At 74.0% G+C, this 55,267-nt stretch carries 51 protein-coding genes (2 of these 51 cut by a window edge); 29 read left to right on the top strand and 22 right to left on the bottom strand.

From position 1 onward, the window contains the following. The 6 genes from ACZ58N_RS24020 to ACZ58N_RS23995 form a co-directional block, all read left to right on the top strand. A protein-coding gene (locus tag ACZ58N_RS24020) for an SDR family oxidoreductase (protein ID WP_471163393.1) crosses the window boundary here: on the top strand, window positions 1–6,906 show its 3' portion. It extends 342 nt beyond the left edge of the window; 6,906 of the gene's 7,248 nt are visible here — the last part of the coding sequence; the start codon falls outside the window, past its left edge; its stop codon occupies window positions 6,904–6,906. A gap of 1 nt (window position 6,907) precedes the next feature. Continuing rightward, a complete protein-coding gene (locus tag ACZ58N_RS24015) occupies window positions 6,908–11,737 on the top strand; it encodes a beta-ketoacyl synthase N-terminal-like domain-containing protein (RefSeq protein WP_471163390.1) in 4,830 nt (1,609 codons plus the stop codon). 116 nt (window positions 11,738–11,853) lie between these two features. Continuing rightward, entirely contained in the window at window positions 11,854–12,108 is a 255-nt protein-coding gene (locus tag ACZ58N_RS24010) for a phosphopantetheine-binding protein (protein WP_471163615.1), read from the top strand. 3 nt (window positions 12,109–12,111) lie between these two features. Next, window positions 12,112–12,951: an alpha/beta fold hydrolase gene (locus ACZ58N_RS24005; RefSeq protein WP_471163389.1), complete on the top strand. Its 840-nt coding sequence runs from the start codon at window positions 12,112–12,114 to the stop codon at window positions 12,949–12,951. Further along, complete coding sequence (locus ACZ58N_RS24000; RefSeq protein ID WP_471163385.1) at window positions 12,948–14,165, top strand: glycosyltransferase; 1,218 nt, start codon at window positions 12,948–12,950, stop codon at window positions 14,163–14,165. Before ACZ58N_RS24005 ends, ACZ58N_RS24000 begins: the two co-directional genes overlap by 4 nt. Then, on the top strand, window positions 14,162–15,238 hold the full coding sequence (locus tag ACZ58N_RS23995) for a class I SAM-dependent methyltransferase (RefSeq protein WP_471163382.1): 1,077 nt from the start codon (window positions 14,162–14,164) through the stop codon (window positions 15,236–15,238). Before ACZ58N_RS24000 ends, ACZ58N_RS23995 begins: the two co-directional genes overlap by 4 nt. Before the next feature lie 38 nt (window positions 15,239–15,276). On the opposite strand, the gene ACZ58N_RS23990 is transcribed toward ACZ58N_RS23995, so the two are convergent. Next, the gene (locus ACZ58N_RS23990) at window positions 15,277–16,362 is read right to left on the bottom strand and encodes a P1 family peptidase (RefSeq protein WP_471163379.1); all 1,086 of its coding nucleotides are present in this window, start codon (window positions 16,360–16,362) and stop codon (window positions 15,277–15,279) included. A gap of 183 nt (window positions 16,363–16,545) precedes the next feature. Here ACZ58N_RS23990 and ACZ58N_RS23985 point away from each other — a divergent pair, with 183 nt between their 5' ends. Beyond that, window positions 16,546–17,214 carry a hypothetical protein gene (locus ACZ58N_RS23985; protein ID WP_471163376.1) on the top strand — a complete coding sequence of 223 codons (669 nt, stop codon included), beginning with the start codon at window positions 16,546–16,548 and terminating at the stop codon, window positions 17,212–17,214. Window positions 17,215–17,282: 68 nt separating this feature from the next. Here the strand turns inward: ACZ58N_RS23985 and ACZ58N_RS23980 are convergent, their stop codons facing one another. Continuing rightward, complete coding sequence (locus ACZ58N_RS23980; RefSeq protein ID WP_471163373.1) at window positions 17,283–17,597, bottom strand: MerR family transcriptional regulator; 315 nt, start codon at window positions 17,595–17,597, stop codon at window positions 17,283–17,285. Window positions 17,598–18,128: 531 nt separating this feature from the next. Here ACZ58N_RS23980 and ACZ58N_RS23975 point away from each other — a divergent pair. Continuing rightward, on the top strand, window positions 18,129–18,998 hold the full coding sequence (locus tag ACZ58N_RS23975; protein ID WP_471163370.1) for an oxygenase MpaB family protein: 870 nt from the start codon (window positions 18,129–18,131) through the stop codon (window positions 18,996–18,998). A gap of 66 nt (window positions 18,999–19,064) precedes the next feature. Here the strand turns inward: ACZ58N_RS23975 and ACZ58N_RS23970 are convergent, their stop codons facing one another. After that, window positions 19,065–19,418 carry a nuclear transport factor 2 family protein gene (locus ACZ58N_RS23970; protein ID WP_471163368.1) on the bottom strand — a complete coding sequence of 118 codons (354 nt, stop codon included), beginning with the start codon at window positions 19,416–19,418 and terminating at the stop codon, window positions 19,065–19,067. A 71-nt stretch (window positions 19,419–19,489) separates the two neighbouring features. On the opposite strand from ACZ58N_RS23970, the gene ACZ58N_RS23965 reads away from it, so the two are divergent. Continuing rightward, on the top strand, window positions 19,490–20,362 hold the full coding sequence (locus ACZ58N_RS23965; protein ID WP_471163365.1) for a LysR family transcriptional regulator: 873 nt from the start codon (window positions 19,490–19,492) through the stop codon (window positions 20,360–20,362). Window positions 20,363–20,421: 59 nt separating this feature from the next. Here ACZ58N_RS23965 and ACZ58N_RS23960 read toward each other — a convergent pair whose 3' ends face one another. Further along, window positions 20,422–21,558 (bottom strand): phospholipase D-like domain-containing protein, encoded by a 1,137-nt coding sequence (locus tag ACZ58N_RS23960; RefSeq protein ID WP_471163613.1) that lies wholly within the window; start codon window positions 21,556–21,558, stop codon window positions 20,422–20,424. 405 nt (window positions 21,559–21,963) lie between these two features. Between ACZ58N_RS23960 and ACZ58N_RS23955 the strand changes: the two genes are divergently transcribed. Beyond that, window positions 21,964–22,416, top strand: coding sequence for a hypothetical protein (locus ACZ58N_RS23955; RefSeq protein ID WP_471163362.1), 453 nt, complete (start codon window positions 21,964–21,966; stop codon window positions 22,414–22,416). A gap of 66 nt (window positions 22,417–22,482) precedes the next feature. On the opposite strand, the gene ACZ58N_RS23950 is transcribed toward ACZ58N_RS23955, so the two are convergent. From ACZ58N_RS23950 to ACZ58N_RS23925, 6 genes are all read right to left on the bottom strand, one after another. After that, window positions 22,483–23,514, bottom strand: coding sequence for an iron-containing redox enzyme family protein (locus tag ACZ58N_RS23950; protein ID WP_471163359.1), 1,032 nt, complete (start codon window positions 23,512–23,514; stop codon window positions 22,483–22,485). Next, window positions 23,514–23,711, bottom strand: coding sequence for a CDGSH iron-sulfur domain-containing protein (locus tag ACZ58N_RS23945; RefSeq protein ID WP_471163611.1), 198 nt, complete (start codon window positions 23,709–23,711; stop codon window positions 23,514–23,516). The genes ACZ58N_RS23950 and ACZ58N_RS23945 overlap by 1 nt, the downstream gene beginning before the upstream one ends. 67 nt (window positions 23,712–23,778) lie before the next feature. Further along, a complete protein-coding gene (locus ACZ58N_RS23940) occupies window positions 23,779–24,450 on the bottom strand; it encodes a HemK2/MTQ2 family protein methyltransferase (RefSeq protein WP_471163609.1) in 672 nt (223 codons plus the stop codon). Window positions 24,451–24,631: 181 nt separating this feature from the next. Then, window positions 24,632–25,645 (bottom strand): magnesium and cobalt transport protein CorA, encoded by a 1,014-nt coding sequence (locus ACZ58N_RS23935; RefSeq protein ID WP_471163356.1) that lies wholly within the window; start codon window positions 25,643–25,645, stop codon window positions 24,632–24,634. A 155-nt stretch (window positions 25,646–25,800) separates the two neighbouring features. Continuing rightward, window positions 25,801–26,169 (bottom strand): hypothetical protein, encoded by a 369-nt coding sequence (locus ACZ58N_RS23930; RefSeq protein WP_471163354.1) that lies wholly within the window; start codon window positions 26,167–26,169, stop codon window positions 25,801–25,803. Between the two features lie 218 nt (window positions 26,170–26,387). Beyond that, a complete protein-coding gene (locus ACZ58N_RS23925) occupies window positions 26,388–27,503 on the bottom strand; it encodes a mechanosensitive ion channel family protein (protein ID WP_471163352.1) in 1,116 nt (371 codons plus the stop codon). Window positions 27,504–28,050: 547 nt separating this feature from the next. Between ACZ58N_RS23925 and ACZ58N_RS23920 the strand changes: the two genes are divergently transcribed. The 3 genes from ACZ58N_RS23920 to ACZ58N_RS23910 all read left to right on the top strand — a co-directional run bounded on the left by ACZ58N_RS23920 (window position 28,051) and on the right by ACZ58N_RS23910 (window position 30,431). Then, entirely contained in the window at window positions 28,051–28,509 is a 459-nt protein-coding gene (locus ACZ58N_RS23920) for an SRPBCC family protein (protein ID WP_471163351.1), read from the top strand. Continuing rightward, window positions 28,506–29,327, top strand: a complete 822-nt coding sequence (locus ACZ58N_RS23915; RefSeq protein ID WP_471163349.1) for a DUF1206 domain-containing protein — start codon at window positions 28,506–28,508, stop codon at window positions 29,325–29,327. The genes ACZ58N_RS23920 and ACZ58N_RS23915 overlap by 4 nt, the downstream gene beginning before the upstream one ends. 213 nt (window positions 29,328–29,540) lie before the next feature. Then, complete coding sequence (locus tag ACZ58N_RS23910) at window positions 29,541–30,431, top strand: YihY/virulence factor BrkB family protein (protein ID WP_471163346.1); 891 nt, start codon at window positions 29,541–29,543, stop codon at window positions 30,429–30,431. Between the two features lie 47 nt (window positions 30,432–30,478). Here the strand turns inward: ACZ58N_RS23910 and ACZ58N_RS23905 are convergent, their stop codons facing one another. Continuing rightward, window positions 30,479–30,952: an ATP-binding protein gene (locus ACZ58N_RS23905; protein WP_471163344.1), complete on the bottom strand. Its 474-nt coding sequence runs from the start codon at window positions 30,950–30,952 to the stop codon at window positions 30,479–30,481. Window positions 30,953–31,214: 262 nt separating this feature from the next. Here ACZ58N_RS23905 and ACZ58N_RS23900 point away from each other — a divergent pair, with 262 nt between their 5' ends. The 5 genes from ACZ58N_RS23900 to ACZ58N_RS23880 all read left to right on the top strand — a co-directional run bounded on the left by ACZ58N_RS23900 (window position 31,215) and on the right by ACZ58N_RS23880 (window position 34,370). Further along, window positions 31,215–32,258, top strand: a complete 1,044-nt coding sequence (locus ACZ58N_RS23900) for a YihY/virulence factor BrkB family protein (RefSeq protein ID WP_471163342.1) — start codon at window positions 31,215–31,217, stop codon at window positions 32,256–32,258. Window positions 32,259–32,439: 181 nt separating this feature from the next. Then, window positions 32,440–32,871 carry a phage holin family protein gene (locus ACZ58N_RS23895; RefSeq protein ID WP_471163339.1) on the top strand — a complete coding sequence of 144 codons (432 nt, stop codon included), beginning with the start codon at window positions 32,440–32,442 and terminating at the stop codon, window positions 32,869–32,871. Continuing rightward, window positions 32,868–33,422 (top strand): DUF3618 domain-containing protein, encoded by a 555-nt coding sequence (locus ACZ58N_RS23890; protein WP_471163336.1) that lies wholly within the window; start codon window positions 32,868–32,870, stop codon window positions 33,420–33,422. The genes ACZ58N_RS23895 and ACZ58N_RS23890 overlap by 4 nt, the downstream gene beginning before the upstream one ends. Continuing rightward, window positions 33,419–33,685 carry a DUF4235 domain-containing protein gene (locus ACZ58N_RS23885; RefSeq protein WP_471163334.1) on the top strand — a complete coding sequence of 89 codons (267 nt, stop codon included), beginning with the start codon at window positions 33,419–33,421 and terminating at the stop codon, window positions 33,683–33,685. The genes ACZ58N_RS23890 and ACZ58N_RS23885 overlap by 4 nt, the downstream gene beginning before the upstream one ends. Before the next feature lie 355 nt (window positions 33,686–34,040). After that, complete coding sequence (locus tag ACZ58N_RS23880) at window positions 34,041–34,370, top strand: DUF6968 family protein (RefSeq protein WP_471163332.1); 330 nt, start codon at window positions 34,041–34,043, stop codon at window positions 34,368–34,370. A 30-nt stretch (window positions 34,371–34,400) separates the two neighbouring features. On the opposite strand, the gene ACZ58N_RS23875 is transcribed toward ACZ58N_RS23880, so the two are convergent. Beyond that, entirely contained in the window at window positions 34,401–34,973 is a 573-nt protein-coding gene (locus ACZ58N_RS23875) for a TIGR03086 family metal-binding protein (protein WP_471163329.1), read from the bottom strand. Between the two features lie 63 nt (window positions 34,974–35,036). On the opposite strand from ACZ58N_RS23875, the gene ACZ58N_RS23870 reads away from it, so the two are divergent. The 3 genes from ACZ58N_RS23870 to ACZ58N_RS23860 all read left to right on the top strand — a co-directional run bounded on the left by ACZ58N_RS23870 (window position 35,037) and on the right by ACZ58N_RS23860 (window position 37,269). After that, complete coding sequence (locus tag ACZ58N_RS23870; protein WP_471163327.1) at window positions 35,037–35,855, top strand: DUF6597 domain-containing transcriptional factor; 819 nt, start codon at window positions 35,037–35,039, stop codon at window positions 35,853–35,855. Window positions 35,856–35,976: 121 nt separating this feature from the next. Beyond that, on the top strand, window positions 35,977–36,237 hold the full coding sequence (locus tag ACZ58N_RS23865) for a DUF4404 family protein (RefSeq protein WP_471163324.1): 261 nt from the start codon (window positions 35,977–35,979) through the stop codon (window positions 36,235–36,237). A gap of 201 nt (window positions 36,238–36,438) precedes the next feature. Beyond that, on the top strand, window positions 36,439–37,269 hold the full coding sequence (locus ACZ58N_RS23860; protein ID WP_471163321.1) for a YhjD/YihY/BrkB family envelope integrity protein: 831 nt from the start codon (window positions 36,439–36,441) through the stop codon (window positions 37,267–37,269). A gap of 23 nt (window positions 37,270–37,292) precedes the next feature. On the opposite strand, the gene ACZ58N_RS23855 is transcribed toward ACZ58N_RS23860, so the two are convergent. After that, on the bottom strand, window positions 37,293–37,817 hold the full coding sequence (locus tag ACZ58N_RS23855) for a MepB family protein (protein WP_471163319.1): 525 nt from the start codon (window positions 37,815–37,817) through the stop codon (window positions 37,293–37,295). A 168-nt stretch (window positions 37,818–37,985) separates the two neighbouring features. Between ACZ58N_RS23855 and ACZ58N_RS23850 the strand changes: the two genes are divergently transcribed. Next, window positions 37,986–38,480 (top strand): GNAT family N-acetyltransferase, encoded by a 495-nt coding sequence (locus ACZ58N_RS23850; protein ID WP_471163316.1) that lies wholly within the window; start codon window positions 37,986–37,988, stop codon window positions 38,478–38,480. Here ACZ58N_RS23850 and ACZ58N_RS23845 read toward each other — a convergent pair. The 3 genes from ACZ58N_RS23845 to ACZ58N_RS23835 all read right to left on the bottom strand — a co-directional run bounded on the left by ACZ58N_RS23845 (window position 38,456) and on the right by ACZ58N_RS23835 (window position 44,994). Beyond that, window positions 38,456–43,174, bottom strand: coding sequence for a HEAT repeat domain-containing protein (locus tag ACZ58N_RS23845; RefSeq protein WP_471163313.1), 4,719 nt, complete (start codon window positions 43,172–43,174; stop codon window positions 38,456–38,458). The two genes, ACZ58N_RS23850 and ACZ58N_RS23845, sit on opposite strands and share 25 nt — an antisense overlap. A gap of 43 nt (window positions 43,175–43,217) precedes the next feature. Then, on the bottom strand, window positions 43,218–43,868 hold the full coding sequence (locus tag ACZ58N_RS23840; RefSeq protein ID WP_471163310.1) for a hypothetical protein: 651 nt from the start codon (window positions 43,866–43,868) through the stop codon (window positions 43,218–43,220). Window positions 43,869–43,965: 97 nt separating this feature from the next. Continuing rightward, window positions 43,966–44,994, bottom strand: a complete 1,029-nt coding sequence (locus tag ACZ58N_RS23835) for a saccharopine dehydrogenase NADP-binding domain-containing protein (protein ID WP_471163307.1) — start codon at window positions 44,992–44,994, stop codon at window positions 43,966–43,968. A gap of 103 nt (window positions 44,995–45,097) precedes the next feature. On the opposite strand from ACZ58N_RS23835, the gene ACZ58N_RS23830 reads away from it, so the two are divergent. After that, complete coding sequence (locus ACZ58N_RS23830; RefSeq protein ID WP_471163304.1) at window positions 45,098–46,057, top strand: helix-turn-helix domain-containing protein; 960 nt, start codon at window positions 45,098–45,100, stop codon at window positions 46,055–46,057. Between the two features lie 74 nt (window positions 46,058–46,131). Here the strand turns inward: ACZ58N_RS23830 and ACZ58N_RS23825 are convergent, their stop codons facing one another. Then, window positions 46,132–46,959: an alpha/beta fold hydrolase gene (locus tag ACZ58N_RS23825; RefSeq protein ID WP_471163302.1), complete on the bottom strand. Its 828-nt coding sequence runs from the start codon at window positions 46,957–46,959 to the stop codon at window positions 46,132–46,134. A 77-nt stretch (window positions 46,960–47,036) separates the two neighbouring features. Between ACZ58N_RS23825 and ACZ58N_RS23820 the strand changes: the two genes are divergently transcribed. Further along, complete coding sequence (locus tag ACZ58N_RS23820; protein ID WP_471163300.1) at window positions 47,037–47,660, top strand: sigma-70 family RNA polymerase sigma factor; 624 nt, start codon at window positions 47,037–47,039, stop codon at window positions 47,658–47,660. A 35-nt stretch (window positions 47,661–47,695) separates the two neighbouring features. On the opposite strand, the gene ACZ58N_RS23815 is transcribed toward ACZ58N_RS23820, so the two are convergent. Both ACZ58N_RS23815 and ACZ58N_RS23810 read right to left on the bottom strand, forming a co-directional pair. After that, on the bottom strand, window positions 47,696–48,001 hold the full coding sequence (locus tag ACZ58N_RS23815) for a DUF4190 domain-containing protein (protein WP_471163297.1): 306 nt from the start codon (window positions 47,999–48,001) through the stop codon (window positions 47,696–47,698). Beyond that, window positions 48,001–48,186, bottom strand: coding sequence for a hypothetical protein (locus ACZ58N_RS23810; protein WP_471163295.1), 186 nt, complete (start codon window positions 48,184–48,186; stop codon window positions 48,001–48,003). The genes ACZ58N_RS23815 and ACZ58N_RS23810 overlap by 1 nt, the downstream gene beginning before the upstream one ends. Before the next feature lie 100 nt (window positions 48,187–48,286). Here ACZ58N_RS23810 and ACZ58N_RS23805 point away from each other — a divergent pair, with 100 nt between their 5' ends. Further along, on the top strand, window positions 48,287–48,910 hold the full coding sequence (locus tag ACZ58N_RS23805; RefSeq protein WP_471163292.1) for a TetR family transcriptional regulator: 624 nt from the start codon (window positions 48,287–48,289) through the stop codon (window positions 48,908–48,910). A gap of 40 nt (window positions 48,911–48,950) precedes the next feature. On the opposite strand, the gene ACZ58N_RS23800 is transcribed toward ACZ58N_RS23805, so the two are convergent. Next, window positions 48,951–49,136, bottom strand: a complete 186-nt coding sequence (locus tag ACZ58N_RS23800; RefSeq protein WP_471163289.1) for a hypothetical protein — start codon at window positions 49,134–49,136, stop codon at window positions 48,951–48,953. A 180-nt stretch (window positions 49,137–49,316) separates the two neighbouring features. On the opposite strand from ACZ58N_RS23800, the gene ACZ58N_RS23795 reads away from it, so the two are divergent. Beyond that, entirely contained in the window at window positions 49,317–50,363 is a 1,047-nt protein-coding gene (locus tag ACZ58N_RS23795; RefSeq protein ID WP_471163287.1) for a helix-turn-helix transcriptional regulator, read from the top strand. On the opposite strand, the gene ACZ58N_RS23790 is transcribed toward ACZ58N_RS23795, so the two are convergent. Then, window positions 50,354–51,313: an SDR family oxidoreductase gene (locus tag ACZ58N_RS23790; RefSeq protein WP_471163284.1), complete on the bottom strand. Its 960-nt coding sequence runs from the start codon at window positions 51,311–51,313 to the stop codon at window positions 50,354–50,356. The two genes, ACZ58N_RS23795 and ACZ58N_RS23790, sit on opposite strands and share 10 nt — an antisense overlap. Window positions 51,314–51,748: 435 nt before the next feature. Between ACZ58N_RS23790 and ACZ58N_RS23785 the strand changes: the two genes are divergently transcribed. Both ACZ58N_RS23785 and ACZ58N_RS23780 read left to right on the top strand, forming a co-directional pair. Beyond that, window positions 51,749–51,934 (top strand): hypothetical protein, encoded by a 186-nt coding sequence (locus ACZ58N_RS23785; protein WP_471163281.1) that lies wholly within the window; start codon window positions 51,749–51,751, stop codon window positions 51,932–51,934. A 123-nt stretch (window positions 51,935–52,057) separates the two neighbouring features. Beyond that, window positions 52,058–53,422 (top strand): NAD(P)/FAD-dependent oxidoreductase, encoded by a 1,365-nt coding sequence (locus ACZ58N_RS23780; RefSeq protein WP_471163278.1) that lies wholly within the window; start codon window positions 52,058–52,060, stop codon window positions 53,420–53,422. 49 nt (window positions 53,423–53,471) lie between these two features. Here ACZ58N_RS23780 and ACZ58N_RS23775 read toward each other — a convergent pair whose 3' ends face one another. Next, the gene (locus ACZ58N_RS23775; RefSeq protein ID WP_471163275.1) at window positions 53,472–53,969 is read right to left on the bottom strand and encodes a MarR family winged helix-turn-helix transcriptional regulator; all 498 of its coding nucleotides are present in this window, start codon (window positions 53,967–53,969) and stop codon (window positions 53,472–53,474) included. Window positions 53,970–54,072: 103 nt separating this feature from the next. Here ACZ58N_RS23775 and ACZ58N_RS23770 point away from each other — a divergent pair, with 103 nt between their 5' ends. Continuing rightward, a protein-coding gene (locus ACZ58N_RS23770; RefSeq protein ID WP_471163272.1) for a PP2C family protein-serine/threonine phosphatase crosses the window boundary here: on the top strand, window positions 54,073–55,267 show its 5' portion. It continues 8 nt past the right edge of the window; 1,195 of the gene's 1,203 nt are visible here — the first part of the coding sequence; the start codon lies at window positions 54,073–54,075; its stop codon lies beyond the right edge, outside the window.

Below are 55,267 nucleotides of genomic sequence, written 5' to 3'. Positions count from 1 at the left end.
GCCCGGGCCGCCCTGGACTCGGGCGTCCACGGCCTCATCGCCCGCGGCGGGGAGTGCGGAGGGCGGATCGGCGAACTCGGCACCTTCGTCCTGCTCCAGCAACTGCTCGACCTGGTCGGCCCCGACGGTCCGCCGGTATGGGCCTGTGGCGGCATGGCGCCGGGCACGGCCGCGGCGGCCGTGGTGGGCGGGGCCGCGGGCGTGGTGCTCGACACCCAACTCGCGCTGCTGGCCGAGTCGGCGGTTCCCGAATCCGTCGCGGCCGTACTGCGGGGGATGGACGGCTCCGAGACCACCGTCCTGGCGGGCCACCGGTTCCTGCACCGCCGCGCCCCCGGCGCCGGACCCACGGACGGGGTTCCCGACGACCCGGCACGGGTGGCCGCCCTGCTCGGCGGCCGGGACCCGGACGCGCAACTGCTGCCCGTGGGCCAGGACGCCTTCCTCGCGGCCCGGTTCGCGGCCGACCACGGCGACGCGGCAAGCGCCGTCCGCGCCGTCACCGAAGCGGTGATGGCCGCGGTCGAGGGGGACCGCGCCACCGGCGTCCTGGTCCCCGGGTCGGCCATGAGCCGCGCCCTGGGCACCCGACTGCCGATCGCACAGGGACCCATGACCCGCGTCAGCGACGGCGTCGACTTCGCCCGGGCCGTGGCCGACGACGGGGCCCTGCCCTTCCTGGCCCTGGCGCTCGCCGGCGGCGACCGGGCCCGCGCGCTGCTCGCCGAGGCGGGGACGGCGTTGGCCGGCCGCCCCTGGGGGGTGGGGGTGCTCGGCTTCGCCCCCGAGGAGACCCGTACCGCCCAGTTGGAGGCCGTCCGCGCCCACCGACCCACACACGTGATCATCGCCGGCGGCCGGCCCTCGCAGGCGCGGTCCCTGGAGGCCGACGGCATCAAGGCCTTCCTGCACGTGCCCTCGCCGGGACTGCTGCGCCAGTACCTGGAGCAGGGCGCCCGACGGTTCGTCTTCGAGGGCGCCGAGTGCGGCGGCCACGTCGGGCCGCGCAACAGCTTCCCGCTCTGGGAGGCCCAACTCGCCGTGCTGAGCGACTGGATGGACGACCACCAGGACCGGACGCACGAGCGTGCGCACGGCCCCGGCGAGCAACCGGGCCCCGACCGGGCGCAGGGCGCGGACGACGCGGCGGGCATCGAGGTGTTCCTCGCGGGCGGCATCCACGACTCCCGCTCGGCAGCCATGGTCGCCGCGCTCGCCGCCCCGCTGACCGCCCGCGGCTGCGCCGTGGGCGTCCTGATGGGCACCGCCTACCTGTTCACCGAGGAAGCCGTCACGTGCGGGGCGGTCCGGCCCCTCTTCCAGCGGCAGGTCCTCGCCGCGGAGCGGACCGCGCTGCTGCGCACGGCCCCCGGACACGCCACCCGGTGCGTCCCCAGCCCGTTCAGCGACGGATTCCGCGAGGTGGAGGCCGGGCTGCGCGCCGAGGGCGTTCCCGGCCGCGAGATCTGGGAGCGGCTGGAACGGCTCAACGTCGGTCGGTTGCGGATCGCCAGCAAGGGGGTCGAGCGCACCGGCGCCGGGGCGCTGGAGACCGTGGACGAGGCCCGCCAGTACGCGGAGGGCATGTTCATGGCCGGCGAGGTGGCGGTGCTGCGCAGCGCGACCACCACCGTCGCCGCCCTGCACGCGTCCGTCACCGAGGGGGCCGTCGACTTCCTCGACCGGCGCACCGCCGACCTGCGCGGGGGCCGTGCCCCCGGAGCGGCTCCCATCCCGAACGCCTCCGTCGCCGGGCCCGATCCCGCGCCGGCACCGCTGGACGTGGCGATCGTCGGCATGGCCTGCATGTTCCCGCAGGCACCGGACCTGGCAGCCTTCTGGTCCCTCGTCCTCGACGGCCGGGACGCCGTCACGGAGGTGCCGCCGGAGCGCTGGGACCCCGCCGTGCACCACTCCGCCGATCCCGGGGCCGCCAGCGCCTCGAAATGGGGCGGTTTCCTGCCCCGGATCCCCTTCGACCCGCTGCGCTATGGCATCCCGCCGGCCTCGCTGGGCAACATCGAACCCGTCCAGCTCCTGGCCCTCGAAGCCGCCCGGCGCGCCCTGGAGGACGCGGGGTACGGGGAGCGGGGTCGGGGCTTCGATCGAACCCGGACGGGTGTCGTCTTCGGCGCCGAGGCGGGCAGCGACCTGTCCAACGCCACCACCCTCCGGGCGGTGCTCCCCTCCTACTACGGGCACGTCCCCGCCGAACTGGACGACCAGTTGCCGCGGTTCACCGAGGACACCTTCCCCGGCATGCTGGCCAACGTCATCTCCGGACGGGTCGCCAACCGCCTCGACCTGCGCGGCGCCAACTACACCGTCGACGCGGCCTGCGCCTCCTCGCTGGCCGCCGTCGACGCCGCCTGCAAGGAGTTGGTGCTGGGCACCAGCGACCTGATGCTGTGCGGGGGCGCCGACCTGCACAACGGCATCAACGACTACGCCCTGTTCACCTCCGTGCACGCCCTCTCCCCCACCGGCCGGTCACGCCCCTTCGACGCCGGTGCGGACGGCATCGTCCTCGGGGAGGGCGTCGCCTGCGTCGTCCTCAAGCGCCTCGCGGACGCCGAGCGCGACGGCGACCGGGTGTACGGCGTGATCAAGGGGGTCGGGAGTTCCAGCGACGGGCGTTCCCTCGGGCTGACCGCCCCGCGTCCGGAGGGCCAGCGCGCCGCCCTGGAGCGCGCCTACCGCAACGCCGGTGTCTCGCCCGCGCGGGTCGGGCTCGTGGAGGCGCACGGCACCGGCACCGTGGTGGGTGACCGCACCGAACTCGGCGTGCTCACCGAGGTGTTCTCCGAGGCGGGCGCCACGAGCGGCGGGTGCGTCCTGGGGTCGGTGAAGTCGCAGATCGGGCACACCAAGTGCGCCGCGGGGCTGGCCGGGTTGATCAAGACCGCGCTCGCCCTGCACACCGGTGTCCGGCCGCCCACCCTGCACCTGGCGAGGCCGGTATCCGCGTGGAAGGAGGGCGAGAGCCCGTTCGTCTTCCACCGGGAGGCGCTGCCGTGGCCGGCCGCGCCCGAGCAGCGGCTCGCGGGGCTGAGCGCCTTCGGTTTCGGCGGCACCAACTTCCACGTCGTGCTCGCCGCGCACGCCGGTGACGGGCCTCCCCCGGCCCACTCCCGGGACGAGTGGCCGGCGGAACTGTTCACCTTGCGGGGCGCCACCGTGGCCGCGGCCCGCCGAGCCGCCGCGGAGTTGCTCGACCTGGCCGACGGTGACGGGTCGGGGGCGGCCCCGTGGCGGTTGCGCGACCTGGCCGTCACGGCCTCGCACCGTGCCGCCCGTGCGCAGGGGCCCGTACGCGCCGCCTTCGTCGCACACGACACCGCCGACCTGCGCCGCAGGCTCGGACACGCCCTGGACGCGCTCGACACCCGCGCCGCCCCGGACGACCCTCCGCCCGGCGCGACGCCCGTCCCGGGCCCGGCGCGCCCTCCCGCGGCCGTCGGCGGCGGTCCGGCGCCGGAGGTCCACCTCGCGGAGCCGACGGACGGCGAGGGCCCCGGCCGCACGGCGTTCCTGTTCCCCGGACAGGGCAGCCAACGTCCGGGCATGTCCGCGCACCTGTTCACCGCCTTCCCGGAACTCGGCCGCCTGCTGGACGCCCGCGCCGGCGCCCGCGTCGCCGCGACCCTCCACCCGCCCGCCTCGTTCGACGACGCCGGGCGGGAACGCGACCGTCGCGCCCTGACCGACACCCGGGCGGCCCAGCCGGCCCTGGGCATCGTCGAACTCGCCGCGTACGAGGTCCTCACCCGCGCCGGGGTCCGCCCCGACCTGGCCGCCGGTCACAGCTACGGGGAACTCGTCGCCCTGTGCGCGGCGGGCGTCATCGACACCGATGCCCTGCCCGGCCTCAGCGCCGCCCGGGCGGCCGCCGTACTCGGCGCGACCGGTGACGATCCCGGCACCATGGCCGCCGTCGCGGCCACGCCCGAGGAGGTCGAGCGGGTCCTCGGCCCGCGGCTGCCGGAGGGGCTGGTCCTCGCGAACCACAACGCCCCCCGGCAGAGCGTCCTCTCCGGTCCGAGCGCCGCCGTCGACGCGGCGATGGGAACGCTGCGCGAAGCCGGTCTCGGCGCCAAGCGGCTGCCGGTCGCGTGCGCGTTCCACAGCCCGCTGGTCGCGGCCGCCGGCCCCGCCTTCCGACAGGTTCTCGAACAACAGCTCCTCCGGGAGCCGGAGTTCCCGGTCTGGGCGAACCGTACGGCCCGCCCGTACGCGTCCCGTGCCGACGCCGTGCGCGACGAACTCGCCGCCCAGATCGGCTCCCCGGTGCGTTTCGTGGCGCAGATCGAGGCGATGTACGAGGCGGGTGCGCGCACCTTCATCGAGGTGGGGCCCGGCCGGGTGCTGACCCGGCTCGTCGCCGACATCCTGGGCGACCGCCCGCACCGGGTCGTCGCCTGCGAGCCCCGGCCCGGCAGTGGTCTCCCGGACCTGCTCGACGCGCTCGCCCGGCTCGCGGTCGCCGGACTGCCCGTGGTGACGGACTGGATGTTCCGGGGCCGCGACGCAGTCGACATCGACCGGGCACCGGCGCCGCGCCGCCCCGGTTGGACGGTCGACGGCCACCTCGTGCGCACCGCCGCCGGCGAGACGCTCCCCGGCGCCCTCGCGCCCGCCCGACGAGTCGAGGAGATCCCCGTGACAACGCATCCCGGTCAACCGCCGGCCGGCACCGCCGACGCCCTCGTCGCGGAGTTCCTCCGCACCAGCCGGGACATGATCGCCGCGCAACGCGACGTCCTGCTGGCCTACTTCGGCACCGCCCCGGAGGCGGGGCAGCCCCTGGGGAGAGCGGAGCCGCACGCGCCGACGCCGGAGCTGCCCCAGCTCCCGGCCGCCCCGCGGGCGTACCCCGAGCCGTACCCCGAGCCGGCCGCCGCGACCGGTGTGGCGGCCGGTGTCGTGGCTGCACGAGCCGTCGCGGCGACGGCCGCGGGGGCCCCGGAGGAGCTCACCGAGGAAGGGGTGCTGCGCACCGTCCTGGAGCTCATCGGCGAGCGCACCGGCTACCCCCTGGACATGGTGGAGCCCGACCTCGACCTGGAGGCGGACCTCAGCGTCGACTCCATCAAGCGTGCCGAGATCGCCGGTGAGTTGGCCCGGCGCCTGGGCGCCGTCGACGGCTCCGCCGCGCTCTCCCTGGACGACGCCGAGCTGGAGGAGCTCACCCGGGCCCGAACGGCCTCGGCGATCGCGCTCTGGCTGTTCACCCGCGTCTGTGGCCCCTCGGACGTCGTGGGCGTCGAAGCCGTGGACGTCGTGGACGCAGCCGATGCCCTCGATCGGAGCGGCGGACCGACTCCGGACGTCGCGAGCGCGGCCGGGCCCACCACCACACCCGCGCCCGAACCCGCACCCGGACCCGCGGAGCACGGCGCACCGGGCGAGCCGCGACTCGTCGCCGCCCCCCGGCGCTTCCGGATGGTGCGGGTACCGCTGCCCGAGCCGCAGGCCGGGACCGAACCGGTCGGCCTCGCCGGTGGGCGGTACGCCCTGGTCGGCGACGGCAGCGGCGTCTTCCGCGGGGTCGCCGCCGAACTGTCCGCACGTCTGATCCGGCTCGGCGCCGAACCGGTCGCCTGCGCTGCCGATCACGCCCCGGGCGGGGAGGACGGGCCCGTGGACGGCGTCGTCGTCCTCACGACCCTCGGGGAGGACGGCGCCCCGTTCCTGCCGGCGGGTTTCCCACTCGTACGGGACGTCCTGCGCGGCGGACCCCGCCGGCTGCTCCTCGCCCACGAGGCGGACGGGGTCCGGGCCGCGGGGGTGGACGGGCTGCTGCGGTCCGCCGCCCGGGAGTACCCGGCGGTGGGCGTGCGCTCCGTCGGGCTGGACCTCGGCCCCGCCGGGTCCCCGGCCGGCGCGGCGGACGCGCTGGTGGCCGAGCTCCTCGCGGGTGACGCCGTGCCCGTGGTGCTGCGCACCCCCGCCGGGCGGTTCACGACGGAGCTGACCGAGGCTCCGTTCGGGGCGCTCGGCAGCACGGGGGCGGGGCCGGCCGGTGAGGGCGCCGCCGAGGTGGCGGCGCTGGGCCTGGACCGGGAGGGCGTCGTGGTCCTCGTGGGCGGTGCGCGGGGGATCACCGCTCGCTGCGCGGTCGCGCTCGCGACCGCCTCGCGGTGCCGGATCGAACTCCTGGGGCGCACCCCGGTGCCGGACGGACCCGAGGACCCGGAGACCGCCGGCGCCGCCGACCGGGCGGCCCTGCGGACCGTGCTCGCGGGTACCGGCCGCTACGGCACTCCCGCCGAGATCGACCGCGCCGCCGACCTGGTCCTGGCCCGGCGCGAGGTGACCGCGACGCTGGACGCGCTGCACGCGGCGGGCAGCCGGGCCCGCTACCGCAGGGTGGACTGCCGGGAGGCTCCCGCCGTGCTCCAGGCGGTGAAGGAGATCCACGCCGAACACGGCCGCGTGGACGGCGTGGTGCACGCCGCCGGGATCATCGAGGACCGGCTGATGGAGGAGAAGTCGGTCGCCTCGTTCGGTCAGGTCTACGGCACCAAGACCGAGAGCGCCGCGGCGCTGCTCGCCGCCCTGGAGCAGTTGCCCCGACCGCCCTCCTTCGCCGTGCTGTTCGGCAGCATCGCCGCGGTGCTCGGAAACCGGGGGCAGGCGGACTACGCGGCGGCCAACGACGCGCTGGAGTCGATCGGTTCCGCGTGGGCCGAACGGACCGGGGGGCGCGCGCTGACCGTCCACTGGGGCCCGTGGGCTCCTTCGGAGGAGCACGCCGGCATGGTGGGGCCCGAACTGGCCCGTCACTACGCTCAGCGCGGGATCGCCCTCATCGATCCCGAGGAGGGTGCCCTGGCCCTGCTGCGGGAGCTCGCCTGGGGCGACGAGACCCTCCGTTCGGTCGTCCACACCGCCTCGGAGTGGTGAGATGGTCCTTCCCTCCCACGGGGGCGCGGTCCACGCCCCGGTCGCCATCACGGGCATGGCGGTGCTGCTGCCCGGCGCACCCGACCTGGCGACGTACTGGCACAACCTCACGGCCGGCGTCGACGTGATCGGCGAGGTGCCCGCGGGGCGTTGGGACCGCGACTACTACCACCCGGGCAGCGCCTCGGAACCGGCCGCGGCCGACCGGGTGTACTGCCGCCGGGGCGGCTTCGTCGACGCCGTCGCGGAGGTCGACGTCACCCGGTTCGGGATCATGCCGCACTCCGTGCCCGGCACCGAGCCGGACCAGTTGATCGCCCTGCACGTCGCGGCGAGCGCCCTCGCGGACGCGGGCGGCGTCGAACGGCTGCCCGACCGTGACCGGGTCGGGATCGTGCTGGGGCGCGGCGGCTACCTCACGCCGGGGCTGGTCCGCCTCGACCAGCGCGTCCGGACGGCGCGGCAGCTCGTGCGGACGCTCGGCGATCTCGTGCCCGGTCTGGACGCGGAGCAACTGGAGCGGGTGCGGGCGGCGTTCACCGACCGGCTCGGTCCCGACCGGCCGGAGGACGCCATCGGTCTGGTGCCCAACCTGGCCGCGTCCCGGGTCGCGAACCGGCTCGACCTGCGGGGACCGGCCTACACCGTGGACGCCGCGTGTGCCTCGTCGCTGCTCGCCGTGGACCAGGCCGTCTCCGCGCTCGTCTCCGGGCGGTGCGACGTGATGCTGGCCGGGGGTGTGCACCACTGCCACGACATCACGTTGTGGAGCGTCTTCTCACAGTTGCGTGCGCTCTCCCCCAGCGAGCGCATCCGGCCCTTCCACCGGGGCGCCGACGGCATCCTCATCGGTGAGGGGACCGGCGTGGTGGTGCTCAAGCGCCTCGCCGACGCCGAGCGGGACGGCGACCGCGTGTACGCCGTGATCCGGGGCACCGGTGTCAGCAGCGACGGTCGCGCCTCCGGGTTGGTCAATCCCGACCCCGCCGGGCAGAGCCGGGCGGTGAGGGCCGCCTGGCGGGCCGCCGGGCTCGATCCCGCCGAGCGGGGCTCCCTCGGGCTGCTGGAGGCGCACGGTACGGCCACTCCGGCCGGTGACGCCGCCGAACTTGCCACGTTGCGGGACGTGTTCGGTCCGGAGCCGGCGTCCGGTGCGGATCCGGCGGACCGGGCGGTGATCGGTTCGGTGAAGTCGATGATCGGGCACGCGATGCCCGCGGCCGGGGTCGCCGGTCTGGTCAAGGCCGCGCTGGCCGTGCACCACGGCGTCCTGTTGCCCACCCTGCACTGTGAGGAGCCGCACCCGGCGCTGGCCGGTACCCGCTTCCGTCCGCTGGCGGAGGCGGCGCCCTGGGAGAGCGCGTCCGGGCGGCCGCGCCGCGCCGCCGTGAACGCGTTCGGCTTCGGCGGGATCAACGCGCACGTCGTCCTCGAACAGGCCCCCGGCGGCGTCGGGTCCTCCGCGGCGGTGCCCGCCGCCCCGGCGGCCCGCCGGGCGGTGGTCAGGGAGGGCGAACGGGTGCTCCTCCTGGGTGCGGCGACGGTCGAGGCCCTGGCGGTACTGCTCGACGCCCCCGACCCGGCGCCGGCCCCGGACTCCGGCGGGCCCGTACGGCTGGGCATTGTCGGTCCCACGCCGAAACGGCTCGCGCTGGCCCGCCGCGTGGTCGCCAAGGGCGAGGCGTGGCAGGGCCGCAACGACGTCTTCTTCAGCCCGCGTCCGCTCCTCGGGGGTGGGACGGGGGGCCGCACGGCGTTCCTCTTCCCCGGTCTGGAAGGCGAGTTCGCGCCGCGGGTCGATGACATCGCCGACCACTTCGGGCTGCCCCGGCCGGCCCTGGCCGCGCCGGACTCCGGGGCCGCGCCGGACTCCGGCGGCGGGGCCGAAGCGCCCCCGGACACCCCGCGCGGTCCGGTCCGTGACGGGCTCGGCCGGCACGGGCTCGGTGTCGTCGCCGTCGGGAGGCTGCTCGACACGGCGCTGCGCCGCATCGGGGTCGTGCCCGATGCCGTCGCCGGCCACAGCGTCGGCGAATGGACGGCGATGGCCGTCGGCGGGGTGTACGAGGAGGCGGCCGTGGACGCCTTCATGGCGGCCCTGGATCCGGAGGCGGTTCGGGCCGCGGACCTCGCGTACGCCGCCGTGGGCGCGCACGCGGACCGGGTGGCCCTGGTTCTGGCCGGTGGTGGGCACCCGTCGGTCGTCCTCTCCCACGACAACGCCCCGAACCAGTCGATGGTGTGCGGGCCCCCGGACGCCGTGGAGGCGTTCGCGGCGGGATTGCGCGCCGAGGGGGTCCTCGTCCGCGTCCTGCCGTTCCGGTCCGGTTTCCACACCCCGATGTTCGAACCGTGGCTGGAGCCCTTCAGGGAGGCCGCCGAGCGGATGCGGCTGCGGACCCCGCACGTCCCCGTCTGGTCGGGGACCACTGCGGCCCCCTTCCCGCCGGAGGAGGCCGCCGTCCGGGCCCTGTTCGTCCGCCACCTCCTCGAACCGGTCCGCTTCCGGGCCCTGACGGAGGCCCTGTACGGGGCCGGATTCCGCGCGTTCGTGCAGGCCGGTCCCGGGCAGCTGGGCTCGCTCGTCGGTGACACCCTGGCCGGCCGTGACCACCTGGTCGTCGCCGCGAACTCCCCGCACCGCACGGGCCTGGCACAGCTCCGCCGGGTGGCGACCGCGCTGTGGACCGCCGGGGCGCCGACCGATCCCCGGGTGCTGGACGGTTCCGGGCCGGCGGGCCCGGCCGGCCCGCCGGCCGCACCCGGGTCCGGGCCGGCCACGTCCGGCCCCGCGCCCTCCCGGGCGGCGGTCCGGCCGGGCGTCCGCCTGGACCTGGGCGGTGCTCTGGTGGGCCTGCCGGCGGATCCCGCGCTCGTCGCGGCGCTGTCCCGCGATCCGGCCGCCGCCCTCGCACCGGCCGCGGCCGCCTCGCCGATGGCGGCCGAGCTGACGGCCCTGCTCCGCGAGACCGCGCGGACCGCCGCGACCCTGATCGCCGCGGCGGGCACGGCCCACCCTGCCGGTTCGAGGCGCCCTGCGGCCCCGCCGGTCCCGGAACCCGACCGCTCCGCCCGGCCCTCGCCCCGCCGCGCGGAACCCGCCGGGCCACCGGCGGCGCCCGCGGTCGACGGTTCCGCGGCCGTGCGTCAGGAGATCGTCCGGGTCGGCGCGGACCGGATGCCGTACCTGCTCGACCACTGCTTCTTCCCGCAGCGCGCCGGCTGGCCCGACGTCGCCGACCGGTGGCCCGTGGTGCCCGCCACCACCATCGTGGCGCACCTGATGGCGGCGGCCGAGCGCTCCGCACCGGGTCGCGTGGCCGTGGCGGTGCACGAGGCGTGCTTCGACCGGTGGCTCACGGCCGCCGAACCCGTGGACGTGCCCGTCACCGTGACGCCGCGGGGGCCGGACCGGGTCGCGGTGTCGTTCGGCCCGGACGCCCGCGCCGTGGTGGAGCTCGCCGACCGGCACCCCCAGGCGCCCCCCGCCCCGGAGCCTCCCGACCCGGACTCCGAGCGCGCGCCGGCGCACACCGCCGAGCAGGTCTACGGCGAGCGGTGGATGTTCCACGGCCCGGCGTACCGGGGCATGACCCGGCTGTCCGGGATCGGCGACCGGCACGTGCGCGCCACGTTGACCACCCCGCCCGCGCCCGGCGCGCTGCTGGACAACGTGGGACAGGTGCTCGGCTACTGGATCATGGCGACGCACACCGACCGCACCGTGGTCTTCCCGGTCCGGATGCGGCACATGAGCTTCTTCGGCCCGCATCCGGCGCCCGGCACACCGGTGGAGTGCGTGATCCGGATCGTGTCCCTGACGGACGCGGCGCTCGAAGCGGACGCGGTGCTCACCGTCGCCGGCCGGGTGTGGGCGCGGCTGTCCGGCTGGCAGGACCGTCGCTTCGACAACGACCCCACCACCCGGCCCGTCGAGCGGTTCCCGGACCGCAACACCCTCTCCGCCGCCCGCCCCGGCGGCTGGTCGCTGGTGTACGAGCGCTGGCCCGACCTGGCCTCCCGGGAGCTGATCATGCGCAACGCGCTGGGCGGCCCGGAACGTTCGGCGTACGCCGAACGGCCGCCACGGGGTCGCCGGCAGTGGTTGCTGGGCCGGATCGCGGCGAAGGACGCGGTGCGCCACCTGCTCTGGGAGGGCGGCGAGGGGCCCGTCTATCCGGCCGAGCTCCTCGTTCGCAACGAGGCGTCGGGCCGGCCGTACGTCACCGGGCGCCACGGCCGGGAGCTGCCGTCGCTGGAGGTGTCGATCGCGCACCGCGGCGAGGCCGGTGTCGCCATCGCCCGGCTCCGCCCGGGGCGCGCGGACGACGGCGCGGACGGCGGCGCCGGAACCGGTGGCCGCGGTGACGGGAACCGCTCGGGTACCGGGGGCGGCCGGGGTGGTCCCGGCATCGATATCGAGGAGATCGTCGAGCCGGCCGCGGCGACCGTCGCCACCGCGCTCTCCACGGCCGAACGGGCGCTGCTGGCCGCCCTGTCCGTCGGCGACGGGGAGTCACCGGCGGTGTGGTTCACCCGTTTCTGGGCCGCGAAGGAGGCCGTCGCCAAGGCGGAGGGCACCGGTCTGGGCGGCCGGCCGCGGGACTTCGAGGTGACGGCCGCCCGGGCGGACCGGCTGACCGTGACCGTGCGTCCGCCGGACGCGCCTGCCGGCCCGCACGCGACCGTCCGCACGTACCGGGTGAGTTGCGAGCGGGTCGCGAACCCGCCCGGACTGCCGCCGCGCTCGTACGTCGTGGCCTGGACCGACGGCCCGGACCCGGACCTGCCCGGAGCGGGCACCATCCGCAACGAAGGGAACCAGACGTGACCACCACCCGGCCCGGCGGAGCCGTGCCCACCGACTCCGCGCACGCCCACCCCGATCCCACGCCCGCCGACCCCGTGCGGGCCGACGAGGCGTCGGTCCTCGCCGATCTGACGGTCATGATCGAGCAGGTCCTCGGGGAATACGGTCTCGACGACATCGAGATCGGGATGGACACGAGGTTCGGTCGCGACCTCGAACTGGAGAGCATCGACCTGGTCACGCTCGCCGGCCTGCTGGAGGACCGCTACGGCCGCCTGGTCAACTTCGCCGAGTTCGTGGCCTCCATGGAGCTGGAGGAGATCATCGAGCTCAGCGCGGGCCGGCTCGTCGAGTACGTCTGCCTGTGCCTGAAGGCCGCGGGACGGGACTGAGCCATGGCCATCGTCGACACCGGTGACGTCCGGTTGCACGTGCAGCGCCTGTCGGCCCGGCCCGGTGCCCCGGGCGCGGCCCCGGAGGCGGACGCCACCGTCGTGCTGCTCCACGGTCTGCTCACGGACAGCCTGGCCAGCTACTACTTCACCGTCGCCCCGGCCTTCGCGGCGGCCGGTCTGGACGTCATCATGTACGACCACCGCGGCCACGGTCGCAGCGGGCGGCCGGAACGGGGTTACACGCTCGGGGCGTTCGTCGACGACCTGGACGCCCTCCTGGACCGGCTCGACGTACGGACGCCGGTGCACCTGGTGGGCAACTCGTACGGCGGCACGGTCGCGTTCGGCCTGGCACTGCGCCGGCCGGAGCGGGTGGCCGGCATGGTGGTCATCGAGTCGGAGCCGGCCACCGCGGCCTGGGCGGTCAAGCTCGCCGGGCTGCTGGAACGGGTCCGCCACGAGATGGACGTGAACGAGGACGCGGCCCTCGACTGGATCGCCACCCACCACGGCGGCCACACCGCCCGGTTGGCGAAGTCCGCCGGACGGCTCGTGCGCGACACCACCCTCGCCCGGGACATCCCGGCGAGCGCGGTCCTGGGCGACGACGACATCCGCGCGATCGACTGCCCGGTGCTCGCCGTCTACGGCGCCGATTCCGACCTGGCGGCCCAGGCACCCCGCATGCGGTCGTTGCTCCCGCACTGCGCGACGGAGCTGCTGCCCGGCCACCGGCACTCGGTCCTGGTGGAGGCGCCCGGCCGGGTCCGCGATCTCGTCCTGGACTGGGTCGGCCGGCATGCCCGGCCGACCGTGGGACCCCGGGTGCGTGCCCGGTGAGCCGCTTCCTGTTCGTGGTGCCGCCACTGGTCGGCCACATCAACCCGGCCGTGGGCGTCGCCGCCGCGCTCGTCTCCCGGGGCCACCGGGTGGCGTGGGCGGGCGAACCCGCTCTCGTACGCCGTCTCGCGGGACCGGACGCCGTCGTCCATCCTTGTCCGCCGCCCGGTGCGGGCCGGGGCCCGGACGGGGAGCCGGCCGCCGCCAGGCCCGCGGACATCCGGGGGCCCGAGGCGCTGCGGTTCCTGTGGGAGCGTTTCCTCGTACCGCTCGCCGAGGCGATGGCCCCCGGGGTGCGGCAGGCCGTCGACGCCTTCCGGCCGGACGTGGTCGTCGCCGACCAGCAGGCACTGGCCGGGGCGCTGGTCGCCGAGGACCTGCGGCTCCCGTGGGCCACCTCGGCGACGACCTCGGCCGAGTTCACGGACGTCCTGGCGGCCATGCCCCGGGTCGCCGCCTGGAACGAGGCCCTGCTGCGTGGTCTGCGCGCCCGGATCGGCGATCCCGCGGGCAGCGGCGACCCTCGGTTCTCCCCGCACCTCGTCCTCGCGTTCAGTACCCCGGAGCTGGCCGGTCCGGTCGTGCGGGGCGGTGACCGGGTGCGCTGGGTCGGACCGTCGCTGACGGCCCGACCCTCCGCCCCCTTCCCATGGGAGCGGCTCGATCCGGGGCGCTCGCTGGTCCTGGTCACCCTGGGGACCGCGAACACGGATGCTGGGGCGCGCTTCCTGGACCGGGCGGCGCAGGCGCTGCGGGCCCGGGCCGACCGGGTGCAGGCGGTGGTGGTGGACCCCGAGGGCGTGCTCGGGGCCGGGTCGGGTCCCGGATCCGGTCCCGCGGACCGGGATGTCATCGCCCTGCCCGTGGTCCCCCAGTTGGAGTTGCTCGCCCGTACCGACGCCGTCGTCTGCCACGCGGGGCACAACACCGTGTGCGAGGCCCTGTGGCACGGCGTCCCCCTGGTGGTCGCGCCGATCCGCGACGACCAGCCCGTGGTGGCCGGGCAGGTGGCCGACGCCGGGGCGGGCGTACGGATCCGCTTCGCGCGGGCCGGCGCAGAAACCATCGGAGCGGCCGTCGACACCGTCCTGCGGGACCCGCGCCCGCGCGCGGCGGCCCGTACGGTCTCGCGGGCCTTCCGCGGCGCGGGCGGCGCCCCCGAGGCCGCCCGTCATCTGGAACGACTGGCCGACGGCCGGAAGGACGAGACATGAGCTCCGCATCCCGCAAGGCCCGTACCCTCCGGGTGGCCGCGCTGCGCGCCGCCTACCGCGAGGAACTGGCAGAGGGCACCGGTGTCTTCTTCGCGCCGCGCGCCCACCGGTGTCCCTGGTGCGGATCGGCCCGGCTCGGCGGGCACCTGCGCACCACCGACCTGTTCCAGCACAAGCCGGGCGACTTCGCACTCGACCGCTGCCACGACTGCGGGCACCTCTTCCAGAACCCGCGGCTGAACGAGCGCGGGCTCGCCTTCTACTACCGCGACTTCTACGACGGCCTCGGCGAGGAACGGCTCGGCGGCGTGTTCGGCGGGCGCACCGGGTCCTACCGGTCCCGGGCGCGGTCCGTGCGACCGCACCTGGTGGGACCCGCCGAGTGGCTGGACGTCGGTACCGGACACGGCCACTTCTGCGAGAGCGCCCGCGAGGAGCTTCCCGCGGTGACCTTCGACGGGCTCGACCGTTCGGACGGCGCGGAGCTCGCGGAGCGGGCGGGGCGGGTGCGCGTGGGACGCCGCGGGTCGTTCCCCGAGTTGGCCGACCGGCTGCCCGGCTCGTACGACGTGGTGAGCATGTTCCACTACCTGGAGCACTGCGACGTCCCCCAGCGCGAACTGGACGCCGCCCGCTCGGTGTTGCGGCCGGGCGGGCTGCTGGTGATCGACGTGCCGGATCCCGAGAGCCGGTTCGCGCGGCTCCTGGGCCGCTGGTGGCTGCCGTGGCTCCAGCCGCAGCACCTGCACCTCGCTCCGGTGGCCAACCTGCGCCGGCGGCTGGAGGAGACCGGTTTCACGGTCCTGGCCGAGGAACACGTGGAGCCGCACGATCCGGTGGACCTGGTGGCCGCCGCGTGGGTGGCGCTGGACTCGGTCGCCCCGCGCGAGGACCTGCCGTGGCTGGTCCCGGTGCCCGGGGCCTGGCACCGGTCGCTGCGTACCGCGGTGCTCCTCGCCGGGGTACCCCTGCTGCTGGCGGCGACAGCCCTGGACCGGCTGGCCGCGGGACCACTGGCGGGCAGGCTGCGGCTGACGAACGCGTACCGACTGATCGCGAGGCGCGAGGAGTAGCACCGTCGGGGGGCGGGTCCGGGGGCGTCCCCGGGTCGTCAGTCGGCAGTGGTCGGCGCGTCGTACAGGTCACGGTAGGAGGGGAAGCAACCGCCCGGTCCGTCGAAGCCCTCCGCGGCGCGCACCGCGCGGACGATGGCACGGGTCACGGCGTCCGCGGCTGCCGCCAGGACCGTGTTCATGACGGCGACGTCGGGTATCGCCACGTCGCCGGTGGCCAGGGCGAACGTCGTGTCCCCGTCGTTCATCAGGTGCACCGGCCGTATCGCCCGGGCGAATCCGTCGTGGGCGCAGCCCGCCATTTTCCGGGCCTGTGCCTTCGAGAGCGCGGCGTCCGTCGCCACCACCGCGAGGGTGGTGTTGAGGGGGGCCGCGCCGGCGACGTCGTGCCGGCGACGGGCCTCCGTCCCGGCGCGGGCCCGGTCGAGGCGCCGCCGCGCCGCGGCATGGGCCGGAGCCGACGGGTGGTCGACGGCCCGCCCTTCGAACAACTCGCCGTACAGCACGCCGGTTTCGGGGTCCAGCACGGATCCCACCGCGTTGACGACGACCAGCGCCCCCACGGTGATCCCCGAGCTCAGCCGGATCGCCGAGGAGCCCACCCCGCCGCGCAGACCTCCCGCGACCGCGCCCGTACCGGCTCCGACCGACCCCTCCTCGACGGGGGCGCCCGGTGCCGTGCGGGACGCCGACTCCACGGCCGCCCGCCCCAGTGCGGCATCGGGTCGAGCCCGGAAGTCCCCGCCGCGGCCCAGGTCGAACAGGGCCGCAGCGGGCACGACCGGCACCACCTCTCCGACACCGGAGCCGACCCGGTATCCCCGGTCCTGTTCCTCCAGCCAGCCCATCACCCCGTGCACGCTCGCCAATCCGTAGGCGCTCCCGCCGGTCAGGACGACGGCCTCGACGCGCTGCACGAGGTTGCGCGGGTCCAACGCGTCGGTCTCGTGGGTCCCCGGTCCCCCACCGCGTACGTCCACGCCGGCGACGGCGCCGCCGCGCGGCGCCAGCACCACGGTCGTACCCGACAGCGCGCCGGCGCCCGCGAGTCGCGCATGGCCCACCCGTATGCCGCGCACGCTCGTGATCGCGTCCGTTCCCGAAGCGATTCCGTCGGCCTCCATACCTCTGGCATACCACCGCGCCCCGCTCCCGGGCGACCCCCCTCGCCCGACCATTCCCGGGCGGCTCTCACCACGGCGGGTCTGCGGTCCTCCCGGCCGGCCCGATCCGTTCTGGTCCGGCCCGCTTGCCGCGCGTACCGTTCGCAGTTCGTTCTTCGACCACCGGATCGGACTGAAGCGATCGTGCGTTTTCCACGAAACCGCGCCGCCTCCGTGGCGTTCGTTCTCGCCGCGGCGACCGTCCTGGGCGTCGCAGGCCCGTTCACGGCGACCTTCGACAACCCGGTCTGCCGGGCCGTCTCCCTCATCTTCTCGGGTGGGTGGGCGTGGGCCTGCTTCGCCTTCCTGGTGGGGTCTTCACGGCGCTCCTGGATCGGCGCGACCGCGCTGGCGTCCTCGTCACTGGCACTGGCCGTGGTCCTGTACTACGTCTTCAAGTTCTGTTTCCCGACGACCGCCACCGGCCTGCCCGGATATTCCGGTTCGGTGGACGATCTGGTGTCCAAGACCATCGTGTGGGGAGCGGCGGCCTTCATTCTCGGGGGCCCTGTGGGATTGTTCGGGAATCTCGCACGCGCACCCGGTATCGCCGGCATCCCCTTCCGGTTGCTCATCCCGTTGACCGCCTTCTTCGAGGCCTCCGTCCGGTTGCGAACGGAGGCTCCCGCGCTGGGTTCGACCATCGTGATCACGTGGCACGTGGTCCGCGTCGCGGCGGGAGTCGCTTTCGTGGCCGTGCTGGTCCACGGGCTCGTGGCGTGGCGCTCACGCCGTCGCCGGTGGGACCGGCAGGAGCGGTGGGACCGGCAGCACGCGGGTGTGGACGTCCCCGGCCGGCGTCGTGCGCCGTGACGGCCCCGCCGGCGGGCACGATGGGTCCGTCGGTTCCGCCGGTGGTTCCCGCGCCGCGCGCCGGGCGCTCAGCGCGTGGCGCTACGGTGTTCGGCGTTCAACCGCCGGGCTTCCTGGAGTTGGTCTTCGAGGATGACGATGCGACAGGCGGCCTCGATGGGGGTGCCCTGGTCGACGAGCTCGCGGGCACGGGCGGCGATGCGCAGCTGGTAGCGGGAGTAGCGCCGGTGGCCGCCCGCGGAGCGGAGCGGGGTGATGAGGCGGGCTTCGCCTATGGCGCGGAGGAAGCCCTGGGTCGTGTCGAGCATCTCGGCGGCCCGGCCCATGGTGAAGGCGGGGTAGTCATCGTCGTCGAGACGGTCGTAGGAAGCGTCTGCTGTCATTCGCACCTCTTCGTGGAACGCGTCGAGGGGCCTTGGTGCCGTACCGGCACCAAGGCCCCGAAGGAACTGCTACACCATCCGTCGGCTGCAACGCTGCGCCGACCTTCTGTTTCCGCCGCCCCTGGCCGAACACTGCCGGGCGTGCGGGGATCGCGAATGAGAGACCGGAGACCACCTGCCTATCGATGTCCTGCGGTACCCGGACCTCGTACCGACCGTCCGGGCGATCCTGATGGCGCTCAATCCCTCCGTTCTCCTCCTGGACCGATCATGTGCCGCGGACGACTGCCTCGGCGGTTCATCCCGCCAGGCTTCGTCGATCTCGGCCACGGGAGAAACCATAGTTACCGGGCAAGTGAATGTCTACCGTGACGGGGATAGATTTTCGTGATCATGGCAGTGAGGTAGTCGCTGCTCGCCACTGTTCGGTTCCACGGCGGTGATCGCCCGGTGGGCATCGGACGGGTGGCCCGTGGACGGCGATCGGCGGGCCCGTGGCCCGGGTGAGGGGCGTGGATGCACCATGGGTGCATGAACATGTCCGCGCCCCCGGCCCGCAGCCTGCGGGAGCGGATCGGCGCGGGGCTGTTCGGCAAGGTGGCCGGCCCGTCCGGTCCTGCCCATCGCGCCCGGATCCACGGCGCTCCCGGGCCCCGCTGGTTCGGGCCCGAGCGGCCCATCCGCACCGTCCACGGCGACGCCTCGATGTTCATCGGCGGCCTGAGCGCGCTGCTCCTCCAGTCGCTGCATCCGCTCGCGATGGCAGCCGTCGCCGCCCATTCGGGCTTCCGCGGCGATCCCTGGGGTCGGCTCCAGCGCACCAGCACCTTCCTCGCCGTGACCACGTACGGGGCCGCCGACGACGCACAGGAGGCGGTGGAGCGGGTCCGGGCCGTCCACGGGGGCATCCGCGGGACGACGTCCTGCGGCGAGCCGTACCACGCCGCCGACCCGCACCTCCTCGGGTGGGTGCACGTGGCGGAGGTGGACAGCTTCCTCCGCGCCCATCAACGCTTCGGCGCCCGTCCGTTGGACGCGGAGGGCTGCGACGGCTACCTCGCCGACGCGGCGCGCGTCGCCCGCGCGCTCGGCGTCCCGGACCCGCCCTGCGATCGGGCGGAGCTCGCCGCGCGGCTGGCGGCGTACCGGCCCGAGCTGCGGGTCACCCCGGAGGCCCGCGAGGCGGCGCGGTTCATCCTGCGCGAGCCCCCGCTGCCGTGGCCCTTCAGAGTGCCGTACGCCGTCCTCGCCGCGAACGCGGTCTCCCTGCTGCCCCCGTGGGCCCGCGTCCCCCTCGGCCTGCCCCACGCCCCCCGCGTCGAGCGGCTCTGCGTCCGCCCCGGAGGACTCGCCCTGACCAAGGCCATCCGCTGGGCCATGACCCCGCCGCCCGACCCGTAGGGTCGGGCGGCGCCGGGGATCGTCACCACCGGCCACCGCTCGGACGTCCACTCGGCCGCCGGTCGGTCACCGCTCGGACGTCGCGAGGATCCCCCGCGGGTCGAAGGTGACCCTGATCCGGGTGATCCTGCCGTTCTCCACGTGGGTCCAGTTGGCCGTCGGGGTGGGCGGCGCGCCGGTGGTGTGCAGGTCGAACCAGGTGATGACGTCGTCGCCGTTCGCCACCCGCGCGTGCACCTCGACGCGTTCCAGGATCCGCCCCAGACCGCGCAGGCCGGCGAGGCAGTCCTCGACGCCGGAGGCGCGGCCGAGCGTGCCGACGAACTCGACGTCGTCGGCCAGGAGCCCGCGCAGGGTGTCGAAGTCACCCGCCTGCCAGGCGGCGAAGTAGGTCTCGGAAATCCGTGTCGGAGTCGTCATGCGTCCATGGTCCCCGAGGCCGCCGCCATCCGTCCAATGGATGGTTCCGATGATCAGTATCATCACTACTCATGGAAATCCATCAGCTTCGGTACCTCGCGGCGGTGGTGGACGAAGGCACGTTCACGGCTGCGGCGGCACGGCTCCACGTCAGCCAGTCCGGCATCAGCACCCAGGTGGGCAAGCTCGAACGGGAACTGGGCCAGCGACTCCTGGAGCGCTCGGGCCGCAGGGTACGGCTCACGGCCGCGGGCGAAGCGGTGCTGCCGCTCGCCCGGGAGGCGCTGGCGACGCTCGACGGCATCGCGCACACGGCGGCCGAATTCGCCCATGCCGTCCGCGGACGGGTCCGCCTGGGCATGATCGCGGGCTGCTCGATCCCCGGCTTCCTCGACGCCGTGGCCGAGATCGGGAGCGCCCACCCCGGCATCGTCCTCAGCCTGCACGAGGACGACTCGCGCGCCCTGCGCTCCCAGGTCCTCGCGCGTTCCCTCGATCTCGCCCTGGTCGCGTTCGCGGGCCGGCCCGAAGCCGATCTGGACGTCGAGGTCTTCGTCGACGAGCCGATCGCCGTCGTGGTGCCCGAGGGGCACCGGCTCGACCGGACCCCGGTACGGCTGGCCGACGTGCAGGAGCAGAGGGTGCTGTGCCTGCCGCACGGTACGGGCATCCGGGAGGCCTACGAGCGGTCGTGTCTGCGGGTGGGGATCGAGCCGCGTGTCGACATCGAGGCCGGCTCCCCGCAGACGCTGCTCGGACTGGCTCGACGGGGCGCCGGGGTCGCCGTCCTCAGCCCGTCCTCGGGGGCCGCCGAGGGCACACGCGCCGTGGTCATCGCGGACGCGGGGACGCGGGCCTGCCTCGGCCTGGCCGTCCGGCCGGACCTGCGCTCCCCTGCCGCCCGCCTCGCGCTGGCCCGACTACGCGACGCCCTCGTGCCCTGAGCCCGCCCCCCGGGCCACGGCGAGGCGCCCCCGGCGAGCCCCGCGGTGACCCGGCGGCCTCACAGGAACCTACGGATGGGGGTGACGGCCAGTTCGCGCAGCCGCTGGACCGGGGTGCGGCGGCTCCAGCGTGCCTCGTCGATGCGCTCGCTGACCCGGAGGTCCTCGTCGAAGTGGGCGTCGAGGGTGGCCGTGAAGTCCTCGTCCAGGACCGCGAGCATGACCTCTTCGTCGTGGTCGAGGGAACGGCGGTTGAAGTTGGTGGATCCCGTCAGCGCGAGGATCCGGTCGACGGTGATGACCTTGGCGTGCATCATCGTCGGCTGGTACTGGAAGATCCTCACCCCGGCGGCGAGCAGGTCGGCGTAGAAGTGCTGCCCGGCCAGTTGGCAGACGCGCTTGTCCGTGTGGGGGCCGGGGAGCAGGATCTCCACCTCGACCCCGCGGCGGGCCGCGGCGCACAGCAGCTCGATGAAGTAGGCGTCCGGCGCGAAGTAGGCGGTGGTGAGGCGGAAGCGGTGCTGGGCGGACTCGATGGCGACGCGCATCAGCGTCTGCATGTCCTGCCAGCCGAAGCTGGCCGAACCGCGGACCACCTGGACGACCGCCCCGCCGCGCGGGGTGTGCTCGGTGAAGCGGTCCCGGTCGTCGAAGAGGGTGTCGTGGCACTCGGCCCAGTTCTGGGCGAAGGCCGCCGCGATTCCGTCCACGGCCGGTCCCCGCACCTGGACGTGGGTGTCGCGCCATTCGTCCGCGTTCCGAGCGTTGCCGCACCATTCCTCGGCGATGCCGACGCCGCCGGTGAAGGCCGTCTCCTCGTCGACCACCAACACCTTGCGGTGGCAGCGGTGGTTCTGCTTGAGGGGCGAGAGGTGGAGCGGCTTGCGGAACCAGGTCACCTCCGCGCCTGCTTCCTCCATCAGGTTCAGCAGGTCCTGTTCGATGAGCCGGCTGCCGAAGCCGTCCAGCAGCAGCCGCACCCGGACGCCGTGACGGGCCCGGTCGGCGAGGGCCTCGGCGAAGCGCTGGGCTATCTCCCCCCGCCAGTACACGAACGTCATCATGTCGATGGTGTGCTCGGCGGCGCTGATGGCGGAGAGCATGCCTTCGAAGATCTCGTCCCCGTTGCGCAGGACGACGAGGGAGTTGCCCTCGGTGGCGGCGATGCCGATCAGTCTTTCGAGGCGGCGGCGCATCCGCTGCTTCGCCTCGTCCGACTCGACGGCGGGCGCGATCGACACCTCGACTCCTTCTGATTCGCTGCGCGTACTCGTCATCAATCCACCTCATAGATCGCCGGGGCTCGCACCCCCGAACATTTGTCCGGCGCAGGGGCGAGCCGACTTTACACATATCGCGGCGCCGCTGGTGGCGCCTCGGAATCGTGGGCCCGTCGGCGCCGCCACGGGTGTCCGCATGCGGGCGCCGGTCGCTCAACCGGGTCGGGCCCGGGACAGATCGGGCCGGATGCGGCTCCACGGCGGTCCGCTCCGGGCGGCCGGACCGTTCAGGAGTCGTGGGTTCCGCTTGGCCGTGCACAACAGGGGTAGGCGCCAGCCGTGTCCGGCCCCGTACCGGGCACGGATCCAAGGAGCGCCTTCATGATCCTCATCCTCGGACTCATCATTCTGGTGGTCGCCGCCCTCGTGGGACTGATCGGAATCTTCGGCAATCTCGGGTCGGGCCACGGTCTCGACACCGGCGGTGACTTCTCGATCCTCGGTTACCACGCCACCGGCTCGACCGGATCCCTGTTCCTGATCGGAATCATCGTGGGAGCCGCGGCCCTCCTGGGCCTGGCCCTGGTGATGGTCGGTGCGCGCCGTGCGGCACGCCGCTCCGCGCGTTCCCGACGGGAGCTCGACGCGTCCCGGCGCGAGGCCGCGGTGGTCGACCGCGAGCGCGACGATCTGATCAAGCAACGCGACGATGCCCGCGCCGGGACGGCCCTGCCGGTCGATCGGCCCGACGCCCTCCCCCCGACCGGTGGGTCGGTGGCCGACGCTCCGCGTCGCCGCGGCCACTGGTTCGGCCACCGGACCTCCCCCCACTGACGCCCCCGGACCCCGACGCTCCTGTCGGGCGGGCCCTCCGGCGGCCGGATCCCCGTTCTCGTGCCCTCACCGCGCGGGCAGGGGCGTGCGCAGGGCACTGCGCCCCTGGTCCCAGGCGCCGCGGATGTGGAGGGCGAGGCGGTCCTCCAGGAGCAACGTCGCGGCGCAGCCGAACGCGACGTCCGCTTCGAGTTCCGGTTCGTCGCCGAGGAGGCCACCGATGACCTCGTGGCGCACGACCTGTTCGTGGACCGCGTCGGCCTCCACGTGTTCGGCGTAGAAGCGCTCCGCGGCCGGACCGGCCCCACAGCGTCGCATGGCGTTGGCCAGACGCCTGGAGCCCGGCGACGAGGTGACCTCGACGCAGGCGAAGTGGCCGACGAGCGCTCCGCGCAGCGCCCGGTGCAGGCCGAACAGGGACATCAGGTTCACGGTGGCGAGCAGCGGGGCCGGGCACTGGTCCAGGTGGCGGCCGTAGGCGGGGTCCAGGCCCAGGTCGGTCATGAGTTCCGCGAAGAGCCGCGCGTGGACGCGGTCGGCCCTACCGGCGCCGAACTCGTCGTACTCGATGGCCACCATGGCGGCCTTGGCCCGTCCGGTGAGCCTGGGGATCACCCAGGCGTGGGGGTCCGCCTCCATGAGGTGGTAGAGGGAGCGCAGAGCCGCGTACTCGCGCAACTGCCAGAGCTCGCCCTCGGTTTCGAGGTATCGGCTGAGGCTGCCGGAGAGGTCCACCGGTTCGACGAGCAGCGGGGCGAAGGCTTCCTCGACCGAGCGGGGGGTGTCGGACAGTTCGTCGCGCAGGGCGTGCAGGAAGCGGTCCTCCATGGCCTGTCGCAACCGGAGCAGATCGGGGTCCCATTCCCGTTCGTCGTCCACGCCGTCGAAGCCCCGGTAGTGCAGTGCGTAGAGGAGGTGGAGGGCGAGTTGGAGGTCCTCGCCCCACGGGTCGGCCTCCCGTACGGCGTCGGCGTCGTGGGCCGGGGCGCCGCCGCTCCGGAGGGCCTCGATCACGGCCCGGGACAGCACTCCCCGGCCCTCGACGAGGTGGGGGCCGGCGGCGGTCACCGTCGTCGTGCTCGGGGCGGGAGGGGTCATCACGGGTTCCTGTCCTCGGGGGTCGCGGCGGCGCGCTCGCGCCGCCGGTGGCTGGTGTCGCACCAGGGGTACGTGCGGCTGCGGCGGCAGGTGCACACGGCGACCCGGAAGCGGTCGGACCGGGCGATGGTCCCGTCGTCCAGGACGATCTCGACCGGCCCCTCGACCAGGACCGGCCCCTGGGGGTCCACGGACACCCGGCGGGCCCGCGCGTCGGCGGGAACCTCGCGCGGGGCGTCCTCGCGGGTACCGCGGGGGACGCCGTCAGAGGTACTGGGCACGGATCACCACCAGCTCTTCCCATTCCTCGGCCGGGGCCGCGAGGCCCTGCCGTTCCAGCCAGGCGCGCCGGGTGCGCAGGACGGGGCCCCACGGCACGGTCGCCTTCACCGTGACCTCCGCGACCAGCCCCGTGCCGGTCAGCCGGTCCACGGTCTCCTGCGCCCCGCACATCGCCGAGTGCACCATCAACAGGGCGCCTCCCGGACGCAGCAGGTCCCGGGCGCCCCCACAGATCCGGTCGATGACCGCTCGCCCGTCGGGGCCTGCGTCCCAGGCCCGCTCCGGACCGCGCGTCGGCACCCGGGGCCGGGGGGCGGGGACGTACGGGGGGTTGCTGACCACCAGGTCGAAGCGGTGGCCCGCGGTCCGTTCCTCGAAGTCCCCGTGCAGTACGCGTAGCGCGAGCCGCCGGCGCAGGGCGTTCAGCCGCGCCGTCGCCACCGCGGGCCAAGCGATGTCGACCGCCGTGACCTGTGCTCCCCTGGCGGCGGCGTGCAGGGCGAGTGCCCCGGTGCCGGTGCCGATCTCCAGAACGCCCGTGCGGGGTCCCACGTCCTCCTGGGCGAGCGCTTCGGCGAGGAGCCGGGTGTCCGCCTGCGGTTGGTAGACCCCGGGAAGTGCCAGCAGTCCGGTGGGGAGCGTGGCCGAGGTCAGAGCCGTACGGGGCACCGCTTACCTCCGGGTTCGGGCGCTGCCCGCTGATCGGGCCGCGTCGATGGGCGACACCCTGCGACTGCCCTTCGAAGGGCGCCTCACCCGGACACCCTTCGCTCTTCGGAGGAACAGACGAAGACGGGGCCCGGTCCCTGTGGTTCCCGCAGGTCGTGGGGTGCCGTCACAGCCAACCGTTGCGTCGGAACGTGCGGTGGAGGAGGCCCGACGCCACGGCCATGAGGCCGACGGCGAGGGGGTAGCCGTAGCTCCAACGGAGTTCCGGCATGTGTTCGAAGTTCATTCCGTAGACGCCGGCGACCATCGTGGGGACCGCGAAGATCGCGGCCCAGGCGGATATGCGGCGCATGTCGTCGTTCTGCCAGGTGCCCACGCGGGCCTGTTGCGCGTCGAGGACCGAGTTGAGCAGTTCGTCCAGGGTCCGCACCTCGGTGTCGGTGCGGTGCAGGTGGTCGGCCACGTCCCGGAAGTACGGGAGGACTTTCGGGGGGCGGTCCTCCTCGCCCAACCCGCTCAGCAGGCCCGGCAGTACCGGGACCAGCGGTTGGACGGCGTCGCGGAACTCGCGGACCTCTCGTTTCAGGGAGTAGATGTCCTCGGTGTGGTCGACGCGGGAGGACGAGAACACGCGGTCCTCCAACCGGTTGAGGGCGGCCCGCACCGTGTCGGCCGCCTCGCTGTAGGCGTCGACGACGACGTCCAGGACGGCGTGCACCACCGAGAGGGGACCGAACCGCAGCATGGACGGGTCCGCCTCCAGCCGGCGGGCCGCCTCCGCCGCCGGGTCCACCGCACCGTGGCTGACGGTGAGGACGTAACGGGGACCGACGAAGAGCATCAACTCGCCGGTCTCCACCGCCTGTTCCTCCTCGACGTACCAGAGGGTCTTCAGTGCGACGGCCAGCACGTCGCCGAACCGCTCGCGCTTCGGCCGTTGGTGGGCCTGGACCGCGTCCTCGACGGCCAAGGGATGCAGGCCCAGTTCCTCCGCCAACTGGACGAGTTCGTCCTCGGCCGGGTCGACCATCCGCACCCAGCCGAACTCGCCGTCGCCCAAACCGCGCAGGCGCTTCAACACCTGCCGGCAGGCCTCGTCGTCGAGGCCGCACTCGACGGTCCGCGACTGCCCCGACCGCTCCTCGTACACCACGCATTCCATGGACAGCGCCTGCTTCAAAGCAGCGGATTCATGCGCTCACGTGAGCAGCTCGGCGGTGACGTCCCGCACAGGGCGTCGCGTCCGCCCCCTCCCGACGTTCCCCTGCTCCCGACGTTCCCCTCCGGGCGGCGGAGCACGACCCGCGTCGGGGCCCGTCCCCCGCCGCCCGCCGCTCAGGTGCGGAGCCGGAGTCCGATCTCCTGTTCCTGGTCGCCCGATACGGCGCCCGTGTCCTCGACCGTGAAGTGACCGGCGAGGGCGGCCTTCACCCGCTCGACCGCACGGGGCCCTCCCTGAAGGGTGACGCTGACCGTGTCCGTGAGCCGAACGGGCTGTGCCCGCTCCTCCGTCGGCTTCGCCGCGTCGAGGGTCGCGCTCCAGACGGTCGCCGTGTGACCGGCCCCGGCGGACCGGCCGGCGCCGGACTCCGCGGAGAAGGAGTGTTCGAGCAGGTCGAGGACGGCGTGTGCGTCCTCCGGGGAACAGTCACCGACCGTCACTCCCACTTCGGCCGCCGGGCCGTCCTTGTCCTGGCTGGTCATCGGGTGCCACCTCTCTCGTGCCATGTCGTGCCGTGCGATGTCGTGCCGTGCCATTTCGTGTCGTGGTCGATGCGCGTTCCGGAGAATCGGTGCCGGGCTCGGAGCCGATCCTCGGCCGAAGGTGGAGCCGTGGCAGGGGTCCGCCCCGCCTTCCGGGCCGGGCACCTCCACGCTCACACAGGGGCTCGCTCCGTGCACCACGGGGTGGGCGGGGGGGATCAGGCGGGCCCGCGCTTCGCGCCGCGCACGGCCGTCTTGTCGAACGGCCCGTCGAGCGACGGGGCTGCGGCCTCCGCGGAACCGGGCGCCGCGGCCAGGACCACGCGGGGCAGGGCGTCCGGGTGCTTCTCCGTGAGCCAGCCGATCAGCTGTTCCCGGACCGCGCAGCGGACCGTCCACAGGTCGTCGGCGTCCTTGGCCGTGACGATCGCGCGCACCACCATGGTGGAGGGGGTCGTCTCGGTGACGGCGACGTCCCAACCCCGGCCGTCCCACTCCGGGCAGTGGTTCAGGATCTCGTGCACCTTGTCGCGCATGAGGTCCACCGGTGCGGAGTGGTCGCAGTGGAAGAAGACGGTGCCGGTCATCTGGACGCCGCCCCGGGACCAGTTCTCGAAGGGCCGGGTGGTGAAGTACGAGACGGGCATCGTGATCCGGCGCTCGTCCCAGGTCCGCACGGCGAGGAAGGTCAGCGTGACATCCTCCACCACCCCCCATTCACCGGCCACCACGACCGTGTCCCCGATACGGACCATGTCGCCGAACGCGATCTGGAATCCGGCGAAGAGGTTGCCGAGGGTGGACTGGGCCGCGACGCCGGCCACGATGCCGATGATTCCGGCGGAGGCGAGCATCGACGTGCCGAGCGCGCGGAAGCTCGGGAAGGTGAGCAGCATCGCGGCGATGGCCACGACGGCCACCACGACCGTCACGACCCGCATGATCAGTGTGACCTGGGTGCGGACGCGCCGGACCCGGGCCGGGTCACGGGTGCTGGTCGCGTAGCGGGCGTACGCCGACTCCACGACGGCGGAGGCCACGGCCACGATCAGCCAGGCGCCGGCGCCTATCAGGGTGAGCGAGAGGACGCGGCCCACCGCGTCGGCGTTGTCCTGCAACGGTGGCCAGGCGATCTGCCGGTACGCGCCGCGGAGCAGGGCGGCGAGCAGCACGATCTGCACGGCGCGGCGGCAGCGGCGCAGCAGGTTCCACAGGGGGGTTTCGGGGTGGCGCGCGTCGGCTCGGCGCAGCAGCAGGTCGACGGCCCAGCCGGCCACGAAGGTCAGCAGGAGCGAGCCCCCCAGGACGGTCAGCAGGCGAAGAGCGCTGTTCATATCTCCTCAGCGGATGTAGACGGCAGGGATCTCACGCGCTTGCCCCGTCGAGTGGAGCCGACACCGGGGGTCCTGCCCCGGCGGCCGGGCGGGCCGGCGTCGGCGCGCCCGGAGCGCGGCCCGTTCGCGCGCGGGCGCTCGGGCGCGGGACGCGTGGGCCCGTGTCCCGCGGGCGCGGCGGGATGCCGGCGGGAGAAGGTCCGGGGGCCCGGGGCGAAGTCCGCGCAAGTTTTTTCTCGCCCCCTGTTTGGGCCTCCGGATCCGGGCCATACGGGTCGATGTCGGCGAGTCACCGTTCGAGCGGGGCGGCGAGTCGCCGAGATCGGCGGTCGCACGCCGGTGTCCCATCCCCCCGGGCGCCGCGTGCGGCCGCCGTCCTGCGTTCCGGTGCTCCTACGACCCACCGGTACGCCTGACCTGGGCCGGAGCCCGACGACCCGTGCATGCGGCGCACCGGGGCGGGTAGCCGGGCCTTGAAAGGCCCTCAGGGCGGCGGTTCGCACCGCACCGCCTGTGGCGGGCCGCCGACGACACGGAAGGGGTGCGCATGTCGCACGTCGAGGAGTACGTGGAGGTCAACGTCCCCGTACGCACGGCCTACAACCAGTGGACGCAGTTCGACGCGTTCCCGGCCTTCATGGAAGGCGTGGAAAGGGTCGACCAGCGCACCGACACCCTCACCCACTGGGTGACGAACGTGAACGGGGTGCACCGCGAGTTCGACGCGCAGATCACCGATCAGCACCCGGACCGGCGCGTCGCGTGGATGACGGTGGACGGTGAGCCGCGTCAGGCCGGGATGGTCACCTTCCAACCGATCGACGCGGGCACCACCAAGGTTGTCCTGCACATGACGTGGATACCGGAGGGGGCGGCCGAGAACGTCGCCGACAAGCTCGGCATCGTCAAGCGCCAGGTCGCCGGCGATCTGAAGCGCTTCAAGGTGTTCATCGAGTCGCGCGGCACCGAAACGGGCGCCTGGCGGGGCGAGGTCCGACCGGGATGAGAAACGAAATCGTGGACACGGGCCGGCGGACCGCTTCGCGCGGCGGTCGCGGTCGGGAGGTCACCGCGCGCTGCGGTCTCGTGGCGCGCGGCGTGCTGTACGCGCTGATCGGGCTGCTGGCCCTGCGCGTGGCCCTCGGTGACGGGGGTCAGGAGGCCGACCGGCAGGGCGCCCTCCAGGAGCTGGCGGGCAAACCCTTCGGGAGCGTCCTCATCTGGGCCGTCGGCATCGGACTCATCGGGATGATGCTGTGGCGCCTGTCCGAGGCGCTGTTCGGCGCGGCCGGACCCGACGGCGGAAAGGCGACGAAGCGGCTCGCCTCCGCGGGCCGGACGGTCATCTACGCGGTCATGGCGTTCTCCGTGCTGTCGTTCGCCGCGGGCTCCGGCGGGAGCTCCGGGGACCAGGAGTCCCGGGACGTGACGGCCAAGGCGCTGGACCTGCCGGCCGGCCAGTGGCTGGTGGGGGCGGTCGGCGTCGGGATCGGCGTCGCGGGCGTGGTCATCGCGGTCCAGGCGATCCGGCGCAGTTTCCTCAAGCACCTCTCCATGAGCGGCGTGTCGCAAAAGGTGCGCAAGGCCGTCACCTTCGTCGGGGTGGCCGGTGGTTCGGCCCGGGGCACCCTGTTCGCCGCGGTCGGTGGCTTCATCGTGTTCGCGGCGGTGCGCTACGACCCGTCGCAGGCCAAGGGCACGGACGACACACTGAGGTCGTTCACCCAGACGGCGGCGGGGCCGTGGCTGCTGGTCGCCGTCGCCATCGGTCTGATGCTCTTCGGGGTGTTCTCCTGGGCCATGGCCCGGTGGCGCGAGGTCTGATTCCGAGCAGGCGGCACGGGCGCGGCCGGCGACTCCCCCGGCCGGCGTCCGCCGATCGACACACCCCGCGGGACGCTCCCCCGACACGGGCTCCCGCCCGGCCCGGTGGGCCGGTCCGGTGACTCCGGTCGCCGGACCGGCCCACCGGGCCGGGCGCGTGCGCGCCACCGTGCCCGGGCGCATGCGCGGGTTCCTGTCGGGCACCTGCTCAGCGTGACCGAGATCCCCCGCATCGCACCGCGCCCGATCGGCCGGCCCGTCGTCGCCCTCCTGGCGCGCACCCGGACCGAGCTGCGGCGTACCGCCGTCCGTGTCTGGACCGACAACCTCGCCGACCACGCGGCCGCCCTCACGTACTACGCCGTGCTGGCACTGCTGCCCGCCCTGGCCATCGCGGTCTCCCTGGTGGGGTTGTTGGGCGGGGCGACTACGGACCGGCTCATCACCGGGCTGACCGCCTACGCACCGCCCCAATCGGCACAGGTGCTGCGGGACGCGCTCGGTGGTCTCCTGGCGGAGCGTTCGTCGATGGTGGCCCTGCTGATCAGCGGTGTGGTGAGTTCGCTGTGGTCGGCGTGCAGCTACCTGGCGGTGTTCCGTCGCGCCCTGCACACCATGCACGGGGTGCCGGAGACCCGGCCGCCGCTACGGGCGGCCCACATGCTGGTCGTCAACGCGATGTCGTTGCTGGTGCTGCTCGTCGCCGGCGCCGTCGGCCTGGTCGTGTCCGGGCCGGTGGGCAGGTGGGTGGTGCGGGCGACAGGAGGGGACAGCCCGCACGTCATCGCGCTGCTGCGCTGGCCCGTGCTGCTGGTCGTCGTCACCTTCCTGGTGCTGATCCTCTTCCGGACCGGCCCGGCCCAGAGCCGTGGCACGCGGCGGGGCCTGCCCGGCGGCGTACTGGCGGCGCTGCTCTGGCTGGCGGCCTCGGGACTCTTCACGCTCTACACCGAGCTGGGCACGTACGGCAGGCTCTACGGCTCGCTGGCGGGCATCGTGGTCTTCCTGGTCTGGCTCTGGTTCGCCAACCTGGCCCTGCTCACCGGAGCCCAGTTCAACACCGAGCGGGCCCGGAAACCGGATGCGGGGCCGCCGGCGGCCTGAAGTCCGAGGACCTCAGGGGGCCCGGGGACCTCGAAGGGCCGAGGGACTCAGAAGGCGGGGGCCGGGTCCGCCTGGCCCCGGTGTCCGCCCAGGCGGAAACCGTCGATCTCCGCCCACACGACCTTGCCGACGCCGTGGCGGTGGGAACCCCACCGGTCGGTGAGCACCTGCACGACGCGCAGGCCGTGACCGCCGGGCACGCCCGGCCGGGGAGCGGGGCGGGGAAGCGGAGGCTGCGTCACCCCGTCGACCACGTCGATGCGCAGGACCTCACCGGCGGTCAGTACGAGCTCGTGACAGCCACCCGCGTGCAGCTGTGCGTTGGCCACCAGCTCGGAGACGACGAGCAGGACGTCCTCTGCGCTCTCCGGATGGTCCCACCCCCAGTCGTGCAGGGCACGACGGGTGAAGTCACGGCCCTTGCCGACGGCGCCCCGGATGCTGCCCAGGGTGAGCCGGCGGCTCTGGCCCATCACCGGTGCCCGCGTGCCCTGAGGTTCACCCGTGGCTGCTTCCGTCATGTTCACTGTCATCACCCCGACCGTTTGCGTTCCTGTGTGCGCGGGGGGCGGCTCCGTCCGCGGGCCGCCGGGCGGCCACCGCGGGTGACCGTCGTCCCCGGACCCGCGTATGCCCGCCCTCGCCGCCCGAACACCGACACCGGTGCGGATGTCCCCGTACGGGCGTATCCCCCGCAGGGGCGGGTGACGGTCCGCGACCGGTGCGGATCGTTCGGACACCGCGGGACGGCATGAGTGGCGTGATGGTGGACAGCCGCAGGGTATGACACGTATCTCCAGGACAGGCCCCGGCGGCGAGGGCGTCGCCCCGGACACCGCCGGCCACGACGGCGCGGGACCCGGCGAAGAGGTGGAGCGGCGGGCTCCGGACAAGCCGTCCGACCTGTCGAAACGGTCGTGGTGGGCCGTGCTCCGGGGGACGGCGAAGGAGTTCGCCGAGGACGAGCTGGCCGACCGCGCCGCCGCCCTGACCTACTACGGGGTGTTGGCGCTGTTCCCCGCCCTCCTGGTCCTGGTGTCCCTGCTCGGCCTCGCCGGCGAATCCACCACGCAGCGGGTGCTCGACAATCTCCGGCAACTGGCTCCCGGCTCGGTCCGCGACGTGATCAGCGACGCGGTGCTGCAGTTGCAGGGCCGGAGCGGCGTCGGATCGCTCATGGCCGTGGTGGGTCTGATCGTCGCGCTGTGGTCGGCGTCCGGATACATCGCCGCGTTCATCCGCGCTTCGAACGCCGTCTACGACGTGCCCGAGGGACGTCCGGTGTGGAAGGTCCTTCCGCTGCGCCTGGCACTGACGGTGGCGCTGATGGTCCTCGCCTGCGCTGCCGCCCTGATCGTGGTCTTCACCGGCGGTCTGGCCCGGCGGGCGGGGTCCGCGCTGGGCATCGGCGACACCGCCCTGACGGTGTGGTCGATCGCGAAGTGGCCGGTCCTGGTGCTCCTCGTCACCGCCATGATCGCGCTGCTGTACTGGGCGGCGCCGAACGCCAAGGGCCGGGGCTTCAAGTGGGTCACCCCCGGCAGCTTCCTGGCCCTGGCCATCTGGATGATCGCCTCCGCCGGCTTCGCCTTCTACGTCGCGAACTTCGCCTCCTACAACAAGACGTACGGCACGGTCGCGGGCGTGATCGTCTTCCTGGTGTGGTTGTGGATCACCAACCTGGCCATCCTCCTGGGCCTCGAATTCGACGCGGAGCTCGTCCGCAGGCGCGCCATCGCGGGGGGACTGCCCGAGGGCGAGGAGCCCTACGTACGGCCCCGTGACACGACCGCGTGGAGCGAGGAGGAACGCCGCCGCCTGGAGTGATCCCGGGCCGACCGGCGGGGAACCCGCATCGACCCGCTCCCGGGCGGATGGCCTGCGGGTTACCGGGTAGCCGCGTGTGGACAGGAACATGACTGAACCCCTCTCCCCCGCGCCCCTCGGCCCGTATCCGTCCGGCGGCACGAGCGGGTCCGGGACGAGTCAAGGACGAGGTGAACGAATCGTGACCACGACCGAGCATCGCGCACAGTCGGCACACGCCGCACACGCCGCCGATCCGTCGGTGGGCGCTCTGGTCTCAAGGGCTTCGCAACAGATCTCGGAACTGGTCCGGGAGGAAATGCAGTTGGCCCGGGCGGAGATGACGGAGAAGGGCAAGCGGTTCGGGACGGGCGGCGGCCTGTTCGGCGGGGCGGGCCTCCTCGGCATCCTGGCGGCGCAGGCGCTGGTGGCGGCGGGCATCGCCGCGTTGGCCCTGGTACTGCCCTGGTGGCTCTCCGCCCTGATCGTCGCCGTGGTGCTGGCCGCGACGGCGGCCGTGCTGGCCCTGGCCGGGAAGAAGCAGATCGCGCGGGCCGTCCCGCCCGCGCCCGAGCAGACCATCGACAGCGTCAAGGCCGATGTGGCCGCGATCAGGGAGAAGGCCCACCGATGACGAACCCGAACGAACAGGCGCAGCCCCACGACAGGTTCACGCCGGGCGATGCGCCCACCCCCGAGGAGCTGCGGGAGCGGATCACGCACACGCGCGACGAGTTGGGGCAGACCGTGGAGGCGCTGGCGGCCAAGGCCGATGTGAAGGCCCAGGTGAAGCAGAAGACGGCCGCGGTGAAGCAGGAGGCGACGGAGAAGGCCGAGCTGGTGAAGCAGGAAGCTTCCGAGAAGGCCGCGCTGGTGAAGCAGGAGGCCTCCGAGAAGGCGGCGCTCGTCACCGGACAGATCCGGGAGAAGGCCGAACACGCCGCGGACGTCGTCCGGGACAGGACTCCCGACCCGATCCTGGAGAAGGCCTCCCGCGCCGCCGCCCAGGTCCGCGAGACCACGGCGCGGGCCGGGCAGTTGGCGTCGGAGAAGACGCCCGACCCCGTCCTCGAACGGGCCGGGCAGGCCGCGACCGCGGTGCGGACCAATCGGGCTCCGCTCCTCGCCGTCGGCGCCGTTCTCGTCGTGTTCCTGCTGGTCCGTCGTAGCCGGGGCCGCAAGTGAACGCAGCCAGGATCGCTTACCGACCGGTCGGGCTGGCCCTGGGCGCCGCGAGCGGCATGCTCGCCGGCATGGCCTTCAAGCAGGCCTGGAAGCTGATCGAAGGGGAGGGCGACGCCCCCGACGCCACCGACGAGGACCGGAGCTGGCGGGAGATCCTCATCGCCGCCGCGATGCAGGGCGCGATCTTCGCGGTGGTCAAGGCCGCCGTCGACCGGTCGGGCGCGGTGGCCACCCGGCGCGTGACGGGAACCTGGCCGGGCTGACCCGACACCGAGGGCTGCGCCGGGGCGCCGGCAGGGGCACGCACACATGCGGTGTCGACCCGCCGGCGGCCCGGCGCGCTGCCGTTCCCGGACGTCCCCCTCCCCTACCGTGGACGGCGCCGCGCACGACGCTCCCGGTGTTCCTTACGCCCCCGATGCCCGACTTGTTAGGGTGGCGCGGGCGGCTCCGAACACTTCGGGCCCGCGCATCCGGACCTGGAACCGGGCACCGGCTACCAGGGCGTTGATGTCAGGGCACCGACACCGGTGGCCGGCAGCGGGGTCCCGACGCGGTGGCGGACCGACCCGGCGGTGGCCCTGAGCGTCACCCGCCCGCGACCCGAAGGAGCACCGCATGGCCGTGGATCCGCTGCTGGGCGAGGTGGTGGCCGAGCGCCGGCTGAGCGCGCGCCTGCCCGACGGAACCACTCGCGAGGTGACCCTGCTGGTGGGGCGCCCCCACCCGGGCGTGGCGGACGGCATCGACTGGAGCTGCCCCGGCCAGGTCCGGGGGCTCGGCGACGCACGGGTCATCCCGGTGCACGGCGTCGACTCCATGCAGGCACTGCTGCTGTGCCTGTACCGCTTGCGGACGTCCGTGGAGGCCGCCGCACGTGACCGGGGCGCCGTACTGACCTGGCTGGACGCCGAAGACCTCGCGCTGGACCCGACCCCGGCCGGGTAGTTCGCCGCTCCGACGCGCCACGGGGCGGGCCTACCGGTCGGGCGTCCAGTGCGGATCCCGGCCCGTGGCCGCGAGCAGAGCCTCGAAGGCCGTCGCCCCGGGCGGTGTCGGGAACGGATCCGCGAACATCTTCATCTGCCGGGCGGTGGGACCCATCTCCGTCACCAGCACGTCCAGGGCGCGGACGCCTTCCTCATCGGGTACGAAGTCCTGGCCCGTCGCGCGGGCCAGGTCCCACACGTGGACGGTCAGATCGAGGAGGACCATCGAGCCGACCGTCCGGGCCGGCAGGTTCATCGTGCCCGTGGTTCCCTCGTCGGCGCCCGGCACCGCCCACGCCTCGACGAGCCGCGCCGTCTCCACGTCGAACCGGTCGCGCCAGCCCCCGTCCAGGTAGTGCGGGGTGTGCGTGAAGTCCGCCTGCTCCCGGGCCGCGAGCGCCCGGAATCCGATCACCACGTGGAAGAGGTGGTCGAGGAGGGCGCCCACGTCGTACGCGTCGCACGGCGTCCGCGCTCCGAGCTGCCGGTCGTCGACGTCGTGGACGACGCGCGACGCCCCGGCGGAGGCCGCTTCGAGCAGGTCGCTGATCTTTTCGTTCATGGGGGCGAGGGTAGGCGGGGCATCCCGATGACGGCTTGAAGGAACGCGACATACGATCGGCCCATGGCTCCCCCGCGCACCGACAGCCGTGGCATCGTCGCCGCGTCCGACCTGTTCGCGCGCGTCCGGTTCCAGCGTCTGGAACCCGCCGAGGCCCTGCGCCCCTACGTGGAGCACTACTGGCTGATCGACTGGGACCTCACGGAGCCGTACGAGGCGCAGGTCGTTCCCCACCCCTGCGTGAACATCGTCTTCCAGCGTGACGAGGAGGGCGGGGACGCCGGCGAGGTCGCGGGGGTCGGGTTGGGCCTCTTCACGCGGAAGCTCCGCGGGCGGGGGCGGGTGTGCGGGGCCCAGTTCCGGCCGGGCGGCTTCCGTCCGTTCCTTCCGGGCCGCCCGGTCTCCGACCTCACGGGGCTCCGGTTGCCCCTCCCGGAGGTGTACCCGGGGTCCGCGACGGTGTCCGGTGCCGTGCTGGGGGCGCCGTCGCAGGACGCTCGCGTTGCCGCTTTCGACGCGTTCCTGCTCTCCCTGGCCCCCGCGCCCGACGCACTGGCGGAGCGCGCCATGGCCGTGGCGGACCGGGTCCGCCGGGACCGGTCCGTTCGCCGCGTCGACGAACTCGCCGAGGCGGTCGGTCTCTCGGTGCGCTCGCTCCAGCGGCTGTTCGCCGGCCACGTCGGTGTCAGCCCGAAGTGGGCCATCCTGCGCTACCGCATCCACGAGGCGCTGGAGCGCGCGGAAACCGGTCGGACGACCGACTGGGCGGAACTCGCCGTGGAACTGGGCTACAGCGACCAGGCCCACCTCGTCCGCGATTTCACCGCCCGGGTCGGGGTACCGCCCACGGCGTACGCCCAGGCACTGACCACCGCCTCGTGATCGGCACGGGGGTTGATCCACACGGGCCCCGTCGCGCGTGCGCGCCCCGCGACGGGGCATGCGAGCGGTAGCCGACCCGGGGACCGGCCCCTGGACGGGCGGCGAACGATGAGGAGACACCGTGTCGGACCACGTGATGGCGACGGACGAGCAGTTGAAGGCCCTGCGCGCGGAACTCCGGGCCTCGGAGTCCCGCCTGTCCCCGGAGGAGCGCGAGCACCTGGAGTCCCTGCTGGACAGGTTGGAGGCGGACCGGGAGGCCGCCCACCCGGGTGTCGGCGAGTCGCTGAACCACAGCGCCGAGAAGTTCGAGGTCAAGCACCCGGCCCTGGCGGCCGCCCTGCGCAACCTCGGCGTCAGCCTGGCCAACATCGGGATCTGAGCCCACTGCCGCCGTACGACGGGGCCGGCGTCCGGGCCACCACGCGCGGCATCCGCCGGGGCCCGCGCCGGTGGAGTTCCCCCTCGGCACGTCCTACCGTGGGAACAGCAGCAGCTGGAGCGGCCATGGACCTCATACCGACCCACCGGCGCCGAACCGTCGGGCCCTGCGGACCGGGGCTCGCGGGCGCCCCCGACCGTGATGACCGGGGTTGAGGGGCCCGGGCAACCGTCCCCGCTCGCTCGGATCCGCAGCACGGTCCGCCGGACACGGGCCGGCCGGCACTGGGGGCGCGTGCGGGACCTGGAACTGTGGCAGCGCTCGCTGGGGTTCGCCGCCCTCGGGTTCCTGACGCTGGTACCGCTGCTGATCGTCGTATCGGCGGCGGACACCGCCGGCGGGCAGGGGTTCGCCCAGTGGCTCGGGGACGGACTCGGGGTTTCGGAGCCCGCCACACTGGAGATCGAACGTCTCTTCGCCCTTCCCGGCCAGGCGTGGCGGACCACCACGGCGTTCGGTCTCGCCCTGCTCGCGGTCTTCGGTCTGTCCTTCGGCACCGTGATGCAGAGCGGCTACGAAAGGGTCTGGGACCTGCCGCCGGCGAAGTGGTGGGCCCGGTGGCGACACGTCCTGTGGCTGGCCGCGCTGATCGGCGTGCTGTACCTGTCGGCGTTCACGCCATCCTGGCTCGACTCCCCCGCCCGCGGCTTCGCCGGTGTCCTGATCGGCATCCTGTTCTTCTGGTGGTCGCAGCGGCTGCTCCTCGCGGGCAGGGTCCCCTGGAGGGCCCTGCTGCCCGGCGCGGTGGCCACCATGCTCGGACTGTTCGGGCTGCGGGTGTTCTCCCGGCTCGTCTTCTCGCCGCTGATCGCGTCCAGCGCCGTGACGTACGGCCCGTTCGGAACCGTCCTCGTCATCCAGTCCTGGCTCGTCGGCATCGGCGTCGTCGTCTTCGGCGGCGCCCTCCTCGGCCGGCTGCTCCACGACGTGTTGCAACGGCCGGCGGATCCCGGGGCGCACGTCCGGGGCTGACCGGCGGGACGACCGGTGGACTCCTACGGGTGGTACAGGGTACGGGCGCGCCCGGTGTCGACGGCGCCTTCGTGTCCGAGGTGCAGGAAGTGGTTCACCTGCCAGTTCTGCGTGCCGGTTGCCTGGCGGTTGCTCGTGGTCACCCAGGGCGGATAGACACGGAAGCCCCGCTTGCCTCCGGTGCCGTCGCGGGACATGACGCCGCGCTCGCACAACACCTCCCGCGGGAAGACGAACTGTCCGAAGCGGGCGCCGTCACGGCTGCTGATGACGACGAGATCGATACCGTCGGCGGTGTCGAAGGGACGGATCGGGCCTTCCTCGGATCGCTGCCACACGGTGACGAACTGGCCGACCTTCGTCGGGGTCGTCCTGGCCGCCCGGAACCGGACCGCCAAGCCGTCGAGCGTGAAGCGGTGGGCCGCGTACTCGACGCCCTCCGGTTCGGCCACCGGCCGCGAGCAGGTGAAGCCGGCGGGGTCGTACACCCGTGCCTTCGCCTCCGCCAAGTCGTCGTGGAGCCCTGACCAGGGTTGGTTCGACAGCATCCCCACATCCTGCCATCCGGTTCCCCGGGCCCCGAACCGCCCGGGCACGTTCGACCGGTACGGCCCGGCACTGCGTGGCGGATCCGTCACCTGTCCATGCGGGTGATCCCAGGGCCGCCCTTTCGACACTGCGGCGCGTTCGGCGGCGGACCGTCCGAAGGATGATCGATGGCACGTACCCGAGTTTCCGACCAGGGAGTCCCGCACATGTCCCGCATCGCCGTCCGAGCCGTCCGGCCCGAGGATTTCCCGCAGTGGCGGGCCCTGTACCGCGGGTACGCGGACTTCTACCGGGTGGAGCAGACCGAGGAGGCGGCCCGGACCGTGTGGGCATGGGTGAACGACCCCGGGCACGAGGTCGAGGCGCTCGTCGCCGAGGACGCCGAAGGCCGGCTCCTCGGCCTCGCCCACTACCGCCCCTTCGCCCGGCCGTTGTCGGCGACCGTGGGCGGCTTCCTCGACGACCTGTTCGTGGCGCCCGAGCACCGCGGTTCGGGCGCCGCCGACCTGCTGCTCGGCGCGCTCCGCGAGATCGCGGTGGAGCGCGGCTGGAGCGTCGTGCGGTGGATCACCGCCGACGACAACCACCGGGCGAGGTCGAAGTACGACCGGGTGGCCGCTCGGACCATGTGGGTGACCTACGACATGACTCCCGGAGCCTGATGCCCGGCGGCCGTGACGCGGTCGAGGACCTCCTCGTAGAGGGGCCGTTTGTCGGGGCGCGCGCGGCCGACGGCGTGTCGCAGAGCGGGGATCGCCGGCGTGCCCACGGCGGCCAGCCCGTCCGCCGCGGTCCTGCGCACGACGGGGTGGGAGTGCTCCAGCAAACCGGTCACCGCGGGGATCGCGGGGAGCCACCTCGCGTGGCAGAGCGTGCGGATGGCGGTCCGCACCAGATCCGGGCGGGGGTCGTCGAGCAGGAAGGACGTGTGGTGCAGGTGGGTCGGCCGGTCCAGTAGGGCCCGCGAGGTCCGGTGGGCGTGCAGGCGGACCCCGGTCCTGGGGTGGCGGAGCAACTCATCGATCAACCTCCGCAGTTCGGGATCCCGGTCCGGCTCCGGGCCGTCGTGTCCGTCGGACAGGAGGGTGAGCGCTCGACGTACGCGTGCCGGGTCCCCGCCGCGGGCCTGGTCGAACAGCTCCTGCCGCGAAGGGAGTTGTGGCGTCGCGGACGACGTGGGCGGGGTCCGGTCGCGGAGCGCGGCCATCGCGGTGGCGTCCTGGTGCGCCGAGTCCGGTCCGCGCAGCGGGCCGTCGACGAGGAGCAGCCCGTCGGCCAGGTCGTCGCGTCCCTCGGCGCGCAGTCGCCGGAGGGTCCGTGTCAGGGCGGGGGTGCGCAGCAGGGGGCGTTCGCGGAGCAGGTCCAGGAGTCCCCGGGCGCCTGCGTCGAGGCGGGGGGCGAGGCGTTCGGCCAGTGCGTCCGCGTGGGCCCGTCGCAGGGCGAGGGCGGCTGCGGCGCCGGTGAGCGGCGGGTCGGACTCCCACCATTCCAACAGCAGCGGAACGAGGGGGTCCAGGTCGTCCGGGTCGAGCAGGGCCGCCACGGCCGCCACCCGGTCGTGCAGGATGCCGTCCTCACGCAGTTCCGTCGCGGTGAGGGCGGGCAGGTCGCGGGCGAGGTCGGCGCCGACCGGTACGTCGACCCGGCCGCGCAGGAACGCGCGGAGCACGACGATCCGGGCCTCGGGCTCGGGCCACCGCAGGAGCGCCAGGGCCGCTGTGCGCCGGCTGTCCGGCGCGGGCGCCCGGAGCATCGCCAGCAGGCGGTCCCGTTGGGCGGTCGATCGGGGCTGGTCGAGGTCGTCGGCGTGCACGGTGCGCGGTGGCGGGGTCGGCGCGTGGACGGTCTCGGTGATGGTCCAGGGCGGTGTGTCGAGGGGTTGGAGGTCCGTCATCCAGTCGATGAGGGCTGCGCGGGTTCCGGGGCCGGCGAAGGCGTGGACGTCGATCAGCGCGGTGAGGCGGTCCCTGGAGTCCGCGACGCGGTGGGGCGGGGTGCCGTCGGGGGCGTCGGCGCGGCGGAACTCCTCCAGGGTGGCCGGCGTGCGCGCTGCGGCGAGCAGCGCGGCGCGCCACTCCTCCCCGTCCTGCCGGGGCCCGTCCTGGGTCGCGGATCCGGCAGCGGCCGGCCCGGTGGCCGTGGGGGGCTGGTGCGGGACGGCGAACGCGTCCCTGAGGACGGCGGTCACGGCCTGACGGGGGTCGGGGTCGAGCCGGGCCGCGGCGAGGGCCCGGTCGAGGTCGGCCCGGACCAGGACGGCGCCGAGGCCGCGCAGCAGGGGCAGGGTGGAGCGGCTCCGCCCGGGGACTGCGGGCAGCGCGCGCACGACTTCGACGACCGCCGGCCGCTCGGCCGGGGGCAGCGTCGGAGCGATGGCTTCGAGCAGTGCGAGGAGGTCGTCGACGAGGCCCTCGACGAGGTCCTCGCGCCGGGTGGTCGCGGCCCCGGTGAGCCCGTCGAGGAGGACGTCGGTGAAGCGGGCGAACACGGTCAGTTCGTCCGTCGTCCACGGTGCGGTGCAGAACCGGAGGACGAGGCGCAGGACCCGGCCCCGGACCGTGGGTTCGGCGCCGGCCAGGCGAAGCCAGTCCGTCAGCAGGGGCCGCAGCCCGCTCAGCCGAGCGGGGTGCGGCAGCTCGCTCCTCCCGGCGATCCGGAGCGCGACGAACGGATCCCAGCCCGCTTCCGTCAGCGAGGCGACGTCGGGATCCGTTCCCCGGCGCGCGAACGGCCCCGGGGTGGTGGGTCGGACGATCCCGTGCTCCGCCATGGCCGGCGCGAGGTCCTCGACGGACCCGGACGCGAGAGAGAGTCGGCCGGATGCCAGCAGGGCGAGCAGCGACGGTGCGACCGGGGACGCCTGTTCGTGCAGGGCGAGGACCGAGCGCGCCGGCAAGCCGGCGTCGAGTGCCTCCAGCAGTCGTTCGCGGACGCGTTCGTCCGTGACGCGTTCGGCGGCTGCGAGGACGGCCGCCGGGTGGGCGCCACCGAGGACGGCGCGGAGTGCCTCGACGAGCGTGCCCCGCAGGCCCGGATTGTCGTGGCGCCCCAGCGCGCGGAGCAGTGCCGGTACCGCTGCGGGCGCGCCCGCGCGGACCAGGGCCGCGGCGGCGGTCTTCTTGACGTTCATGTTGGGGTGGCCGAGGCGTGCGGCGATCGCCGGGGAGGCCCAGCGGGCCCCCGCGTGCCCGAGGGCGCGCAGTGCCTGCCGGACGGTCTGGATGTCCTGGGCGGTGGTCAGCGCGATCAGTGACGCCGACAGGGCCTGTGCGTCGTCCCCCGTGCTGTCGCGGGCGAACAGGGCGATGACGTGCTTGCGCACGTGCCGGTCCGGGTGGCGCAGCAGGCGGTGCGCCCTCGCGCGGGTGCCCGCCCAGGGGACGCGGAGCAGGAGTTCGCACAGGACGGCCTGCTCGGCGCCCGACAGTCCGGGCCGGTCCAGCAGGTCCAGGGCCGTGGTCGCGACGAGCGCGTGTCCGGCCTCCACGGCGTCCGCCGCGTCGAGCAGGCAGGACGGCCTGATCCGTCCCCGCTCGTGGAGCCGGCGGCCCAGGCCCTTCAAGGCCTCCAGGATTTCCTGGGGCACCACCGGCTCCCCGGCCCGCTCCCCGTTCCCGGGTCGCGGGGCGGGGCTCGCGCCGGGTTCCGGCCGCGCCGCCAGGTCCGTCACGACGCGGAGCAGCAGGTCGGCGATGACCGGCAGGGTCGCGGCGCTGCCGTGGGCGGCCAGTCGACACAGGGCCACCACCGGTTCGTCCGGGTCCGGGTGGGAGCTCAGGACCGCCAGCTCCTGCTCGTCCGGGCCGCCGAGGTCCGACGCCACTCGGGCGGGCAGGTCGGTGGGATCGAGCCGTACGAGGAGGGCGCGCCGCTGCGCCGGATCGTCGGTCAGGTGCCACAGGATTTCCAGGGCACGGTTGCGGACGGGACGCAGGTGCGGTGCGATCACGCCCGCGCCGCCCTCCTCCGTGACGAGTCCGAGGCCTTCCCGCAACGCGGCTGCCGTACCGTGCCCGCCGATGGCCTCCAGGGCGTCCAGGGCCGCCGCGGGTGCTGCCGGCAGGAGGGCGATCACGGCGTCCTCGGCGGCGGTGTGCCGCAGTGCGCGGATGGCGTGGAGGAACGGGCCGGGTGCGGGGGCCGCCGACAGGGCCCGTGTGATCGCGTCCCCGATCGGTAGGTCCGCCGTGCCCTGTCCGGCGAGGGCGACCAGCAGGGCGAGCCGGCGCGGCCAGCTCGGATCGTCGGCGGGCGCGTCCACGAGGGCCCGAAACGTCGCCTGTCGGGTGGTGAAGAGGATCGTCGCGACGTCGTGCGGTGGGATCGAGTGATCGGCCAGTGCCAGGTCGAGGATGGGCGCGACGTGGGGGACGTCCGGGAAGTGGCCGCGCCGGTGGAGTCCGCGCAGGCACGTCAGCGCGGGCCCGCCGAACAGCAGCGGGTCCTGAGTGGCGACGGCCGTCAACGCGCCGATGTCGCCGCGCTCGGCCAGATCGCCGAGCAGTTCCATCCCGCGCCGGCGCAGACCCGCCGGCAGCCGCGGATCGTCGACGACCTGCCGGAGCAGGGAGCGGTGTCCGTGGTGCGCGGCGGCCGTGAGCGCGGCGGCCGCCACCTCGGGGCGGGCGGCCACCGGGTCGGCGGCGAGCAGCGGGGACAGCAGTCCTGCCGGCAGGGGTTCCGACGCCGCCCATGGCTGGGCGAGTTCGCCCAGTGCGTCGGCCACGACGGCCGGGCCGGCCGCGTCGAGCAGGCCGATGGCGTGGGCGCGGACCAGTGCGGGGGCCAGCAGTCCGGCGTGCAGTCCCTCCCGGGCCAGGCGCAGCACCTCGGCGTGGCAGGCGGGGTCACCGGTCGCCATCAGTTCGTTCAACAGGTGCTCGGGCCGGTGGGCGGCGAGGGCGGTCGTTTCCCGTACGGCCTGGTGGAGCGGTTCGCCGACGGGTTCGTGGCGGAGCACGGTGGGGTCGTTCAGGAGTTCGGCGCGCAGCCAGGCGATCCGTACCCGGGCGGGCAGCTCGGCGCTGCGCCATGGCGGCCGGCGGGAGGCCGGCAGGTGGGTCCACAGTCGTTCGTGGAGTCGTGCCAGGAGGAGCGCGGCTTCCGGCGGGCCGTCCGGCGAGGCGGGCACCAGCCGCGCGAACTCGGCCGTCTCCCGCTCACCGGCCGGGCTGCCGGAGGTGACGCGCTCGGCGAGCAGGACGAGCCCCAGATGTCGCAGGCGCGGATCCTCGTGTCGGAGGAGTGGTCCGAGGACGCCCGGCGTGCAGAACCTGGGGTCGAGCCGGTCTGCGAGCCAACCGGTGTCGGCCCGGCGCACCGCGTCCTGGAATTGCTTGTCCTCCGGCGTGATCATCGTCGGATGCTAGTCGTGGGGGGTACGGTCCCACCAGCGGAATTCAGGGTGCGTCCGGTACCTCGCCGGACAGGAATTCGGTGATCAGGGCCGGCGGGTTGGCGGCGCGGGTCATCGTGAACATGTCGTCCGGGTCGAACATGTCGTAGAGGATCACGGGCACGGCCCGCCCCAGGGCCTTCGTCAGGTGGCCGCCGTCGTGCAGGTCCCGGGCGAGGCCCAGGCACAGGTCACGGAACGCGGACCGGAGCCGCTCGGCCCGCTCGTCCCATGTGTCGCCGGCGTGCCCGGAGTCCGTTGGGTCCTCGGAGGGTTCGTCGTCCCACAGCCCCTCGATCCCTTCCGCCCCTCCGGCCCGCGCCTCGGCCTCCTCCACCTCCCGTCGGTACAACTCGGTTCCCCGGGGGTCCGCTTCGGGGTCGTGCCCGAGGACCCGGATGCCTTCGAGGCCGGACGGCGGGAAGTAGGCGTAGCTCCAGCGGGCCTCCCACCGGTCCTCGGGTCCGGCCCCGTCGGTGCCGTGGCCCACCTCGCCCTCGGTGACGTAACCGAGCGCGAGGTAGGGGAACCGGGGATCCTGGTCGACGCTGTCGAGGCGGAACGTGACGGCGTACGTGCCGGCGTCGCCCGCAGGGGGGAACCCGGCCAGTGCCTCCACCGTCCGTTCCCTCAGGTGTTCCCCGAACGTGGTCACCGTGGTCGCCTCCCGACTCGTCGCCCGACCGTCAGCAGTATGCCGCGTCGGCCGGTGGTCCCCCGTTCCCCGGGCGCTGCTCGACCGACCGCCCCCCTCATCGCAGTTCGACGGTGATGTGCGGGGACAGGGCGCGGAGGAAGGCGGGTGCGTCGAAGGCCGCGCCGGCGGAGACGACGCCGACCGTCCTGGTGCGGCCCGTGAGCACGTGGTGCAGCGCTTCCACCGCCAGCGGCGCGCTGACTGCGTAGATGTCGCGGCCGGTCGCCACCGCGCGTCGTTCCCGGCCGGCCGAGCGGACGACGGCGTCGACGAGGAACGTCTGCGCCGACCGCCCGTGTTCGTCGATCGCGGCCGGCGCCGGTGTTTCCGGCGCCGCCAGGTCGCGCGCCGCCTCGACCGTCATGTAGGTGCGCACCTCGGGGATGGCCAGGTGGCTGGGGACGGTGACGACGTCGGCCATGGTGAACTCCCCGATCACGGACCGGACCCCCATGGGTTCGGGGAAGGTCCACTTCAGGGTCGGCGGGGCGTCGTCGCGGTATTGCAACCGCCCGTCGGCGTACACGACGCGTCGGCCGCCCCGGCGCTCCCGGGACACCGCGCCCGCGGTGCGGGTGCCGGCGGTGGGCTGCCAGCCGCTGAGGCCGTACGCCACGTGCGCCTCGTCGGCCGTCGTCCAATCGCCCATCGCCGCGGTGACGAGCAGGTCTCCGAGGCCGCCGAAGAAGGCCATCGCGGGGATGACCACGGTGCCCGCGGCGGTGGCCCGGTCCGTGAAGTGGGCGAACGTGTCGAGGTTCGCCTCGATCTCGGCGGCCACGTCCACGTACGGGATCCGGGCGCGGAGTGCCGCCTCGATCACCGGCGCGGCCGTCGAGGCGAAGGGCCCGGCGCAGTTGATGACGGCTGCCGCCCCGGCCAGCGCGCGGTCGAGAGCGGCCGGGTCGTCCACCGATGCCGGCCGGACGTCGAGCCCCGGGGCGGAGGCGGCCAAGGCCCGCAGTTCGACCGCGTCGCGCCCCGTCAGGACGGGGAGGAACCCCCGGTTCAGCAACTCCGTCACCACGAAGCGCCCGGTGTGCCCGTAGGCGCCGAACACCGCCACGGCCCGACTCGATCCCATCGCGTTCTCCCACTCGTCCTCGCTCGTTCAACTCTCAACATTCTTTCCTCGGCGGTGACTCGCCACCAGTGTCCGGAACGCCGTCGCCCGTACACTTTCGGACATGGCTACTGTCGCGCTGGCCGTCACCGACGGAATGCTGCACTTCGAACTCGCCGTGGCCCACGAGGTCTTCGGCGCCGACTCCACGGGCCCGACCGACGCTCCGTACGACGTGACCGTCTGCGGGCCGGGCCCGGTGCGCTTCGGCAGGTTCCGGCTGGAACCCGATCGGGGCCTCGACGGGCTCACCCGCGCCGACACGGTGATCGTCCCCGGCTGGGCCGATGTCGACGTGGACCCGCCCGCCGAGCTCGTCGACGCGGTGCGCGCCGCCCACGATGCGGGCGCGCGGGTGGCGTCCCTGTGCACGGGCGCGTTCGTGCTGGCCGCCGCCGGGCTGCTGGACGGCCGACGCGCGACCACGCACTGGGCGCACACCCGGGTCCTGGCCGCCCGGTACCCCCGGGTGGAGGTGGACCCCGATGTGCTCTACGTGGACGGCGGCAGCGTGCTCACCTCGGCGGGCAAGGCGGCCGCGATGGACCTGTGCCTGCACCTGGTCCGCCTCGACCACGGCTCGGCGGTCGCGAACGCGGTCGCGCGCCGCCTGGTCGTGCCACCGCACCGGGCGGGCGGCCAGGCCCAGTTCGTCAGCACCCCGGTGCCCGCCCGCGACGATCACCCGCTCGCCGATCTGTTCCCCTGGGCGATCGAACGGCTCGACCGCCCGCTCACCGTGGAGGACCTCGCCCGTCGCGCCCGGATGAGCTCGCGCAACCTGGGCCGGCACTTCAAGGTGGCGACGGGGACGACCCCGCTGCGATGGCTGCTGACCCAACGCATCCGCCGAGCGCAGGAATTGCTGGAGACCACCGACGAGAGCGTCGACGCCGTCGCGGAGGCCGTGGGCATGGGCACCTCCACGACGCTGCGCCGGCACTTCCACCGTACGGTCGGCGTTCCTCCGGACACCTACCGGCGCACCTTCCGCTCGCGGAGGCGGCCGGTCGGCGCGGAGTGACGGCGGAACCGCAGTGCCGCGGTTGCGCAGCGGCCCGCAGGCGCCCGGGCCGAGGGAGCGGCTCCGGAGGATCGTCAGGCGAGGAAGTCCGCGACCGTGGCGGCGAACCGGCGGGCATCGTCCACCCAGGGGTGGTGGCCCGCTCCGGGCTGCTGGACGAACACGGCGTCGGGGAAGAGCCCCGCGAAGGCGGCCACCGCCGCGGGCGGGCTGTTCAGGTCGAACTCGCCGGCGAGCAGCAGCACGGGAATCCGGCAGTCGGCGAGGGCAGCACGCGTCGCCTCCGGCGTGAAGGCCCCTTCCGCGCCGAAGAGGGCGACGGCCTCCGCGTTGGTCGGCAGGGCGGTCTCGTGGTGCTCGCGCGCCTCGGCGTCCCAGCGGCCGTGGAAGAAGGGGGCGACGGCATCCCAATCGGCGTCCGCACCCCGGGTGATCGCCTCCAACGCGGCGAACGCGGCCGGGAACCAGGGTTCGTCGCTCCGGCGCCCCGCGAGCTCCCGTCGCATCTCGCCGGTGATCGGGATGCCCACCGCCCGGGTGCTGGGGGCGATCAGGGCGAGCCTGCCGACGCGTGTCGGGTACCGGGCCGCGTACTGCACGGCCACGTTCGCGCCGGCGGAGTGGCCGAGCAGATCCATCCGGGGCAGGCCCAGGTGTTCGCGCAGGGCCTCCACGTCGTCGACCAGGCGGTCGCAGCGGTAGGAGGAGGTGTCGTCGGGAACCTCGGACCGGCCGGTGCCGCGGAGGTCCGCGACGACCAGTAGGTGGTGGGCGGACAAGCCGCCGAGGTCGCCCAGGTAGCGGGAGTCCGCGGGGCCTCCCGGGAGGCAGACGACCGGGGTGCCGGAGCCGTGCGTGCGGTGGGCGAGGAGGGTTCCGTCGGGTGCGGTGAAGGTGGGCATGGCGCTGGATCCTGCCGGCAACAACCAGGTTGTACAACCTGGTTATGAAGCGCGGCGCGGGGGTGTATAACCGACTCATGGAAGGCGAAGCACACCCGGACCCGCGGACGAGCGGGCGGACGGACCCACAGCCCGGGGCCCTGACCGAGCAGCAGGCCGAGCGGATGCTCGCCGAGATGAACGCGGTCATCCGCGCCGGCGAGGAGATGCGCAAACTGCGCTCCGAGATGATCAAACTGTTCGTCGGCTTCGGCTGGACGCAGGAAAGGATCGCCCGCCTCACGGACATGAGCCAACCCGCCGTGTCCAAGCAGGTGACGAAGTACGCGGCGGACGGGCCGGAACCCGCGGTGGGGCTCGACCTCGACCAGGACGACGTCCCGTGGCTGGAAGGGCGACTGTGGGGCCTCGCCGAAGAGGTCGCGGAGACCTTCGAGGCGGCGCGCTGCACGCGCCACGTCAACGCCATCGCCCGGGGCAGGAAGCGGTTCACGCCCCAGAGCGTGGACGAGCTGCGGCGCCTCCTCGAAGAGGACCTGACGCTCCCCCGGCAGGGCGCCACGGGCGCGTACCGGGCCGCGTACGACGAGATCTCGCGCGGCCTGGACGTTCCTTCGCGGGCCGCCTCCCCCGCAGCGGCCCCGGTGCGCCGGGCGCTCGCGCGTCAGATCCAGCGCGACCGGCTCAGGAACGACGCCTGAGCCACGGGTGTGAATCACGCCCGGGGCGCCACGGGTCAGCCCAGGCTCCAGGACCACGTGTCGTCGGCGGTGACCAGGGCGGCCAGGATCACGAGGTCGGCCACGCCCAGGGCGATGCCGAGGCGGGCGCGGGCGGGCCGCGCGGTGTTCCGCCACAGCGCGAGGGAGCCGAGGACGACGGCGGTCGGGCCGAGAATCAGGTTCATGACGAGGAGCCCGGCCAGGCCGAGCACGAAGGCGGTGACGGCCATCGCGTCGGCGTCACGGGTTCGGGCGCCGGTGCGGCGGGGCGGGCGGCCCCGCTCGGGGCTCCCGACGGTGGTTCGCGTGTCCGTGTCCATCACAGGCCTCCCCGATGGTGGTCGGGTCGGCCGGTACGGCGGCCCGACAGGCGTTCGCGTGCGGCGAAGAGGGCGAGCCAGCCGGCGATCGCGAGGCCGGCGACCAGGCCGACCGGCACCGGCACGTGGGCCACGGCCCCCAGGGCGACGCCCATGACGAGCAGAGCGGCTACGAGGAAGAGCACGAGAGTTCCTCCTACTTTCAGGTAACAGTTGTTCACTGACTACCCGGTTCAGTGGCCCTCAAGCCGGCGGGCGGCGACTGTGACGCGATTGACTGTCGTCATGAGCCAGAACACCGGTGTCCGCGAGGCCCGCCGCCGCCGCACCCGACGCGCCCTCCTCGACGCGGCGTTGTCGCAGTTGGAGGAGCAGAGTCTCGGCAGCCTCGGGCTCAGGGAGGTGACACGGGCGGCGGGTGTCACCCCCACGGCCTTCTACCGCCACTTCCGGGACATGGACGAACTCGGGATCGCGCTCGTCGAGGAGGCGCTGGCCAGCCTGCACGCGACGGTGCGGGAGATCCTCGCCCCGGCCGCCGACGCGGACAGGCGCGGCGACGACGCGGTGCGTCTCGTCGCCGAGTTGGTCCGCAGCCGGCCGGCGCACGTACGTTTCCTCGTCCGCGAGCGGCACGGCGGGGTCGCGGCGGTGCGGGAGTCGATCGCCGGACAACTCGACGGCTTCGCGCGCGAGATCGGGTCCGCGCTCGCGGCGGACCCGATCAGTTCGGGTTGGAGCGCCGAGGACCTGATCATGTTGTCCCGGCTCCTCGTGGACCACATGTTCATGACGGCCTCGGCGTGCCTGGCCGCCTCACTGCGCGGCGAGGACTGGGCGGCCGTCACCGACACGGCCCGCGGCCAGCTCCGGCTGATCCACCGGGGGCGCCTGCACTGGGTGGAATGAGCCGGGCGGAGGCGCCCCGGCGACAACCCGGGGCGGTCCGTTACGCGGCAGCGGCCTCCGCCGCGTCCAGGTCGACGGCGACGACGAGGAAGGCGTCCCGTTCCAGGTCCATCACGACGCTCGCGCGTTCGCCCCGGGACCGGCAGCGGGCCGCGTACTCCTCCGCCGGCCAACTGCCGTACGGATCACCGGCGGGAAAGGACTCCAACACCTTCGTACGGCGCATCGCCGCCACCTCCCTCACCGACCGACGGTCACTGCCACCCGTGTGCCCCCGACGACGCGACCCATGCGGCGCGCGGCGCACCCGACCGCGCACGGCCCGTCCCGCCCTCGGCGTCCGTCCCTCCCGGACGCGCCGGCGCCGGGCGTGCCGCAGGGCTTCCCGGTCCACGATCATGGGTGCATGCGCGCCGCCCGCCTCATCCGCATGGCCCTCCTGGTCCAGTCGAGCCCCGGCCTGACCGCCGCCGCCCTCGCGCGGGAACTGGAGGTCTCCGAGCGCACCGTGATCCGCGACGCGCAGGCCCTGCAGGAGGCTGGTGTGCCCATCCGGTCCGAGCGCGGCCGGTCCGGCGGCTACCACTTGGCGCCGGGACACCGGACCCGGCTCACCACGCTCCATCCCACCGAGGCGGAGACGCTCTACCTCTCGGGCCTGCCCACGGCCCTGCGCGATCTCGGGCTGTCGGACGCCGCGGACACGGCGCGGCTGAAGCTGTCGGCCACCATGCTGCCGTCGCTGCGGGCGGCGGCCGAGTCATCGACGCGCCGCTTCCACCTCGACGCGCCGGCCTGGTTCCGGGAGCCCTCCGCACCGGAACTGCTGCCGGAGTTGGCCCGCGCCGTGTGGTCCGACCGCACCGTCGAGTTGACCTATGCCCGGCCGGGCCGGGACGGCGCACCGCCCCGCACGGTGACCCGCCCGCTGGAGCCGTACGGGCTGGTCCTGAAGGCGGGCGTCTGGTACGTCGTGGGTCGCGTCCCGGCGCCGGGTCCGGTCGCCGATTCCTGGCGCACCTACCGCGTCGACCGCGTCACGGCGCTGACCGACGCCCCGCACGCCGCGGGCGACGATCCCGGCGCACCCTTCCTCCGGGACCCGTCGTTCGACCTCGCCGCGCACTGGCGGGCCCACTCGGCCGCCTTCGCCCGGGCGCTGCTGCGCACGACCGTCACCCTGCGCCTGACCGAACACGGTCTGCGCCGACTGCCGGCCGTGGCGGACCCGGCGGGCATCGGCGAGGCACTGGCCGCCGCGGGCGCGCCCGATCCCGTCGGGCGCGTCACGCTCGACCTGCCGGTCGAGTCCGAGGACGTCGCGTTCGCCACGCTCGTCGAACTGGGCGCCGACGCCGAGGTGCTGGCCCCGGAGGGCCTGCGGGCCCGCTTCCGCGAGCACGCGCGGGCCCTCGCCGCGCTGTACGGCGCGGAGCCGGATGATCAGCGGTAGTCGTCGGGCGATCCGTCCCCGCCGCCGTACTCGACGTCCTCGAAGTACGCCCAGGCGTCCGGCCGGCTGCCGTCCACGTCGACCACGCCGTAGGTCCTGGCGAGTTCGCCGCTGGACGTGGACTTCCCGTTCCAGCGGGCCGCCCGGTCCGGGTCGGCCGCGAGCGCGGCGACGCCGCGGGCGAGGTAGTGCGGGGATTCGGCGATGCCGAAGGAGGGTTCCCGCGCGACGGCGTCGCGCCAGTTCTCCTCGGTCACGCCGAAATGGGCGAGCATCTGCTCCGAACGCAGGAAGCCCGGGGTCACGGCGACCGCCGTGCCCCCGTACTCCGCGAGTTCCTCACCGAGTCCGAAGGCGATCCGGATCGGGGCGTTCTTGGCGAGGTCGTAGTAGAGGTTCTCGCGGTAGCGGCGGTTGGAGACCGCGGTGCCGTCGGTGACCTCCACGTGCAGCGGCCCGTCCGAACGGACCAGGAGCGGGAGGGTGAGCGCCGCGGTGATCACGTGCGAGCGCACGCCGAGTTCGAGGATCCGCAGACCGTCGGCGAGCGGCGTCTCCCAGCTCTTCTTGCCGAAGACCGATCCGGTGAGGAGGTGTTCGCCGCCCCAGAGGTCGTTGACGAGGATGTCGAGCCGCCCCTGTTCGCGGTCGATGCGTGCGACGAGGGCGCGTACGCGGTCCTCGTCGAGGTGGTCGGTGGGGACGGCGATGCCGGCGCCGCCGGCCGCCGTGACGAGTTCCGCGGTCTCCTCGATGGTCTCCGTGGTCCGGCCCACCTCGCTGACGTGCTCGCGGGTGGTGCGGCCCGTGACGTAGACGGTGGCGCCCGCGCGGCCGAGTTCGACGGCGAGCGCCCGTCCCGCTCCGCGTGTGGCGCCGGCGACGAGCGCGATCCGGCCGCCGAGCGGGCCTCGTCCGTCGGTGGGTTGGGTGTCCGTGTGGGTCTGCATGTCACCACGATGAACGCCAAAGGTGACAGATCACGTCACCTTTTCCAGGACTTTCATCCGGTGCACGGCCGCGGCGCCGCCGATCCGAGGGAGCGGCAGGCCCCGGCGGGCGGGATGCGCGGCGGAACGGGCGTACGGCGGAGCGGATGCCCGGCCGGGTGGTCGACGCCGGCCGGGCACCCGGTTCGGGGCCGCCTCAGAGGGCGGCGTCGGGGTCCTGCACACCCTCCTCGGGCTCGTCGAGGGAAATGTCGTCGCGACGCGGGGCGTCCTCGACGGTGTCGTCGGTGAGCGCGTGGTTCCTGACTCCCATCGGCGTCTCCTCGATGTGCCGGCGGTGAGGTCTCCAAGCTGACACGGAAAGTCACACGCTGCACACTGGAACCACACACGGAGTGATTGTCGGGTGTGTCCCGCCTTCCCAAGGAGCACAGCGTGCCGGAACGACAGCAGTACGAGGACCCCACGGCCATCACCGTGGTCCTGCCCGGCGACACCCGTGCCGTGACCCTCCGGCTGCCCCGCGAGGCCGGTCGCGGCCCGCGTCCGACGGCGGCCGGCGACTACTGGTTCAGCGACGAGCCCGTCGCGCGGATCGTCGACGGCCGTGTCATCGGCTGAACCGCCCCCGTCGCGGCGGGTCCCGTGCCCGCCCCGGCGTTCGTGGCGCGACCCGGCAGCTGAACGCCGCCGGACTGGGCAGGCGGGCAGGTGACCCGGCTGCTCCGAGAAAGGACGCGAACCGTGACACGACAGAGGATCCTCGTGGTGGGCGCAGGCTTCGCGGGGGTGGAATGCGTACGCCGTCTGGAACGCAGGCTGTCCCCCGACGAGGTCGACATCTGCGTGGTCACCCCGAACTCCTATCAGCTGTACCTCCCCCTGCTCCCCCAGGTGGCCTCCGGCGTCCTGACGCCGCAGTCCATCGCGGTCTCCCTGCGCCGCAGCAGCCGGCACCGGACCCGGATCGTCCCCGGGACGGCCATCGGCGTCGACACCCGGGCCAAGGTCTGCATCGTCCGCAAGATCACCGGCGAGGTGACCGACCACGCGTACGACCACCTCGTGCTGGCGCCCGGCAGCGTCACCCGCACCTTCGACATCCCCGGGCTCCTGGAGCACGCGCGGGGCATGAAGACCCTCGCGGAGGCCGCGTACCTGCGCGACCACGTCATCGCCCAACTCGACCTGGCGGACGCCAGCCAGGACGAGGCGGAGCGGGCCGCCAGGCTCTGCTTCGTCGTGGTCGGCGGTGGATACGCCGGCACCGAGACGGCCGCGTGCCTCCAGCGGCTGACCGACCACGCGGTGAAGCGCTACCCGAGGCTGGACCGGCGACAGATCAGTTGGCACCTGCTGGACATGGCGCCCAGGCTGATGCCCGAACTGGGCGACTCGTTGGGGCAGGCGGCGCTGGACATCCTGCGGCGCCGCGGCATCCAGGTGTCGTTGGGGGTGAGCGTCGCCAAGGCCGGGCCCGAGGAGCTGACGTTGACCGACGGGCGCGTCCTGCCGAGCCGCACCCTGATCTGGACGGCCGGCGTGGCGGCCAGTCCCCTGATCGGCACCATGGACGCGGAGACGGAGCGGGGGCGCCTGGTGGTGACCCCGGAGATGACCGTCCCGAACGCGCCCGGGGTCTTCGCCCTGGGTGACGCGGCGGCCGTACCCGACCTCGCCAAGGGCGGGAGCGGCTCGATCTGCCCGCCGACCGCGCAGCACGCCCTGCGGCAGGGCCGCACGCTGGCCGACAACGTGATCGCCTCGCTGCGCGGGCAGCCGCTGCGGCCGTACGTGCACAAGGACCTCGGCCTGGTGGTCGACCTCGGCGGCACCGACGCCGTGTCCAAGCCGCTCGGCATCCCGCTGCGCGGCGTCGCGGCCCAGGCGGTGGCGAGGGGGTACCACTGGACGGCGCTGCGCACGAACGTGGCCAAGACCCGGGTGATGACCAACTGGCTGCTCAACGCCGTCGCCGGGGACGACTTCGTGCGCACCGGTTTCCAGTCGGCGAGGCCGCCCACGCTGCGGGAGTTCGAACGGACCGACCGCTACCTCACGCCGGCGCAGGTACGGGAGCACACGGAGGGCCTGAGCGCCGCGGGCTGACCGCCGCGGCGGAACGAGCCGGCTTCAGCCCGGTGGACGCGGCGCGCGGTCAGGCGCTCCGGGCCGCCGGGCTGCGCGGGGGCGCCAGCCGCAACGGTCCGGCGACGGCGATGTGGAAGTCGGCCAGGCCGACGGCCAGGGCGGCGCGGGAGGCCGCCGGCATGGTGGCCATCGCCTCCGTCAGGGCGGCCTCCCGGCGGGCCCGCAGCTCGTCGAGGTACTTGCGCCCGGCGGGCGTCAGCTCCAGTCGCAGTTCGCGGCGGTCGTCGGGGCGCGTGTGCCGTTCGAGGAACCCGGCGGCCTGGAGCCGGTCGCAGAGCCGGGTCACCGAGGGCGCCGCCGCTCCCAGCAGTTCGCCGAGCGTCCGCAGGTTGATCTCCTCGTTCCGCTCGATCAGGAAGAGGACCCTGGCCTGGGAGGAGGAGACGGGCGGCGCGCACACCGTGTCGCGGCCCCGCTCCCAGACGACTTCCAGCAGCTCGATCAGATCGCTCATCCCCGCGACCGCCGACGGGGCGCGTGGGGAGGGGCTGGGGCCCTGACTCATGTGACACTCCCTACCGGACGTACGAGCTGCCCCTGCGGGCGGACCCGGCGGCTTGGTGGCTCCCCCATCTAAACAGTTCCCAGGAGAGGCAGGATCCAGGACGGTGGCACGACCCGACGAAGTAGAGGGCGAAGTGGCGGGCGCTCTGAGGCGCGCCGCGCCGCACGAGGTGTTCGAAGAGGTCCGCGGTCTCCTGGCCGGCCGCTATCGTGCGCACGCCGAACTGCTGATGGCGGACTACGCCCTGACCAGCCTGCGGCCCGTCACCGACCGGCCGGACACGGCCGAGTCCGTGTCGGTTCGCACGAGCGCTCCGGGACGGGCCTTCGGCTCGCAGGAGGCCCACGTCGTCAGCCGGGGGTCCGAGGTTACCGTCCACCTGCCGGTGAGCGTACGGGGTGACCGCCTCGGGGTCCTGAGCGTGGGCTTCCCGGCGGACGCGTACGCGCCCCGGCTCCTCGGGGAGCTGCGGGAGGTGGCCGACGCCCTGGGCCACGAGATCCTCGTCGCCGACCGCGACACGGACCTCTTCCTGCGGGCGAGACGGGCCACCCGACTCACCCTCGCGGCGGAGATGCAGTGGGAGTTGCTGCCGGGCCGGTCGTGCTCCCGGCCCGAGTACGACCTCGGGGGGCAGTTGGAGCCCGCCTACGCCATCTTCGGCGACAGTTTCGACTGGTCGGCCTCCGCGGACGACCTGACCTTGACCGTGAACAACGGCATGGGTGACGGGATCGACGCGGCCCTGCTGACCAGCCTCGCCGTGAGCGCCGTGCGCAACGCCCGCCGGAGCGGTCTCGGCCTCGTCGACCAGGCCTCACTGGCGGATCAGGCCGTCTACGGCCAGCACCAGGGGCGCCTGCACCTCGCCATGCTCCTGCTCCGCTTCGACCTGGACACCGGTGAGGTCGAGGTCATCGACGCGGGATCGCCCCGGATCTGGCGGCTCCGGCAGGGGACCGTGGAGACCGTCGACCTGGAGGCGCAGCTGCCGCTCGGCATGTTCGAGGACACCGTCTACACCTGCCAGCGGTTCCGGGTGCTGCCCGGGGACCGGCTCTTCTTCCTGAGCGACGGTGTCTACGACGTCGTGTCCCCGGGCGGGGAGCCGTACAGTCTGCGCGCGCTGAGCCGGGCCATCATGAACACCAGGCTGCTTCCTCCCTCGCAGGTGCCACAGGCGATCCTGGGGGAGCTGGGAGAGCATCGGGGCGAGGAGATCCAGGCCTCGGACGACGCCATGGCCGTCTGCCTCGACTGGTACGGACGGCCGGGCGCGGAGGCGGGCGGGTCGCGCG

The organism is Streptomyces sp. NPDC040432, from assembly GCF_055595445.1.
Note: the sequence above shows the minus strand (reverse complement) of the source record. Positions and strands in the feature narration are given on the sequence as shown.

Excerpts from the sequence above, each read along its gene's own strand:
- ACZ58N_RS24015 (WP_471163390.1), top strand. The coding sequence starts at position 6,908 with ATGGTCCTTCCCTCCCACGGGGGCGCGGTCCACGCCCCGGTCGCCATC.
- ACZ58N_RS24010 (WP_471163615.1), top strand. The coding sequence starts at position 11,854 with ATGATCGAGCAGGTCCTCGGGGAATACGGTCTCGACGACATCGAGATC.
- ACZ58N_RS24005 (WP_471163389.1), top strand. The coding sequence starts at position 12,112 with ATGGCCATCGTCGACACCGGTGACGTCCGGTTGCACGTGCAGCGCCTG.
- ACZ58N_RS23995 (WP_471163382.1), top strand. The coding sequence starts at position 14,162 with ATGAGCTCCGCATCCCGCAAGGCCCGTACCCTCCGGGTGGCCGCGCTG.
- ACZ58N_RS23990 (WP_471163379.1), bottom strand. The coding sequence starts at position 16,362 with ATGGAGGCCGACGGAATCGCTTCGGGAACGGACGCGATCACGAGCGTG.
- ACZ58N_RS23980 (WP_471163373.1), bottom strand. The coding sequence starts at position 17,597 with ATGACAGCAGACGCTTCCTACGACCGTCTCGACGACGATGACTACCCC.
- ACZ58N_RS23975 (WP_471163370.1), top strand. The coding sequence starts at position 18,129 with ATGAACATGTCCGCGCCCCCGGCCCGCAGCCTGCGGGAGCGGATCGGC.
- ACZ58N_RS23970 (WP_471163368.1), bottom strand. The coding sequence starts at position 19,418 with ATGACGACTCCGACACGGATTTCCGAGACCTACTTCGCCGCCTGGCAG.
- ACZ58N_RS23965 (WP_471163365.1), top strand. The coding sequence starts at position 19,490 with ATGGAAATCCATCAGCTTCGGTACCTCGCGGCGGTGGTGGACGAAGGC.
- ACZ58N_RS23960 (WP_471163613.1), bottom strand. The coding sequence starts at position 21,558 with ATGCGCCGCCGCCTCGAAAGACTGATCGGCATCGCCGCCACCGAGGGC.
- ACZ58N_RS23955 (WP_471163362.1), top strand. The coding sequence starts at position 21,964 with ATGATCCTCATCCTCGGACTCATCATTCTGGTGGTCGCCGCCCTCGTG.
- ACZ58N_RS23950 (WP_471163359.1), bottom strand. The coding sequence starts at position 23,514 with ATGACCCCTCCCGCCCCGAGCACGACGACGGTGACCGCCGCCGGCCCC.
- ACZ58N_RS23930 (WP_471163354.1), bottom strand. The coding sequence starts at position 26,169 with ATGACCAGCCAGGACAAGGACGGCCCGGCGGCCGAAGTGGGAGTGACG.
- ACZ58N_RS23925 (WP_471163352.1), bottom strand. The coding sequence starts at position 27,503 with ATGAACAGCGCTCTTCGCCTGCTGACCGTCCTGGGGGGCTCGCTCCTG.
- ACZ58N_RS23920 (WP_471163351.1), top strand. The coding sequence starts at position 28,051 with ATGTCGCACGTCGAGGAGTACGTGGAGGTCAACGTCCCCGTACGCACG.
- ACZ58N_RS23915 (WP_471163349.1), top strand. The coding sequence starts at position 28,506 with ATGAGAAACGAAATCGTGGACACGGGCCGGCGGACCGCTTCGCGCGGC.
- ACZ58N_RS23905 (WP_471163344.1), bottom strand. The coding sequence starts at position 30,952 with ATGACGGAAGCAGCCACGGGTGAACCTCAGGGCACGCGGGCACCGGTG.
- ACZ58N_RS23900 (WP_471163342.1), top strand. The coding sequence starts at position 31,215 with ATGACACGTATCTCCAGGACAGGCCCCGGCGGCGAGGGCGTCGCCCCG.
- ACZ58N_RS23890 (WP_471163336.1), top strand. The coding sequence starts at position 32,868 with ATGACGAACCCGAACGAACAGGCGCAGCCCCACGACAGGTTCACGCCG.
- ACZ58N_RS23880 (WP_471163332.1), top strand. The coding sequence starts at position 34,041 with ATGGCCGTGGATCCGCTGCTGGGCGAGGTGGTGGCCGAGCGCCGGCTG.
- ACZ58N_RS23875 (WP_471163329.1), bottom strand. The coding sequence starts at position 34,973 with ATGAACGAAAAGATCAGCGACCTGCTCGAAGCGGCCTCCGCCGGGGCG.
- ACZ58N_RS23870 (WP_471163327.1), top strand. The coding sequence starts at position 35,037 with ATGGCTCCCCCGCGCACCGACAGCCGTGGCATCGTCGCCGCGTCCGAC.
- ACZ58N_RS23860 (WP_471163321.1), top strand. The coding sequence starts at position 36,439 with ATGACCGGGGTTGAGGGGCCCGGGCAACCGTCCCCGCTCGCTCGGATC.
- ACZ58N_RS23855 (WP_471163319.1), bottom strand. The coding sequence starts at position 37,817 with ATGCTGTCGAACCAACCCTGGTCAGGGCTCCACGACGACTTGGCGGAG.
- ACZ58N_RS23850 (WP_471163316.1), top strand. The coding sequence starts at position 37,986 with ATGGCACGTACCCGAGTTTCCGACCAGGGAGTCCCGCACATGTCCCGC.
- ACZ58N_RS23845 (WP_471163313.1), bottom strand. The coding sequence starts at position 43,174 with ATGATCACGCCGGAGGACAAGCAATTCCAGGACGCGGTGCGCCGGGCC.
- ACZ58N_RS23835 (WP_471163307.1), bottom strand. The coding sequence starts at position 44,994 with ATGGGATCGAGTCGGGCCGTGGCGGTGTTCGGCGCCTACGGGCACACC.
- ACZ58N_RS23830 (WP_471163304.1), top strand. The coding sequence starts at position 45,098 with ATGGCTACTGTCGCGCTGGCCGTCACCGACGGAATGCTGCACTTCGAA.
- ACZ58N_RS23825 (WP_471163302.1), bottom strand. The coding sequence starts at position 46,959 with ATGCCCACCTTCACCGCACCCGACGGAACCCTCCTCGCCCACCGCACG.
- ACZ58N_RS23820 (WP_471163300.1), top strand. The coding sequence starts at position 47,037 with ATGGAAGGCGAAGCACACCCGGACCCGCGGACGAGCGGGCGGACGGAC.
- ACZ58N_RS23815 (WP_471163297.1), bottom strand. The coding sequence starts at position 48,001 with ATGGACACGGACACGCGAACCACCGTCGGGAGCCCCGAGCGGGGCCGC.
- ACZ58N_RS23805 (WP_471163292.1), top strand. The coding sequence starts at position 48,287 with ATGAGCCAGAACACCGGTGTCCGCGAGGCCCGCCGCCGCCGCACCCGA.
- ACZ58N_RS23800 (WP_471163289.1), bottom strand. The coding sequence starts at position 49,136 with ATGCGCCGTACGAAGGTGTTGGAGTCCTTTCCCGCCGGTGATCCGTAC.
- ACZ58N_RS23795 (WP_471163287.1), top strand. The coding sequence starts at position 49,317 with ATGCGCGCCGCCCGCCTCATCCGCATGGCCCTCCTGGTCCAGTCGAGC.
- ACZ58N_RS23790 (WP_471163284.1), bottom strand. The coding sequence starts at position 51,313 with ATGCAGACCCACACGGACACCCAACCCACCGACGGACGAGGCCCGCTC.
- ACZ58N_RS23775 (WP_471163275.1), bottom strand. The coding sequence starts at position 53,969 with ATGAGTCAGGGCCCCAGCCCCTCCCCACGCGCCCCGTCGGCGGTCGCG.